Genomic DNA, 54,551 nt, shown 5'->3' with positions numbered 1-54,551 from the left:
TTCCGGACGGCGGACCGACCTGTCAGCTTGGCGCCCTGATTGCCGTCGTTCAGCGCCCGCATAGATGCCCTCAAAAGCAGACGTATTCCTAACGGCTAGGGAGTTCCGCAACGTACTTCTACAGGGTGGTTCAGGTCGCCGTCATGCGAAAGACGTGCTGTGCGACAGATCTCTCCAAGCTTCGTATTCTTCACGCCGCCCCTCCAACGCCGCTGTGATCCCGGCCCAGCTGTCCGCGCCAAGAATTAGGCGTCGCGGCATCTCGCCCGCTTCTGCCAGCCCGACCAGAATTTCGCCGATCCGGTCGGGATCGCTGGGCGCCAGCGCGAAATCTTTGTCGTTGTCCAGAAGGTCGATGATCGCGTGGGCGCTTTCAGCGTATGCGTCGATCCGGGGGCTGCGAAGGTTGCGCTCGACGATTCCCGTACGGATGCCGCCGGGCTCGATCGCCATCACCTTGATCCCGAGCGGCGCGACCTCTTGCGCGAGCGCTTCGGTAAGCCCCTCGAGGGCAAACTTGGTGGCGCTATAGTAGCCGAGCGACGGCATTGCGACGACCCCGTTGAACGACGACACGTTGATGATAGCGCCTCTGCCCCGGTCCCGCATTCCCGGGAGAGCGGCGCGGATGGCGTGTGCTGCCCCTAGGACATTGGTTTCGAAGAGCGTGCGGATCTTAGCATCCTCCCCTTCCTCGATCGCCGCGAGATAGCCCAGCGCAGCATTGTTCACGAGGACGTCGATGCCGCCATGCCACGCCTCGGCTGCCGCAATGGCCCCTTCGATCTGGTCCGGAGCGGTCAGGTCCATCGACAACGCCAGCACCCGCTCGGGCGCGGTCTCGGTCAGCTTCGCAAGACGGGTGTTGTCGCGGGCTGTCGCAGCGACGCGATGGCCGGCGCGCAGCGCAGCTCTCGCGATCGCCGCGCCAAGGCCGCTGGAGGCGCCGGTGATGAACCAGGTTCGAGCAGTCATGATGGTTTCCTTTCAGGCGGAGGACCCGCGGAGCCACTCCCCGTCCGCTGCGCGCGAGCGGCCGAGCTACGCCTTCACGAAGGCGAGCAGGTCGGGATTGATGAGGTCGGCATGCGTCGTCAGCATCCCGTGCGGGTAGCCCTCGTAGATCTTCAGCGTGCCGTTGCGGAGCAGCCCGATCTGTTTCAGCGCCGCGGCGGAATAAGGCACCACCTGGTCGTCGTCACCCTGCACGACGAGGATCGGAACGTCGATCGCCGTCAGGTCCTCGGTCTGGTCGGTCTCGGAGAATGCCTTGATGCCCTGGTATTGGGCGAGCGCGCTGCCCATCATGCCCTGGCGCCACCAGTTGTCGATGATCGCCTGCGAGACGTCCGCCCCGGGGCGGTTGAAGCCGTAGAACGGCCCCGAGGCAACGTCGCGGAAGAACCGCGCGCGGTTGCCGGCCAGCGCCTCGCGGAAGCTGTCGAACACCTCGATTGACGTGCCTTCCGGGTTTGACCTGGTCTTGAGCATCAACGGCGGAGCCGCGCTGACGAGAACCGCCTTGGCGACGCGGCCCTGCGGCTGGCCATGCAGTGCAACATAGCGCGCGACCTCGCCGCCGCCGGTCGAATGGCCGATATGGACCGCGTTCCTGAGGTTAAGGTGCTCGACGACGGCCGCCGCGTCGGCGGCATAGTGATCCATGTCGTGGCCAATGTCGGTCTGCGTCGAGCGACCATGGCCGCGCCGGTCATGTGCGACCACCCGGTAGCCGTTGGCGAGAAAGAACAGCATCTGGCTGTCCCAGTCGTCCGACGACAGCGGCCAGCCATGGTGGAACATGATCGGCTGGGCCTCCTTCGGCCCCCAGTCCTTGTAGAAGATCTCGGTGCCGTCGCCCGTTCTTACGAAACCACTGCTCATCTTGCGTCTCCTTGGAGTCTGTCGGAGCGGCGTCAGGCCGCGATATTGAGGACGACCCGCCCCAGCGTCTCGCCGGCCTCGAGCGCGTCGTGCGCTGCGCCCACGCCGTCGAACGAGACGATCCGGTCGATGTGCGCGCGAAGCTCCCCGCGATCGACCATCTCGGCCACGCGGTTCAGGATTTCGGCGGTTCGGACACGCCGGATGTGATCGCCGGCTATCTGGGGCTGGCCGATATTCACGAAACGGATGTCGATATTGTTCCACTCGGCAAGGGCGTTGGTTCCCGTCGGCCACGGGGAGACAACGGTGTTCACCAAGGTCCCGAACGGGGCGACATGGGCGAAGCTCTGGGCGAAATTCTCGTGGCCGACGAAGTCGAATACGGTGTCGGCGCCTTCCTTGCCCGCCCAGCTGCGCAGGCCTTCGAGTACGTCTTCGGACCGATAGTTGATCGCGAGCTCCGCGCCCAGCGAGCGCACCAGATCGGCCTTGGCCTCGCTCGAAACCGTCGCCGCGATCCGCGCGCCCAGCGCGCGGAGATACTGGATCGCGATGTGTCCGAGCCCGCCTGCGCCGCCCTGGACCAGCACGAAGTCGCCGGGGTGGATGTCGGCCTTGTCGAACACAGCCTGCCACGCGGTCAGCGCGACGGTCGGCAGCGCGGCCGCCTCAAGGAAGTCGAGGCTGGCCGGCATCCGGGCCGCATAGTGCCCGTTCAGCACCTTGTACTCGGCATAGCTGCCGAACTTGCCGGCATAGCCACCGTCGACATACCAGACCGCATCGCCCGGCTGGAGGTGCTTGATGGCGGCGCCGACGGCATCGACGACGCCCGTCCCGTCGATTCCGAGGATCGTGAAGGCGTCGATCGCTCCGTCGCCGTACACTGCACCGTTCCTGCGGCTCTGCCAGTCTGCGGGGTTGATGCCTGCCGCCATCACGCGGACGAGAATGTCGGTATCGGCCAGTATGCGCGGCCTTGCGATCTCTCGCAGCTCGAGCACTTCGGGCCCTCCGGCGCGCGCCATGACCAGCGCTTGCATCGTAGCGACCTTGTTCGAGTTCTCGCTCATCGCCGCCTCCTATTCCGTGAACTCGAGGATGGTGCGGCGAAGCTCGAGACGCGTGATCCGCCAGCCGTCGGTCCCCAGGCGCCAGAGCTCGTGATAGTGCCCATAGCCGTGCATCCGGCGCGGCCCTTCCGACCCCGGGCGGAAGATGATCATGTCCTCCATCGACCAAGTCGCGGAAATCTCGGTATCGGAGATCTGATCTATTTCGTCGTTGTGCATCTGGTGGATCGACTGCCCGCCTTCGAGCCCGGCCCGGGCCGCAGCCACGAAGCTGTCGCGGTCGTCGTGGGAAACGACCAGGTTCCCCGCCGGATCGAACATGCGCACCTCGACCGCCGGCTCGAAGAGGTCGGCGAAACCGTCCCAATCCTTGGTGTCGAGGAAGCGGGCGTAGCGCGCCTTGGCGCGCCGAACCTGCTCGATATTGTCTATGGCGGTATCCATCGCCGGTCTCCTTTCTGTGACTGATATTGCGCCAAGGAGTAGAAACGTATAGATATCGGACCGCCATATTTGTTGCTCTATCGTCCAGAAGGATGGCTGATCATGGACCCTCTGACAGAGATCTTCACGCAAATGCGCATTCGCAAGGCGGGCTTCACGCGGCTCGATGCGACCGCGCCCTGGGGCTTCATGTCCAAAGGCGAGCAGGCCGTGAAGTTCGTGCTCGTGGTGCGAGGATCGGGAATCCTGATTTCGGGGAACAATGCCGAACCGATCCCGCTGCGCGGCGGCGATGTCTTCATCATGCTAGATGACGAGCCCTATCGCCTGTTCGACCATGAAGGCTCGCAGATGATCGACTGTGTCGACGTGGAGAAGCTGCGCGTGGGGCATCGGATAGAGCTAGGCGGCGGGGGCGCGCTCACCACCTTTGTGAGCGGCGCTTTCGAGATCGACGCGCTCGATGCCCAGCCGCTTCTCGCCGTGTTGCCGAAGCTGCTTCATCTAAAGCTCGATCAGAACCGGTCGCTTGCCTTCCAGTCAGTCCTCGAGCTGCTTGCAGCGGAGACCGAGGCGCCGGGTCTTGGCTCCGAGGCGGTCACGAGCCGGCTCTTCGAGCTGCTGTTCGTCCATGCCATACGCGCGCTCGCGTCGCAGCCTGGCGGTCCCACGCACGGATGGCTGGCGGCGCTCGCCGACCGCAATCTGGCGCAGGCCATAAAGGCCGTTCATGCGGAGCCCGGGCGGGATTGGACTGTCGAAGCTCTCGCGCGGGAAGCGGGAATGTCGCGATCAGCGTTTGCGGCCCGGTTCAAGGTCGTGGTCGGCCGTACGCCGTTGGAGTATCTGACCCACTGGCGCATATATCGGGCGACGCGGATGATCCAGAGGCGTGGCACAGCTCTGGCGGAGGTCTCCCGCAGCATCGGCTATGAGTCGCCGGCAGCGTTCAATCGCGCGTTCAAAAAGGAAACCGGCCAGACGCCGGGCGCTTTCAGGAAGAAGATCGGGCTGGAAATCGCACCCGTATGAACGCCCGCAAGGACGTCGTTAGCAGTCGATCAGCAACGCCTTCAGCTCGTCAGCTGCTATGCGCCCCAATCCCAGTCGCTCAGCTTGGGCCGACATGTCCTAAACTGATACTCGTTCATCCTGCTCTAAGTGGTGCCCTGGTGCGGCCAACCGTAGAACGTGTACGACCATCACCTTTCAAGCGTGGCTGGTTTGGATTGTGGACGAAATGTGGGCAAGCTTATCGGGGTTCTTAACTATGTAGATCGCGACGATTTTGCCGTCCTGCAGGTCGAGTGCCGTCGTTTGCAGTGCGCCGCCCTGATTGCGGCTGATGTAGCCGGGCAAGCCATCGATCATTACGGTGCGAAGCAATCTGGGCGGTGGCGCGTTCTTGCGACGTACTCCGGCAAAGACACGCAGCGCAAACTCGATCCCCCGCACGACATTGCGGAAAGCGAGTACCTTACCACCGCCATCGGTATGAATCTCGACGTCCTCCGCCAGGATTTTCGAAAGTCGGGTCGTATCTCCATCCCGCGCGGCGGTGAAAAAAGGCGCGTGCAAGCCTGTCTGCTTCGGCAGGCTCAACGGCGAACCTCGGTCGCGCAGCCTGAACATGTTTGCGGGCTCGTGAAGCGAGTTGACGGACGGCGGCAGGCTCTCGACCCAGGGTTATGGCCACCTCGGGCAATGCCACGTCGAACACGTCATGAAGAAGGAAGGCCGCCCGCTCCAGCGGCGACAGGCGCTCCATCGCCAGCATAAGCGTGACAGTTATGTCGTCGGCGATTGTTTCGTCCGGCTCGACGGACCCGATCAGCGGATCGGGTAGCCACGGACCTATATAGGTCTCGCGTTGTGCGCGCGCCGATTTCTTGCGGTCGAGGCACAAGCGGGTGACAATCCGGGTCAGATAGGTCGTAGGGAAGTCGATATCATCTTCGATCCCTTCCCAGCGCAGCCAGGCATCTTGCATAACATCCTCGGCATCGCTGTGGGAGCCGAGCATTCGGTATGCGAGCCGATGCAATCGATTGCGTTCGGCCTCATATCCGGAGATGCGCTGTTCACGTCTCGCCGTCCGTCGGTCGGCGGCATTTCCGCCGGCGCGCGTCGACACCAATGTCTCCTTCATGGTCATGTGTACAAGACGATGCAGCGTGCCCGGTTGTGACATAAACCCGGCCATTCACGAAAAATTTCTCCGAAGATGTCACACTTGCCCGTCTTGCCTCGTCAAGTCCGCGAGCGCCGCTGAATGGCGCCACAGGCCAAGGACATGATGATGAGCGAAACGAAACGGCTGATCTGGCACGAGATCGCGCCACAGGGCGCGAAGGCGTTGTTCGGTATCCATCACTACGTGACAACCGGCACCAACCTGCCGGAGGAACTTATACATCTCGTGTTCCTGCGGGTTTCGCAAATCAATGGCTGCGCGCATTGCATCGACCTCCACACGCGCGACCTACTCAAGACGATGCCGGTCGACAAAGTTGCCTTGATCCCGGTCTGGGCGGAAGTTCCGCATCTTTTTCCGGAGCAATACCGCGCCGCGCTGGCTTGGGCCGAGGAGGTTACGCTCGTCAGCGAAACACATGCTTCGGACGAAGCATATGCAGCTGCTTCGGCGGTATTTGAACCGAAGGACCTCGTGGATCTCACCATCGCCATTGCGGCAATGAATGCCTTCAATCGCCTTGGCGCACCATTTCGGTTGCCCGTCAAGGCGCAGGCGTGAACCGCTACGGAAGGGCCATCTCAATTAATGAAAGACCCGAACGTCTATCGGGGGACTGGACGGGCTGCTGGATGTATTGGTTCAGCGGCTTCGTTCTGCGAAGGATAAGCGCGCAGCGGCTGATTTTCCCAGCTGCCTTCCCAACCTGTAAGTACCCGGTCGGCCCAGATGCGGCCGTTCGTGCGATCGAATGCAATGTCCGATTTCGCAGTTCGAGTTCCAAAAGCGGCCCGTCGGCTGTCCGCCCAGAAGGCGCCATAACTCGCCGCGTGAATGAACGGCCGGTTTCGACGCTCAGGCGAACCGCCGCGAACGACGGCTATGTCGGCGGTTTAATCGTCTACATCGACCAACCAAGCTGGCATGTCCCGCTTGGCATGAAGCACGCGCCAGACATCCACATGGGTCTCGAATTCAAGGTAGAAAACTAGCCAAGGAAATCCTTTAAGCCCTATGGTTCTCAACCCGGGTAAGTTCAGCTCGTGAGACCATCGCGGAGAGCCTGCCGCCGGCATTTCCCCGATGAAAGTATAGGCCTGTTCAAGTGCATCAATGAAGCCGAAGGCGGCATCAGCGCCGGCTACATCAGCGTAATGTTCGACCGCAAGGTCGACATCCGCCCGCGCTTTGGCGCGCGGTATGATCGGTTTTGCAGTCACTACCCGGCGCGTTGCGCCACACGGTCACGAAGGCCTTGAAAATATCCGGCATCGGCCGGTGCTGAGGCTTCAGAACTGCCGCCGTCCAAGAGCATTTCACGAAGGCGCTGAATGTCCTGGTCCTTACGGATCAATTCCCGCACATACTCACTGCTCGTGCCATAACCACGCATGTTGACCTGCTGGTCAACAAACGCCTTGAGCGCATCCGGAAGCGAGATGTTCATCGTCGACATGGACTATGATATAGGAGGTTTGGCAAAATTTGGCAAGATGCCGCGAGGCTCCAGTCGCCGAACATAGCAACGTTCCGATACCTTCCGATCGGCCAATTCCGGCTATCGGAGAACTATCATGGGACATTCGGACCTCGACCCCGCCATACATGATCGGCGCCCTTGGAATGCAGGGCAGAATGTGGGGCCGAAGCGCCCTCTGAAGCCGCGCGATATCTGGGCAATCCGTTTCTATCTAGACGAACACAGGCGCCTGCGCGACCGGGCCCTGTTCGATCTTGCGATTGACAGCAAATTGCGTGGCTGCGACCTGGTCAAGATCAGGATAGGCGACCTGATGAGCGCAGGGTCATTTCGCGATCGCGCGACGGTTATCCAGCAAAAGACCGGTCGTCCGGTGCAATTCGAGATCATGACCGAGGCACGTAAGAGCCTCAAAGCATGGCTTGATCGGCGCGGCGGGACGATCCGCGACTTCGTATTCCCAAGCAGGATCGATTACCTTGGTCATTTGAGCACACGGCAATATGCGCGTCTCGTCGACGAATGGGTCTCGACGATCGGCCTCGACAGACGAGAGTATGGCACGCACTCGATGCGACGGACCAAGGCGGCGCTGATCTATAAAACCACAGGCAATCTCCGCGCTGTGCAAATCCTGCTTGGCCATACCAACATCGAAAATACAGTCAGATACCTCGGCGTAGATGTCGATGATGCTCTGACGCTGTCCGAACGGACTGAAATTTGAAATTTCCGGCTTCCTGATATTTCTGGGAAGCCGGTTCACCATATGTACGACCCGCAGGTATCACGAGTGCTGCTGACCCCGAGAACGACCGCTATGTCGGCGACCCCGGGCCATGACTAGCTTGCCGAGTAGGTGACGACCTCAATCTTGTTGCCATCGAGATCGTGAACGAAGGCTCCGTAATAATTGCCATCGTATTCAGGCCGTAGGGCAGGTGCGCCGCCGTCTGTGCCACCATTGGCGAGAGCGACCCGGTAAACCGTCCGACGAGCAGCGGCCAACGCGATGTGCACACCGTTACCAACGGTCGCCGGCTTACCATCGACAGGCTTCTCCAGAGCGAAAAGATATTCGTGTGCGGCGCTGCCATATCCAACCGACCCACCCTTCAGGCTCCGGCGCGACATTCCAATTACCGCGAGCACTGGATCGTAGAAGCGGATTGCGCGATCAGCGTCGTTGGTGCCGAGCGATACGTGATGGATCATCACAGGAGCCTCCTCCTTTATCGTTATTCCAAACGCGCAATTCGCAGACAGGATCCGGCAGGTCGAATCCATCTACCGCCGGATGACCAGCGCTGAATGGGCAGCTGCCTCCAGAAACCAGACTTCCAGCGCCCATTGCGGTCACTTTGGCTGTCGCCCTACAGATGAACACGAATAGCCCCGGCTAGGCTGAATGAACCAACGGCAATCGTCTTCGGGGCCATGAAGGTCGGCTATGTTGGCGACTGCCGACCAGACCCGGTCGCTCAGGCTTGCAGCAGTGAATGTCGCATCAAACCAAAACCTGCCTATCGCTGAGGGGAAAGCAGAAGGTCGGCAAAGCGCCCCACTTCGGTCGTGGAAGCATCTGGGCCGATCTACCGAAAGCGGACATAAAATCAGCTCGTGCTCGTGGCTGCAATGTCGGACAAAGCCGCCATTCCCTGAGCTTCGTGGCGACGGCGGCTTCTTACGGAAGCGGTCATTACCACCTGGATCGATCACCGGCGCGTAACGCGCAACTGTGGTGGGAAACTGCTCGGTCCGGTCTTGGTACCGAACCGATTGAAGCTGCCCGTCCGCTTTAACCCCATGCTCTGATCGCACCTGGGCGCTTCCAGATGAAGCGACCATCTGCCGATCACGGTTATCGAAGATTGGTCTTGGCGAGTTCTATGAGCTCGTCGCCCCGACCACTCAGTACAGCCTTGAGGGCGTAGAGGCTGAACCCCTTCGCCTGCTCAAACTTGATCGCTGGCGGCATCGCCAATTCCTGGGTGGCCGTGCGCACCTGTACGAGCGCCGGGCCGTCATGATCGAAGGCCTGCCGCAAGGCAGCTTCGAGCGTTGTCGAATCATCCGCCCGCAGCCCCAGTATACCCGAGGCTTCGGCAATAGCGGCAAAGTCGGGATTTTCGAGCGTGGTATTGACCGGCAGGAACCCGCCTGCCTTCTGCTCCATTGCAACAAAGCCCAGTGTCTGATTGTCGAACACCACCACCTTCACGCGCAATTTCAATTGCTTGAGCGACAAGAGGTCGCCGAGCAGCATGGCGATGCCACCATCGCCCGACATCGCCACCACCTGCCGCCCAGGCGCTGCCGCCTGCGCGCCGATTGCCTGTGGCAGAGCATTCGCCATCGAGCCGTGATTCGCCGAGAACAGCAGCCGCCGCTTGCCGTTGGTGCTGATATAGCGCGCCGCCCAGACGGTCGGCGTGCCCACGTCCGCCGCGATGATGGCGTCCTCGGCGGCAAGTTTGTCGATGAGATGGGCCAGATATTGCGGATGCACCGGCTTGCCCGCCGGCGCGGGCGTCGCGAGATGATCGAGCCCCTCGCGCGCCTTGCGATAATGATCGCGAGCGGCCGTCACGAAGCCGCGCTTGGTGGACATGGCCAGGCGAGGAAGGAGCGCCCGTATCGTTTCACCGACATCGGCATGGATCGCAAGATCGAGCGGGACGCGTCTGCCGAGCGCGCCGGGATCGCGATCGACCTGCACCACCTTCGCCTTCGCCGGGTAGAAATTCCGGTAGGGAAAATCCGTGCCCAGCATCAGCAGCAGATCGCAGTTCATCATGGCGTGGTAGCCGGAGGAGAAGCCGATCAGCCCGGTCATGCCGACGTCGAAGGGATTGTCCCATTCGACATATTCCTTGCCGCGCAGGGCATGGACAACCGGCGCTCCGAGCCTGTCGGCCAGTTGCACGACCTCATCGTGCAGTCCGGCGCAGCCGCTCCCGCAAAGCAGCGTCACCGCCGGCTGATCGGTGAGGAGCTTCGTTAGCCGGTCGATGTCATCCTCAGCCGGGACCAGCTTGGGTCTGCTCAACACCGGTCAGGCCGGATCGCGCGCGTCGGGCGCTGGTAGCATCGCCACGTCGCCGGGAATGACCAGGACCGCGACCCCCCTCTCGCCGATCGCCGTGCGCATTGCGCGGTGCAGGATCTCGGGCATTTGCGCCGGATTGCTCACCAACTCGCAGAAGTGGCTGCATTCGCGGAACAGTTCCTGGGGATGGGTTTCCTGAAAATAGCCCAGTCCGACTTCCGAGGAGGGGATATGGGCGGCGATCGCCAGCACGGGCACATGATTGCGATGGCAATCGAACAGCCCGTTGATGAGGTGGAGATTTCCCGGGCCACAGCTGCCCGCGCAAACCGCGAGCTTGCCTGTGACGGCAGCCTCCGCACCGGCAGCAAAGGCCGCCACCTCTTCATGGCGGACCATCATCCATTCGGGTTTGCCATGCGTGCGGAGGCTCTCGTTGAGCGCGTTGAGGCTGTCCCCGGTGACACCCCAGATGCGTTCGACACCGGCCGCGGCCAGCGTGGATGCGAGAAGATCAGCGATATTCCTCGACATGATACACCTCCAATGTGGGGCCAATCCGACTCACAGCGTGACGATAAACCGCTAGATAGCAACTGCCTGAGCGGTGTCCCGAAGCGGCTCCCCGCCCAACGTGTCTGCGATCCAGTTGAACACCACCTCGTCCTTGAGCGACAAGGCTCCCGACTGGCAGTGGTTTTCCGCGCCGTCCTCGGCCGTGAAGGGGGCAAAGACTTTCGGGACGTTAAGACTGTCGAAGACGCGCTTCGGCTGTCCCTTGAAGAAGAGGTCGCCATCGGCCTCCATGACAAGGCACGGACACTGGATATTCTGGATAACGCCATCGAGTGTATAGTCCTTGGCTCGGTCGATGACGTCAGCGATTTCCTTCACTCCGAACGACCAGGTTCCCTGGGTTACCACCCAGCGCAAGGTCGTATTCTCTTCCATCCGTTCGGTAACGATATGGTTGCAGCGATCACGGTCGCCCGCGTCGTAGGCGGCGACGGCGTCGGCCGGCAGGATATTGTGAAGGCTGTCGTAAAATGAATAGACACCATCGAAGAAGACCGCGCCCTTGAAGCGATGCTCGAAGGCGGCGGCCCGCGCCGCGAAGTAGCCGCCAAGGCTCATGCCGATGAGAATGAGCTGATCCGGGTCGACGTCAGGTCGGCTCAGGGCATAATCGACCGCCGGCGTCACGACCTTCTCCCAATCGTACCGAAAGGGAAGGTTTTGCTCGCGCATCGGAGCGCCTTGCCCCGGCCCATCCCAGGTCAGGACGTTGTAGCCGCGAAACGTCCCGCCCGCGCCGCCATAATAGAAAAGCTCCTCGATGCTGGAATCGAAGCCGCCGTGGAAGATGATCGTAGGCCGGGGCGTGTCCGAGGCATCGGGCTTATAGAAATAGCCCGGAAGCGTGGTCCCCTCATAGGGAATTTCGATCGGTTCCCACGTGGGACCGGTCAGGTCGGCAGCGTTTCTGTAGGCACGCTGCGAAGCGCGCGAGGTCGACAGAATCCGCTCATCATCTGGATTGCCGTGAAGATAGAACTCGGCCATCCGAAAATAGGTCGAGGCGCGAAGAAAGGCAGTCCGGGCGCTGATCCGATGGCCTGCGTCGAGATAGGCCTTAGCCCGCTCGAGCACGCGCCCTGCGCGCTCGTCCCAATGTTTGAACCAGCTTTCGAAGTCACCCTCGCTAATCTGGCCCGCGGTCACGATCATTTCGCCGAGATCGGCGCCGCCATAGTACATGAAGCCCAGGTTCCGAACGAACTCGAAGGCAAAATGATCGTCTTTGAAACCGACTTTCATTGGAGTGTCCTTTCCTTTGCAACGGTTGAAAGCTCGCGCGGAAGGACCGCGCGGAATCTGATGAAAACCAGCTCCTGAGATGGCGGAGCCTGATGAGCATGCGAAAGCGGGGCGACCGCCTCGAGACTACTACCTATCGGGTGCCGTCGATCTCGGGGCAGCAGCGAGCCGCTTCCATCAAGGCCTCAGATCGTCCGATCCACAATGTGATCGTGCGTCTGGGCCAGTGCCGTGGCGATCGGCGAAAGATCGCCTTCAACCCGCAGAGCGCCCATCTCGAGCGCCGCTTCCCGCGCGGAGTCGAAGTATGGATCGTCGTTGTGCAGAAGGTTCAACGCCCGCGCTGCTGCGACGGTCACCTCGATCGTCACGTCACCTCGCTCGTCCGGCCAAACGCCGACACGGTAGGTGGCAAAACCTGCGCGGATGTCGAAGCGGATACCTTGCATGAGCCCGTCGGCAAGCGGCGCGCCATCGGAGTAGCGCTCGACGAAGGTCCAATCGAACGCGCTGTACGGTCCGCCCTCATTGAAAGCATCGCAGACGACCGTTCCCACCATCTCGAACCATGCGTGCGAGCCTTGCAAGAGCCTGGAATGCGTTGGCATGGGTGCTCTCCTCAGGCGACGGCCAGGACGATCTTGCCCTGGAGATTGCCTCTGGCCGCATGCTCATGTGCTCTGCGGGCCTCGGACAAGGGGAAGGTGCTGTCGATCATCACGCGGATGGTGCCGTCATCGAGCAGCGGAGCAATCTGTGCGAGCTGCGCACCGCTCGAGTTGACCTGCGTCGTCGAGACGTTGACGCCGAGCCGTGCGGCTTCGCCGCCGTCGTCATAGCCCAGCCCAAACACCGGGAACAGGGAACCGCCGGGTTTGAGCGTCGGCAAGAAGCGGCTGCTCTGTGGCCCGCCCACCGCATCGACGACGAGGTCGAGATCTCGAAGCTCGTCCTCCACCTTCGTTTTGCCATAGTCGTAAAAGGCATCGGCGCCGAGGTCCCGCAGCATGGCCTCATGCTTGCCCGAGGCGACCGCGATCACCTGGGCACCGCGCCACTTGGCGAGCTGCACCAGGAGATGTCCGACACCGCCGCCCGCGCCGTTGACCAATACCCGCTTTCCTTCGAGCGGTACCGGGACATGCTGGTTCGGCTGCAGCGGGTTCGGCACGTCGTGCCCCTGGTCTATGATGAACTGCCAGGCGGTCAGCAGGGACATCGGCGCGGCTGCGGCATGGACATGGTCGATGCCCGCGGGCTTCAGCGCCAATTCTGTCGCCGCCACGGCGACATATTGCGCATAGGCGCGGCTCTCGCCGTTCAGGCCGCTCGGGAAGCGGACCATCGCATAGACTTCATCGCCAATGGCGAAGCCGACCACATCATCGGCGACCGCCTCGACGACGCCAGAGATGTCGGTGCCGGGAATGATAGGAAAGACCATCTCCGGCCGCCATTCGGGCGGCAGCATCTCATAGCCTTCGCGCAGATACCAGTCGGGTGGATTGACGCCGACGGCATGGACCCGGACCAGGACTTCGCCGGCGCCGATCACCGGCTTGGGCGCATCCTCATACACCAGGACGTCCGGGCCGCCAAAGGCGTGAAGTTGAACCGCCTTCATCACTTCGTTCATCGCTGCCTCCTTCAAGAGCGTGCTGATCGAGACGGAGATAAAGGACGAAACAGAGATTGATAATTGGGCTCAAATACGCTTCAATTATGCCATGAAGGAACAAGTGGCATTAGATCGCCTGACGGGTCTTTTTGCGTTCGCCCGTGCCGGATCGCTCGGCAGCTACACCGCCGCCGCCCGCTCGCTTGGCGTATCGCCGTCAGCGATCAGCAAAAGCGTCCAGCGGCTTGAAAAGCAGCTTGGCCTGTCGCTCTTCACGCGGACCACACGATCGCTGACGCTGACGGCCGAAGGTCGCGAGCTTCACGAGCGCGCGCTCAAACTTCTACGGGACGCTGAGGAGATCGAACAGGTCGCCACCGCTGTGCGCGCGGAGCCTTCCGGCACGCTGCGTATCGCGACATCGCTCCCGATCGGCCTGCACCTTATCGCGCCCTCGCTGCCGGATTTCCGTGCCCGCCATCCCAAGGTCATCGTCGACATGCGTCTGGACGACCACTTTGTCGACATCGTCGATCAGGGCATCGATATCGCTGTACGCCTCGGTGAATTGGCCGACTCCCGGCTTTTGTCTCGCCGCCTTGCACCCTTGCGTCTCTGCGCCTTTGCCGCGCCCTCCTACCTCGCTGCGCGCGGGACCCCCGGGCATCCCGACGAGATCGCGGCGCATGACACGGTCAATTTGCGTTTCCAGAGCACGGGCCAACTCTTCCGCTGGCCGTTCCGGGTCGGCCAGCGCGAGATCGAGATCGTGCCGCCATCGGGCGTGATCGTCGACGCGAGCGAGGCCGTGATGGCGACGGTGATGGCGGGCGGGGGCATCGGCATCATCGCGGCCTTCATCGCCGAGCCCTATGTGGCTCGAGGTGAACTCGTGCCGGTCCTCGACGGCTTTGCCGTGGAGCGGCACGGCATCACCGCGCTCTGGCCGGAGAGCCGCAGAAGCAATCCGGCCGTTCGCGCCTTCATCGATCATATTCAAAACGCGGCTCGCCGGATCGCTCGCCTCAGTTGAGGAAAATATCCCATCAGAGCGTGCCGCTGGCCAGCAGTTCACGTGTGCGCTTCAGCGTGGAGAGGAGCGCCGCCTTATAGCCTTGCTCACTGTCGAACTGCGCCTGTTCCGCCTGTTCTTCGGCACCACCGGGCGCTTTGTCCCGCAGTCCGAGATAGCAGTAGAAGCGCAGCTGCAGTTCACCCGCCTCATCCTCGAAAAGTTCGTTGACGATCGCGCCCTCGCGTGGGCCGGTCGCCTGGAAGAAAGTGACCTTGCGGCCGGGCTCGAGCACGATAATCTCGCGCAGATCCTTGCCGCCGATCGTCGCCTCGCGCACGAAGTGGGTCGCGCTTTCCTCGATGACGTCGCAGCGGGTGCACAGACCCGGCGGCAGGAAGAGGCGGGCGTCGCGCGCCTTGAGCTCGAGGCCCTTCCATACTTGCTCGGCGGTCAGCCGGGTTTCGCCGTCGGGGTTTATCGGAACGGTTGCTGTTGAATAGATCATGACGATTGTCCTTGTTCGATGAGGTCTGGAGTCAGCCGACGAGCTCGGCCACATGATCGCGATAGGTCCGCAAGGGGCGGCCGAGCAGCGCTGTCAGGCGCTCGACGTCGCCCGCTTCGGGAACCATGCCGTCGGTCTGGAAGCGCTCGGCCATCTGGCGCATGTCATAGGCCATCCACGCGGGCATGAACTGGCGAAGGTTCTGCTCGAAGCCGGCCGTGTCGTTGCCCGGGAAGGCGATCGGACGGCCAAGCACGTCGGACCAGATCGCGGCGGCATCGGCGCCGGTCAGGGTATCGGGCCCGACCAGGTTCATGCGGGTCAGCGGCAGCGACTCGGGCGATTGCTCGCGGCGGATGAGCTCGATCGCGGCGATCTCGCCGATATCGCGCGCATCGATCATGGCGAGGCCCTTGTCGCCGATCGGCACCGGATAGATGCCATAGCTCGATACCACGTCCTTGATGGTGGCTTCGTTTTCCATGAAATAGGCCGGGCGCAGGATGGTGGCGCTAAAGCCCATGGCCTCGATCATTCGCTCGACGCCGAACTTGCCGGCGAAGTGCGGCACGTTGACATAGACATCGCTGTGGATGACCGAGAGATAGACGACCCGCTCGACCCCGGCGTCTCGGGCGACGTTCAGCGCGATCAGCGCCTGCGTGAATTCATCCGCGACGACGCCGTTGAGCAGGAACAGCGTAGAGACGCCCGACATGGCCGAGCGGAGCGCATCGACGTCGAGCAGATCGCCCTTCGCCAGTTCGACATCTGCCGGCAGGCCGGCTTTCGCGGGATCGCGGACAAGGGCGCGCACGTTGGCGCCGCGGCGGACAAGCTGATCGACGACATTACGTCCGACATTGCCGGTCGCGCCAGTTACGAGAATGGTCATGAGGGTCACTCCTTTTCGGTTGAGCCGGTTGGCAGTTCCGAAAATGATCGATCCATATTCCTGCAAATAGATGCTATGTTTAGACTGTCCGTCTCAATGGTGGAACAGTATGGATCTGCTAGCCCTCGCCGATTTCAACCTGGTGGCCCGGTACGGGGGCTTCGGAAAAGCCGCGCGCGCCGCCGGACGGCCGAAGGCCACCTTGTCCCGGCGCGTCGCCGAACTGGAGGCGAGGCTCAACCTGCGCCTGTTCGAACGCGGCGCAAGGGACCTCAAGCTGACCGAAGAAGGGCGGGCGCTCTTCGAGCGTGCCGGCAGGCTTCTTAGCGAGTTGGAGGAAACCGCAGCGGCCATCGCCTCGGGTGGCGAGCGCCCGCGCGGGCGGCTGCGGATCAGCGCGCCGCTTCTGTTCTGTCAGACCGCGATGGGCAAGTTAGCCGCCGACTTCGCGCGGCGCTTCCCTGACGTCCGGCTTGAGGTGACGACCGAGGATCGCGCGGTCGACATGATCGAGGAAGGGTTCGACCTCGTGATCCGCGTGAACCCCGACCCCGACGAGAGCCTGGTGGGCCGGGCATTCCTGCGCGACCGTCTGGTGGTGGTCGCCCCGCCGGGACTGACGCCGCCGGTCGGGGGCGCAGCCGTGCCCGCAGTCGTGCGCACGCCGGCCGACGCCGCAGCGTGGCGGGTCAAGTCGTCCTCGGCGCCCGCGAGCATCGCCATCGAACCGGTGTTGAGCCTGTCCTCGCTCATCATGATCCGCGATGCGGTGCGCAGCGGCGTTGGCGCCGCGCGCTTGCCGATTTCGCTGGTCAGTCACGATATCGGCGACGGTACGCTCAACCATTGGGGTGACGCGGATACACCCGATATCGCGCTATGGACGCTGTATCCGACCAGGCGGCTGCTGAGCGCGCGGGTCTCGGCCTTCCTCGATCATCTCAGGCGTGCCTTTCCGAACGGGACGCCTGACGAGCTGGCCGCTTACATCGGCAAGTGAAAGCCTCAGCCCCACTCGCTCATGCCGCTGCCGACAGGCCGTCGCCCTTTCTCGATGCATCATAGGCCGCTTGGGCATTAGCCAGCGCGGTGCCGTGGACGAGCGACCAGTTGTAGAGCGCGGCGAAAGGCTCCCGCAGAGAGGCCCCGAGCGTGGTGATGGCATATTCGACGCCGATCGGCTGCGTCGGCAGGATTTTGCGGCTGATCAAGCCGTCGCGCTCCAGCCGTTTCAACGCATCTGACAGCGCCTTGTGGGTGATGCCGTCGAGTCGGCGCTTAAGGTCATTGAACCGCGCCGGTTGCGTACACAGAACGCTGAGGATCAGCACCGTCCACTTATTGGCGATCTGTTCGAGAATCGGTCGCGTCGCGGTCACGTCCAGCGGCAGTTCGATAGCGCAGGGGTCGCGAGTATACACAGCCATATCTAGTCACTCCTCGGTGCGTTCTTGCGCGTAGATATAGCGAATATATCTACGCGTCATCATCAATGACGTGAGGAATCATGGGTAGCCTTTCAAACAAGATCGCAGTCGTCATCGGGGGCCATGAAGGCATTGGCGGCGCCATTGCCGAGCGCTTCGCGGCGGAAGGCGCCACGGTCTACGCCACAAGCCGGCGCGCGGCGGAAGGGGAGACGGCGCACGGGGCCGGCGTGCTGAAACCACGCCGCGTCGATGCTTCCGATCTGGCCGCGCTGGGCCCCTTCTTCGAGGCGGTGCAGCGCGAGGCCGGCCGGGTCGATATCCTGGTCGTAAACGCGGGCATCTCCGAGTTCGCGACCCTGGACGAGGTCAGTGAGGATCATTTCGACCGGACATTCGGCCTCAACGTGCGGGCATTGCTGTTTGCGACCAAGGCCGCGACCGCGATCATGCCGGATGGCGGCTCGGTTGTGTTGGTGGGTTCGATTGCTGATGGAATCGGCACCAAAGGGTACGGCGTCTACGGCGCGACCAAGGCGGCGGTACGTTCGTTCGCGCGTACCTGGGCCAACGAACTGGCTCCTCGCAACATCCGCGTCAATGTCGTGGCGCCGGGACCGACCGACACCGCGATGATGGCGGCGACATCCGACGAGCTGCGCGAGACGCTTACACAACTGATCCCGCTCGGCCGCATGGCCCGGGCCAGCGAGGTCGCGTCTGCGGCGCTGTTCTTCGCCGGCGAGGACAGCAGCTTCGTCACGGGTGCCGAACTGCCGGTCGATGGCGGCATGGCGCAGGTTTAGCCCCCGTCCAAGACCGTCAGCAGAAAAGGCGGGGTCAGATTAAGGACGCGCACCTTCCAAAGACACTAAGCTCCGATCGGGGGAACCGGGCTCGGCGCGCTCCTGGAAGAAGGAGGCGAGGAGCGCGGCAACCGCCTCTGGTTGCTCTTCGGGAATGAAGTGCCCGCTTTCAGCCACGGTCTCACCCCGCACGTCATCGGCATAGGCTCGAAGCGGCGCCGCCATGTCTGGGATGGACCCTTGGTCCGCGCTGACCGCGAGCACCGGCATGGTCAGCTTGCCGTCTCGTACGAGCGCCCGGTTCTGCTCGGCGGACAAACCGACCTCGCGATAATAGGCCAAGCCCGCCCTCAGTGCGCCGGGAAGCGTGAAGATCCTGACATATTCGTCAAGATCGGCATCGCCGATACTGCGTGGATCGGCGACCTTGCGACGCAGGAACCAGTCGAGATATTCCCGCTCGCGCCCGGTGATTAGCGCCTCCGGCAAATCGGGGACGGTGTGGAAGGCGAAGTGCCACGTCTTCCACGCACGGTCCGGCGCGGCGGGCAGCAGATCCGGCAAAGTCACGCCGGGAATGCCGGCATCGAACAGCGCCAACCGCTGCACCTCGTCGGGATAGGTGAGCGCATATGGCAGCGCCACCCAGGCGCCGATATCATGTGCGGCAAGCCCATAGCGAGACAGGCCAAGCCGTGCGAGCAGACCGTGAATGTGTCGGGCGAGAGTGCCGGTGTCATAGCCGCTGAGCGGCTTATCGGTATCGCCCTGGCCCGGCATGTCGATGGCCACGACGTGGAAGTGCTCGGCCAGCAGTGGCATGACCCGACGCCATGCGTACCAGCTCTCGGGAAAGCCGGCGAGAAGGACCAGCGGCTCAGCATCAGCGGAGCCTGCGGTCACATAGTGGAAACGCAGGCCCTCGACCGTGGCAAAGTGATGTTCCATGTCCCCAGGGCCTGAAATGGCGGAGGTCGTCATGCTGCATGTCCTTCATCAGTCGAGAATCTTGAGCGCAAGGGCCACGAGGCCGTCTGGGTCGGCTGGGTCCCGCAGCTTCCCGGTCGCGCGGAGGCCTTGAAGCAAAGCCAGCAGCAGATCGACGCACGGCTCCACCGGCAAATCGGCTCGCACCGACCCGTCCAGCTGTCCCTCTTGCAACATGTCGGTCAGGCCGGCGCGATTGTCGGCAAGGGTTGCCGCTACGCTGGCGCGCAACGATGCTTCGAGTGTCGAGGCCTCAACTAGGCTAGCCACCACCAGGCAGCCGCGCCGTCCGTCTTCGCCAGAGGCGGATTCGAGATAGGCGTATAACGTCGCGGCGATGCGCTCACGGCCGGTTACCGCCTGCGCGAGGCGCATGGCGACAAGCTTACGCCTTTCGCTGACGTAGCGATCGTAGGCCGCGATGAAGAACTCACGCTTGCTCCCAAACGCCTTGTAGACGCTGCCTGCGGTAAGACCGGTCGCCTCCTGAAGCGCGTCGACGGAGGCGCCGTCATAGCCGCGTTCCCGGAACACCTGCATCGCACGGTCAAGCACCTCGTCCATGTCGAAGGCGCGAGGACGGCCCATGGTCCGCCTGGCATAAGGTTTTTCGCTACTCACAGCCGTAAGTTAGGAAACGATCATTTCCTATTCAAGCCGACCGCGAGGCTCACGGACAGGAAGATTGCGGGGATAAGATGATTTTTGCCCGCCCCAGCAGCGTTCGGGTGAAACGGTCAGGCGTCGACGATCGAATGGCTGCTTCCGTCGAAACTGGCCGTTTGGGCGGGCCCTGCCAACGTCTTGGTATGGTCGGAAGCGGGCCAGCACGGTGGCGCGACTGAACGGCAGCTTGCCTCATTCTGCCGTTACAACCGGACAGGCAGGATGCGGCCCACTTCCGGGCGTAATTTTTAGCCAGTGGACTGTTCGTAGAATGTCGCGTTTTGGCGATGGACCTGCCGCTGAGACCACAGCGTGGGATGACGGCAAAGTCCCAGCCCTCGTCTTTCAGCAGTGCAGCGGCCAGTGTGAACGGATGGCCGGTTTCGATGACCTGACCAAGGCGATCGAACGTCTGAAATGTTGGCGGCTTTGCGCCCACGACCGAGACGAGTTCAAGCCGCAGATGCCATGTGACGCATTCGAATAGCTGTAATGTCGGCGGACGCTACTGGGCCAGTTAGCCTAAGGCCTGAAGCGAGGCGGTGCCGTGCGGCATCTACGTCAGCGCCGCCCGTTTTGCACTGACCTCAGAACCGATAGGCGAGCGCGAGGCCGGCGGCCGGTTGCCACCGACCGCCCTCCTCGGTGACGGGGCTGTCGGCCAGATCGCCGACAAGATAGCTCGCACCGGCGCGGGCAATCACCCCGAGACGGCGGGTGAACCAGTAGGATGCCGTCACGCCCGCGCCCACGTCCCGGAAACCTGCGCCGGGGCGATAGGCTGGCAAGCCGCTGGCAGCGGCGGCGACTTCGTCGATGCCGAAATAGGTGCGGGCATAATCCGCGTTGGCCCAGCCGGCCTGCGCATCGAGCGAGAGGGAGAAGACGGGGTTACGGATCGCTGCATAGCTTGCCGTTGCGGTCGCGATCAGGCCTTTGTGGGTGTCCGACACGTCGTGGACGACGGTCAGGTCCATCTGCACCGATCCCTGCCCGAAGCGGTCGCCGCCGATCCGGTAGCCGATGAAGGCGCCCGCCTCGATCGCGGTGTCGATCTCCGGCAGGAGGCCGACGGGCCCATCGGCATCGTCACGCGGCAGGCGCAGGCCGATCGCGGGGCCGAAGGAGAGGCGCGAACCCGGATTGAGATCGAGGCGCAGGCGCTGGCCCCGCATTTCCAGGCTGACGACGCCGAGGCGGATGTCACCGGTGACGAAGGGGAGCACGCGCATATCACTTGCGCCGTCATATTCGGGCACGATGCCGGCGCTGACCGCGACGATGCCACGCGAGGGGGTGTCCGAGGATGATTCCTGAGCATGGACGCCGGTGGACGACAGGGCGGCGCCGCAGACAAGCAGGGTCGAGACGAGAATTCGCATAGTCAATTTCCTTCCTTTTGAGGGGGCCGCGGCGGGGGCCATCGGCTAGGATTGGCGACCCCCTGGGGTCAGCGCTGCCGAAGCAAGGCAGCGATCCTGTGGTTTGCCATCAGAATTGCGATGCCGCTGAGGATGCTGGCGACGGGCACGGTCAGCAGGCCGAGCCCGAGGCTATTGGTCATATGCGCCGCGCTTCCCGCATCGCTGATCAGGCCGACGATAAGCGGACCCAGCGCAGGGCCAAGCAGGCCCGACCCGATCAGGACCAGGCTCGACGCCATGGCCTCGCGGCCCTGGCCGGCCACGAGGTGCGCGGCGCCGAAACCCCATGGCAGCAGGAACGCGAAGGACAGCATGCTCGGCAGGAACAGCAGGATCGAGAGCCAGCCGATGGGGGCGAACAGGCCCGCCGTCGTCGTCACTGCGGCAATGATGAACAGGATAGCAGGGGGACCCAGCACGTGTCCGGTGCCCGAGCGCACCACCCGGTCAAACCAGCGACCGCCCAGCAGCGTGCCTATGATGCCCAGCAGGCCCTGCGGCAACCCGAAGGCGAGGCCGGCTTCGCTGGCGGTGAAGCCATGGGTGCGGATGAGGAAGGGTGCGGCGAAGGCATAAAAAGGCGCCGCGGCAAAGCCACTGGCGATCGCGCCGATGAACAGCCAGCGGAAGCCGGGTGCCGACAGCAGGCGCATGCTTGTGCGCATGAAGGGTTCTGCAGAGGCCGCCAAGCGCTGCAGCGGTGGCGTGGGCCTGATGGCGACGAACGCGATGAGGGCGATCACGCCGCCAAGGGCGCCCGCGCCGACCAGCGCCGTGCGCCAGCCGACCGTGTCGCTGAGCGCGCCGCCGGCAGCAAACCCCACCATGGTGCCAAGAGGGATGCCCAGAGCGAACAGCCCGATCGCCAGGCCTCTTCGCTCCGGCCGGATTTTCCGGACGATAATCGCATGTCCGGCCGGGATCGCGCCGGCCTCCCCGAAGGCTACGCCGAGGCGCGTGAACGCCAGGACCAGGAAACTCGCGGCAAGCCCTCCGAGCGCCGTCATCGCGCTCCAGACCAGCGCGCAGAAAACAAGCACGAAACGGGGCGACCCCCGGTCTGAAACGCGGGCAAGTGGCAGGGAAAGAAGCGTATAGCAGACCGCGAAAGCAAGTCCTGTGAGCAGTCCGATTTGAGTATCGCTGAGAGAAAGATCAATCTTGATCGCTTCTGCCATGATGAAGGGCAGCATCCGATCAATCTGCGAGATCAGGCTGACGAGGAATAGGGCAACGAGTATTGCACTGGAGTACGATCCATCCGCATGTTCATTCGAACGATCCTCGCTGGTCGGGAAAGAAGCGCTGGATATTTCTGTTGATCGTGTGGCAATTTCTGCCATGATCTTTACGCTCCTCGCTTGGGTTGGTGCCAGCAAGTTAGATGGAGTGACCCATGATCAGAATGCCGAATACCTCAATAAATTTGCCCAATCCTCCAAGCGCCGATAGGGTGAGCAGAGATGGGCAGGTCCTGCGCTGGCCGCTCGCCCAGGCGGAGAAACGCGTGCCTTCAGCCCTTCACGCGGCGGTCGCCGCTCATATCGATGCCCAGGGCGGCGGCGAGGGCCGTTTTCCCACGCGGCTTGCCAGCATGCACATCATGCGGTCCTTCGAGGCCCGAATGCCGATGCGGCAGGTCTATCGGCCGGGGCTTTGCGTCGTGATCCAGGGCGCAAAGGAAATCCTCTTCGGTGAGGAGACCTTTCGCTATGGTGTGATGGAGTGCCTGGCGATCGGTCTCGATCTTCCGGCCAGCGGACGGGTCATCGAGGCAAGCGCGGACGCGCCTTATATCGGCATCACTATCGATCTCGACATGACGATCATGCGCGAGGTGCTGGGGCAGCTCGAAACGCCGCCCGTGCCGACCAGCGGGTCAGGGCCCTGCCTGTTCGTGGGGAAGGTCGATGTACCTCTGGCCGATTGCATGCTGCGCCTGCTCAGGATGTCCGATACGCCCGAGGCGATCCCGATCCTCTACCCGTCCGTGATGCGGGAGATCTGCTACTGGCTGCTGACGAGCCCGAATGGCGGCGAGCTGCGCAACCTTGGCCTGCCGGAATCGAGCAGCGAGCGGGTCAGCAGGGCCATTTTCCAGCTGCAGAACAGCTTTGCGCAGACGCTGCGGGTGGAGCAGCTGGCCGAGACGGCGCGTATGAGTCCATCGTCATTTCATCAGCATTTCAAGGCGCTAACGTCCATGACGCCGCTTCAGTACCAGAAGCAGCTGCGCTTGCTGGAAGCCAGGCGATTGATGGTAGTCGACGGGATCAATGTGAGTGAGGCCGCTTATCAGGTTGGCTATGAAAGCGCTTCGCAGTTCAGCCGGGAATATACGCGGATGTTCGGTGCCGCGCCCAAGCGGGACGTGCTGGATATGCGCCGCCAATATAGCAGATATGCCAGCCGCACGCTGCAAGAGGCATAAGCGCGGCGCGGTGGCGCCGGCTTGGGAACCGCGCCTTCACATGGCCGTGCGTCAAAGCAGCCCTTTGTACGCCGCCAGGTGGACACTCCGCACGACCGGCTGAAAGCCGAGCCGCCGGGCAAGCGCGCCGTCCATATGCAGGCGCCAGGGATTGGTCAGCGGCGCGGAGGAGGGCTCCATTGTGCCTCCCGCCAGCTGCACCAGTTCATGGATCGATGTGGGGGCATCATCGCCGATATTGACGATCCGTCCGTCCATCGCGCCATCCAGCGCCAGCATCATGGCGGTCGCAATGTCGCGGTGATGGACCATGCTCATGCGCTGGGCGGGGTGAAGCTTCACCTGGGCAAGGTGCCGGGGGAGCGACTCGATATGGCCGTCCCCATCGCCATAGACGAAGCCGAAGCGCTGGATCGACCAGTTGAGGCCGCTGTCCCGCAGTTCCGTCTCGGCGGCCAGCTTGCTCGCTGGATAGTCGAGCGTGGGGGAACAACGATCCTCTTCTGCGCCGGGTCGCGGGGAGTCGGCGTCATAGACGTGGGACGTGCTGGCCATGATGAGCCGCGCGTCCGGCGCATGGGCCTTCATCGCGGCGATGAGGTTGCGCGTCCCGTCGAGATTCACCTTCCAGATGAGATCGGTATCGGTAGTGCGGAAGACGGCTGCGAGGTGGATGACGGCCGAAACGTCCTGCACGGCCGAAGCCAGCGATGCGGGATCGAGCAGGTCGCCAGCGGCTATCGACACGCCCGCAGGCACGCCACTGCCCGGCCGGGCCAGTGCCCGGCAGTCCAGCCCCGCCTGCACAAGACGCGGAAGAAGCCGGGCGCCGACCAGTCCGCTCGCGCCGGTTACCAGGATCGTCATGCTCTGTTTCCTTTCTCAAGCAGATTTTCGAGCCGTTCGCTCGCCGTCCGAAGCACGGTGATCGTGGTCTCGATATCGGCCTCGTCCATCCCGCCGAATGCCACGGAGCGAATGAAGGAGAGATCGGGCAATGCTGCCCAGAGTTTCGCGCCGGCCTCGGTGAGGCGCAGCAGCTTCTGACGCTGGTCGGCCGGATCGGGTGCCTGCTCGACGAGCCCTTTGCGTACGAGAGTTGCGACGATGCCGCTCATCGTCGCGCGCTCGATCTCCAGTAGCCGTCCCAGGTCGCGCTGAATCGTCGGGCCGACCGTAACCAGCCGGTGCAGTACATACCATTGCACGGAGCCAAGACCGTGAGGGCGAAGGGTAGCATCCATCACCGTACGACCAGCAAAATAGCAACGTTTAGCCCAAGCTCCGACCTCCTCACGCGCGGTGCTTCGCTGTTGCTGAGACATAACGCTTCCTCTATTTCGTAAGCTACCTTGCAAATATGTTAGGTGCCATACGACTGTCAAGTCTGTTGCCTGCCTGGCGTTCTTGCGGGCGTGCCAGAGGAATAGGCTAGTTTTTTGCGCGTTCCGGCATGGTGATTTCGCTGCCTGCCGCCATCATTGAGACGTTGGGCACGGCTGCGGATCGGGAGGACATGTCCCGAGGCGGGCAGCCCTGCCGGATTGGCGAGGACCATCGATGACGAACTGGACAAGCGATGATATTCCACCGCAACAGGGGCGCACGGTCGTTGTGACCGGCACCGGCGGTCTGGGTTTTGAGGATTCCATGGCGCTGGCCCGGGCGGGCGCCGATGTGGTGATGGCCGGGCGCAACCCTGAAAAGGGCGCCGCAGCAGTGGCGGCGATCAAGCGCGCCGTTCCCGACTCTCAGGTGCGGTTCGGCAGGATGGACCTGGCCGATCTCGGCTCGGTCGCCGCCTTCGCCAGGCAGCTCTCGCAGCAACAGGACAGTCTCGATCTACTCATCAATAATGCCGCGGTCATGCGTCCGCCGGAGCGTCGCGAAACGCGCGATGGCTTCGAACTGCAGTTCGGCACAAACTATCTCGGGCATTTCGCGCTTACCGCGCATCTGTTGCCCTTGCTCAGGAAAGGGCAGGATCCGCGGGTCGTCACGCTCAGCAGTGTCGCAGCGCGCCAGGGCGCGATCGATTTCGATGATCTGCAGGCAGAGCGCAGTTATCGGTCGATGGAGGTCTATGCACAGTCCAAGCTCACCTGCCTCATGTTCGCGATCGAGTTGAGCCGGCGCAGCAAGGCGCTGGGCTGGGGCATCGAAAGCCTCGCAGCGCATCCAGGTATTACGCGCACCGATCTGATCGTGAACGGCTCGGGCCGGTCCAGCCTTCATGGACGGTTGCGCCGCTACCTCTGGTTCCTGTTTCAGCCGGCCTGGCAAGGCGCCCTGCCGACGCTCTTCGCGGCGACCAGTCCATCAGCGCGAGACGGTTGCTATTATGGTCCCGACCGACTCGGCGGCACGCGCGGATATCCGACCGAGGAGCAACCGCCCAGGCAGGCGCTGGATAGCGCTGCCGCCGCTCGCCTGTGGAGCCTGTCCCTCGACCTGGCAAAAGTGCAGTTTGCTTGATGCCGCTCATAGGGAAGCCGGCAAATTGCCATCGGACCTCAAATTTTCACTGAAGTCCATGGCAAGCTCGAATAATTGCGCCACCGGCAAATTATGAACCTCTGGCAGCTTTCGACGATTTCCTTCGAGATCGCGAACGTCGGCTTTGTTGGCGAACCGAGGTATTGGGTGGAACGGCGGCAAGACGCGAGCCCCTCGCGGGAATGTGTAGAAATACGGCCCGAACGCTCACGTGACCTGATCAAACTGCCCGCCTCCAAAGCCTCGCAGGTAGCGACGAAGCTCAGCCAAAGTGCGATCGCGACATGGCGGCCACCCGTGCGGACATGTATCGAAAACTGTCGCCCGACGAGACTTCAACGAAGGCGCGGCGTCCACCTCGCTTCAAGCTCTCGGGTTTCATTTTCCTCGTCCTCTGCGTCCTCATCGATGTAGAGGAGAGTGACCTTGAAACCATTTGACTGGCAGACTGCCTGCTCAAGGACAGCGGGAAAACTTACATCGCGCTGAGGCTGAAGCCATATGCCGCCGTTCTGGCTGACCCACGGCGATGGAGTACCCGTGTGCCGGTGTCGACGCGTCAAGGAAGCCAATGGCAGTTGCGACCCCTTCCGTACGTCGAGCGGCGGAAAATCCTTTGAGGTCCGGCTGTAGCGAACCACGTCTTCATGCGAGAAGATGACGGCGCAGGTTTCCGGCGATAGCTCTACATACCTGTTCGCGACGGCCTCCATGCTTACATCGTAGAGGTCGCTGAGTTGCCGGATATGGCTGGCGTCGATGCCGCCCAGGCTATCAATGTCTTTCGCGAACAACGGCTTTGGCATGAGCAGGCCTGCTGAAAACCGGTTTGCCTCGGCCTCTTGCCGCTTATATGCATCGGTGCGGCTGCTTTCCTCAAGGTCCTGCTTGCTGCATTGCCTCTGATAGCCATGCGACGGAATCAGAAAATGCCCAAGCTCATGCCCGATGGTATAGCGCTTCCGTTTCCTTGGCAGTCCATCCTTGGTGAGGATGATGCCTTTGTTCTTGTCGGGATCGGCAGTTAGTCCGCCTATGAACCCGTCCACTTCCAGGGTTTTGAAACCAATGATGCCAACATCGGATGCGATATCCTCAAGGGGCACCCGCCTCGGCAGATCGGGATAGTAACCGAAGAGGACCTGCAGGAGCCGCTCTGGAGAGCCGCAATCCGCCAATTCCATCCTCAGATCGACATTCACGGCTTCTTCGCTTTCAGCGCTTCCGCCACGCTCCGCAAAGCTTCCCAGTCTTTCTCGGAAAGCTGGCCATCAAAATCGCGAAAAAACTGTAGTGCATTGGCTTCGTCGGGCTCGATTGAATCATCGTTAAAATACGCGATTGGCACGCGGAAATGATCGGCAAGGCGCTTCACGATTTCCATACTGGGATTTTTGCTCGTCCCCTTTTCGAGTTCCCAGACGTGAACCTTGGAAATGCCAACCCCGTCAGCGACCTGCTGGAGTGACTGACGGCTCTGCTCGCGCAGCTTCTTCAACTTCGACGCCAACGACATGCGATGCGGACCAACCTCTGCTTTTCCGGTTAGGTCTATCTTACGCCCTGGACGACTGGCTTGACAAGCATATCGTCGTTAGTTTAATCTAACGATCGTTCGATGATAGCCTGAAAGGAGGTGATTCTATGTCGGGCAAGAACCAGCATGTCGTGCCGCACGAGGGCGGTTGGGCGGTCAAGGGGGCGGGCAACTCACGCGCAACCTCGGTCCACGAAACGCAGGCTCAGGCGATCGAGGCGGCGCGCAACATCGCTCGCAACCAAGAAAGCGAGCTGCTGATCCATGGGCGCAACGGCCAAATTCGCGAACGCGACAGCTTCGGCAACGATCCGTTCCCGCCGGAGGGCTAACAGGGAGGCTCCCTAAGGGGAGCCTCCTCTCACATTCGATCAAGGAGGAAGTAATGGCCGTTTACGTCGTCACGTGGAATCTCAACAAGGAAGGTGCGGCCTACACTACCGCTCGCGCAACCTTCCTCAAGCATCTGGCCAAGTACGATAATACGCAGGATTCCGGCCTGGAGACGGTGCGTTGGATTTCAACGAATGAAAGCGCGCAGCAGGTTTCCGACTATCTCCGTCAGAAACTGGATGACAATGACCGGCTGTTCGTCTCGAAAGTCGTCTCCGGCACCCATGCGGGGTGGCTCGAAAAGTCTGTCTGGACGTGGATTGATGCCCGCCTTTAACCGGCTGTTTTCTGCTCTGATGCCGGGGCGTTGATCCGTGAGGCGATTTGGCGGCTGCTTACGTCTAATCAACGCCCATTGGTTGTAGCGATTCCGCCTGTCCGCATCACTGCCATCCTGGAGATTGCTATCGCGCGAAAATGAACGAGTGGCGGGTTTCGATCCCGTCGCTAACGCCTGTGAACGTCCGAGATGTTGGCGTTTTAGGACCTACGCCGTTCTGGAAGGCCTCTTACCCCCTTCAAATCGCCATCGCCACATGCGGTGTTGTCCTTAACCGCCCCATGTCTCGGACGGGCGGGGCGCCGAAGAGACGACGATATTCGCGGCTGAACTGGGAGGGGCTGTCATAACCGACGCGGAAGCCCGCCTCCGCCGCGTCGAGCCGGTCGGCCAGCATCAGCGCCCGCGCTTCCTGCAGCCGCAGCTGCTTTTGGTATTGCAGCGGGGTCATGGCGGTGACGCGGCGGAAATGGTCATGGAAGCTCGACAGGCTCATGCCGGCAAGGGCGGCAAGCTGCGGCCCGCTAAACGGTTCGCGGAAATGGGCTTTCAGCCAAGCGATCGCGCGGGCGATCTGGCCAGTGCGGCTTTCGCCGCTGGCGATAGCGCGCAGCACGCCTCCGCCAGGCCCGGTCATCAGCCGTACCAGCAGTTCCCGCTCGATCAGCGGCGCTAGCAGTGACGCGCTCGCGGGATCGCCGAGCAACGCCGTCAGCCGCGTCGCCGCGTCGATCAGTTCGGGCGTCATCGGGTGCAGCGTCATGCCTCCACCATCCTCCGCGCCCGGCGATAGGGGCGGCAGGGTTAGCGCGATCTCTGATAGCAGCGCTGGGTCAAGATAGAGGCAGAAGCACAGATAGGGCGTGTCCGCGCTCGCCTGCGTCACCGCCCCGGTAATCGGTAGATCGATCGAGGCCACGAGATAGTTGGCCGGACCATAGTCGATCACCGCTTCGCCCAGCAGCACACGCTTGCCCCCCTGCGCGATGATGCACAGCGCCGGGCGCTGCACCATATGCACCGGCTCGCCGGTTTGGCCCGAACGAACCAGCGCGAGGCGCTCGATGGGTGTGTCGATGATGCCGTCTCGATCGGCATATCGGGCAATTTGCTGGGCCAGGCCTTCATGCCTCACCGGCGTGTCCCCTTCATTTCTGCTGCGATTAGCTAGTAGCTTGCTAACGAGCTGTCTTCCACCCTCCCGTTCCAAATCTGGAATATCGTGCAATCATTCCGCACGACCATTCTACCGCTCTGGGGTGCAGCAGCGCCATTCAGATCGCATCGGATCGACGGTCGGTCCGCCTGAATAGGAGTGACTATCATGGCTATCGAGGACAAGGTCATCGCGATCACTGGCGCCAGCAGCGGCATCGGCGAAGGAACAGCGCGGCTGCTGGCGGCGCGCGGCGCGAAGTTGATGCTGGGCGCACGCCGCACCGACCGGCTCGCCGCGCTGGCCGAGGAACTGAACGCGGCGGGAGGCACGGTCGCCTTCCGGTCGCTCGACGTCACCGACCGCGCCGACTTCGAGGCGTTCATCGCCGCAACGGAAGCTGACTATGGCCGGGTCGACGTGCTGGTCAACAATGCGGGCCTGATGCCGCTGTCGCGCTTCGATAGCCTCAAAGTCGACGAGTGGGATCGGATGATCGACGTCAACATCCGCGGCGTTCTCCACGGCATCGCCGCGGCGCTCCCTCGCTTCAAAAGCCAGGGCAGCGGCCAGTTCGTCAACATTTCCTCGATCGGCGGCTATGCCGTTTGGCCGACCTGCGGCGTCTACAGTGCGACCAAATATGCGGTGCGCGCGATCTCCGAGGCGCTGCGTATGGAACATGACGACATCCGCGTCACCATCATCGCTCCGGGCGTGGTGGAATCGGAACTTGCCCACACTATCACCGATCCGGTTGCGGCGCAGGCGATACCCGCCATGGTCAGCTCCTTTTGCGCTGGGCTGAGGTCGCCGCTGCGCTGCTGGGCGCGACGATGCCGGTATATTTCGACATGGCGCGCAGGCCGATTTCCGGCCGGACGCCCGTCAGCAATTTGGCAGAGAGGTAGATGTTTCTCCGGAGATTGGCGTCATGGTCGGTGCCGATCGCGGCCGGTACGAGGCGAGCCGGATCATTGATCGGCCGCACCCAGAGGACCGGATGCCCAACCCATGGAAGCCCAAGCCGTCCGGAACGTAGCAGCGCTTCACTGGAGGAAATGGTGCGGACCTGCCAGCCATAGCTGCGGCCGAAGCGGAGGAGGCGCGTCCAAAGATCGCCGCAAGGTAGGCAGCCGGGAGCCGAGCTCATCTCGACGACAAAAGTTCCGCCCTCCGCGCGCAAGGTCGGGTCGAGATCCGCGGGAAAATCTCGCGTGCGAGGAACCCTTGCCAGCCAGGCGCTCAGTTCGCGGGGTGTCGTGACAGGATGGATCGCTGCGCGCTCAGCCTTGGCCTTGTCATTCCCCGCGGCATTTGCGTACGTGGACACGGTCAGCAGCGCGAGGGGAAGGAATGCCATGAGCCCTCGCGGCTTGAATGTAATGGAAGTTTCCATTACATGACAGATTGAAAGGATTATCCGGATGAACGCGCTTACCGTCACCGCCAAAGGACAAATCACGCTTAAGAGGGATTTGCTCCAGCATATGGGTATCCATCCCGGCGACAAGCTCAGCATCGACAAGATGCCGGGAGGCGAAATCCGGATCCGGGCCGAGCGGCCTTCGGGAAGCATTGCCGATTTCTGCGGATCGCTGAAGCGGGAAGGGCAGCGGTCTCTTTCGATCGAAGAAATGAACGAGATCATCGGCAAAGGCTGGGCCGGAGAGCTGTGAAGGTCACGGCGGACACCAACATTCTGGTTCGCGCGGCCACGCAGGATGATGCGAAACAAGGACCAATTGCTCGTAAGCTCGTGTCGAGCGCGGAACTGGTCGCTGTGCCGCTTTCGGCACTTTGCGAGTTCTGCTGGGTTCTCAAGGTCGGCTACAAATTGAGCTCTGCGGAGATTGCGAACTCTGTTCGGCTGCTGCTGAACGCCGGCAATGTCGTCATGGATCGGGGAGCGGCAGAGGCCGGCCTGGCCCTGCTCGATGCTGGCGGCGACTTTGCCGATGGCGTCATCGCGCATGATGGCCAGTGGCTGGGCGCCGATGTCTTCATGAGCTTTGACAAAAAGGCCGTAAAGTTGCTGCAGGCCACAGGGCATAACGCCGCCCATCCCGATTGAGAGGGATATGCGTTCAGCCCATGGAGTGGAGTTCAAAGGGAAGGGCGCGCTCATTACCGGTCAGCCCGTTGTTCGGTGGCGCCGGGCGCATCATCAGCCGCGCTGGCGGAAACCGGACCATTGGCTAGCGCGTCGAAGAAGCCACCTTCCTCGCCTGCGCCCGTCATGAACTGCTCGGGCCGGATGTCGCCGTTCAATAGCCGCACCGCCTGATAGGCCATTGCCGAGAGATTGGGATATGCCTCCACCCCGCTGGCGATGATCATCCGCTGCTGACTGTCGCGCTTGATGACCATGGTCGTTGGCGTCACCTTGACGCCGAATCGTTGACCCAGCTCAGGATGGGTATCGAGATCCTGGCGGATCACCTGCCAGCCAAACTCCTCCTGGAAGCGCTGGGCGATCGGCCACTGCACGCGGCAATAGCCACAGCTTGTCCGGCTGAACATGACGAGGGCATAGCCGCGAGCATTGGCGCGCAGATAGGCGCGGCGCGCCGCTTCCTTCTCGGCGCCCAGCGCCGCGCGCGCGTCGCCGACCATGGGATTGGCGGACCTAGAATTGAGCTCCGGGTGAGTGAGCATCGCAATTTGCGTGACCCCGGCAAAAGCGCGAGCCTTGCGCCGCGCAAAATCCTGCAGCCGCCAGAAATCGGAGACTGCCTCGACGCTCAGCACGGTCGCAGCATAATCGCGTTGGGCTTCGATCAGTTTGCGAATGCGGGGCGGCGACCATTTGGCGAGCTCCGGCATTGGGGGAATGATCGGCTTCTCGATCACCTCTTCCTGCCCATCCTCTGCCGGCGTGGGCGGCGTTTCATACCACCAATAGCCCTGGCGGACGTTTGCGGGCTTGGAAGGCGAGGTTTCACACATGCCGGTCGTCGGGCTGACCAACGCTGCGGCGAAAATGAGTGATGGGAGGGCGCTCCGGATCACAGCACACGCTCCATGCGCGTGAGCGCCGAGATCGGGACCAGCCCGAAATAGCGGCTGTCGAACCCGTCCTTGTAGGAAGAGCCGATATAGGCCTGACCCTTGGGCACAGGGCCGTTCTTCCAGCGGAAACAGTCGAGCCGCTGCCCGGCATGGCCATAGGGCTTGCTCACACCGATGAGGCTGCCGTTACAGAAGAAGGCGGCCTCCAGCCTTTTGGGGTAATGATCGGAATGCATCGTGTAGGCCGCGAGGTAATCGCCGGGCAAGCAGAGCGCATATTTGGTGACGTTGACCGGCAGGGGCCCCGCAAGCGCATGGCGCAGCTCGAACATGACGAGGTCATGCCGTTTGATCGGGCCGCCGACCCTCCGGACTGCCCAGGCGTCGATCGAGGGACTGCGGACCCAGATGAGCTGGGGCAGCGCCCACCAGACGAACAGCGCGATGGCGGTGACGATGAGCATCGCCCTAGCGAGGCGGCTCTGGAAGAAGGGCTGGCCCTGGTCGGTCGATTGAAGGGCGGCGGCGGCGTGCCGGGGAAGATCGCGGACACTTGGCCAGATGAATTTACCGGCGTTCCAGGCGAGTCTGAGCATCGCGCACCTCCTCTTTTCCGCCAAGGCGGGCATAGGTTTCGAGCATCCCGGAGAGTGCCGCGTCGCCATAGACGATATGGCTGGACTTCGACGATGCGGGCCCTTCCTCCTCTCGCTCGCAATAGGGCTTAGTCGGATCACCGGGCAGCATTCCGAGAGCAGGCACACGGGCCACGCCATGCTGGCGGAACAAGATCGGATCGACGATGAGTTGGACATCGCGCATTGTGCAGGCCGGTCCTTCGCAGCCCGGATCGAGCCGGAGGATCTGCGCCGAGAGCTTCGCCATGGGGCCGACTTTGCTGAGGCCACCGGGCATACCGCGGAATGCCAGCACGCCCCGCGCGCGTTCGAGCTGGCCGGCATAGGTACGCAAGGTGGTTATTGGCATTGACGATGACACGAAGAGAACCGGCACCCAGGACGTAGCAGGCGTCGGGGCAACCGCTTGCGCCGCAGCCATCGTCGATGGCGCCTCGAGGCCCAGCGCCTCAGCCAGCCGCTTGCTCATCGCCTCGCGATCCCGCGCAAGCTGGGCTTCGCCCGCTTTTCGCGCGGCGCGCGCCCGTTCCTCAAGGCGTGGATCGGATTTACGCGAGCGAAGCGCGTCGAACGCGCGTTTGCGCAATGCCGGGGAAGGCGCGGGGATGTTGGGGGAGGGGATCGGCTTGTCTGCCTTGGTGTCCCTTTGCGCCCGTGCTTGGGCGTCCGCCAAGGTTTCCATGGCCTTCTCAGCCTCGGCGGTAGAAGCCAATTTCGCCGTGGGCTGCGTCATTTGCGGCGCGGCCTGCGCTGCCGTGATCGCGCAGCCGGCAGCCAGGGTCACGGATGTGATCAGCCTAATTCTGGACGGCGTTGAGATAGGCATCGACGCGCTCCTCCATGTCGGATTGGATGAGATCGGCCGATCGGGCCTCGATCTCGGTGTAATATTCGCTGAGGTCCATCTTGCTGAAGTCGAGGGCCTGGAACTCCTGCGCAGTGAAGCCGCGACAGTTGGGCGACTTGACCTCGCCCCAGCCATTGGCGAACGCCTTCAATTGCGGTCGGCCCTGTTCCTGGATGATGCGGCCCAGCTTGCTGTTGAAGCAGCACTGGCTCTTTGCCTTCTGGACGCAGATGCCCAGGATTTTGGACGAGCAATAGGTGCCGACCTCATGGCACATGCCCGAGCCGCGCAGCATCCCGGCCTCCATATCCTGTTGATCACAGCCCTGGAGCAGCACCTCCATCATGAAATTGATGGCTAGGCTGATGGCGATCGAGGTCGGATCGATGCCGACAATCAGCGCATTGGCGCCCGCGCTCGCCGCCTGGCTTGCCGTCGCGCCGGCCTTGAAGGCGGTGTAGGCGGCCTTCATGCCGGTGAATACGCCCTTGGCGATGGCGATCTTGGTGCCGATCGAACCGATCGACGATCCCATCCCATCATGCAAGATCTTGTCCTTGTCTTTGCAGCAATTCTGGAATGTGACGCTGAGGCCCGGCGGGCGGCAGCGTAGCTTGCGCCCGCCGAAAATTTCGATCGTGCCAAGGCAATTGCCGTCCTCGTCGACCTCGCCATCTGCGGCGGTGCCAGGATCATCGACCAGCACCTCCTCTTCAACCGGGTTGGCGCCGGTGTCGATGCAGCTATGGGGCGAGCAGCTCGGCGCAGAGACGCCGTCGGCCGACAGGCAGGCATATTGGCTCCCAAGCGGACAGGCATAGCTGCCGGCGGTGTCCATCGTGCAGGCCGTCTGCTCGATCGGGCAGAGGTGATCGCCGCCTGCGCTCGCCGTGCAGCTAGCGATTTCGCCGTCGTCGGCCGCATCGCCATTGCCGTTGAGATCGGCGGCGCAAAGCCATTGCTGCGCATGGGCGAGCTGGGGCTGGCCGCAGGTCGCCAGCAGCAGCGTCGCCCAGGCGATAAGAGATTTGGGCGCCCTCATTGCGCACCTGCCGTGCAAACCAGGTCCGCGCCTGCGAGCCGCACCGTTTGCATCATGGTCACGGCTTCGGGAAAATCGTCAAGGCAGCCGCAGGCCGAGACGATCTCCTCGCCATCGCCTGCCGGACAGACATTGTCGGCCGAGCAGGCATGATAATAGCTGTCCCAGCCCTGGGCCGAGGTCTGGAGTTCGCCCACCACGCCATCGGGAGCGGCATCGCTGTTGGTCCTGGCTTTCCGCGTCTTGCAGATCGGTTCGCAAGCCGCGACGCTGTCCTGCGTCGGCATCGAGAAGGCGCGGGAGGTCTCCTGGACGCTGCCATCGGCCGCTTGAATCCGGTCGTTGAGCACCGTCTCGGTCGAGCGGTCGATGATATAGGCGGCGCGGGAGAGGTCGGGCGTAGCCTGCCCGCCTGTGTCGATGATGCAGGCGTAGCGCCTATCCTTCCGGAAGAAATCGCGGGTCAATTGGACAGCGCAGCTGCCCGTGCCCAACGTCCGCGTCTGGGGCAGTGGCAAGAGGCCAGTGCCGACCCCGTTGTTGAACGTCACAACGTCATCGACACTCTCGCTTTTGAGGCGGCATTGCGGGTCCGCGCCGTAGCCTGAGCATAGATCGACCAGTCGCTCGGTCGTCTCGCAGCCTGTGTCCACCTGCACTTCGAGCGTGACATAGCCCCAATTCCCACCACCGCCGCCTCGCACGCGCGCGCCGACGACCGTCGCGCCGCTGGTCAGCTGGGATGTGATGTCGATGGCAGTCCTGTTGTACCAGGGGTCATCGCTGATGCGACAATCGCCCGATGGCAATGCTTCGCCGAGCCATGGGCGCTTTCCCGCATAGCCGACAATCTTGCCGTTGACCCTGGCCTGGACCCAGTCGTCGGCGCCCATTTCGACGATGCGAGCGGATTTTATCCGAGCAGGCGCCAGTGGCTCGAATGTTGCGCTGTAGATGGGCGGTACGCTGTCGCAGCTGCCCGAGCCGCGGATCTCATAGCGCCGGCAGTCAGTGCCGCAGCTCGTGACCTTGCTGACCGACCCGCGCACGGCTACTATGTCGTCGAAACGCCATTCCTTGACGGCGACCTCGCGCTCGATCGAACAACTGCGGACCTGCTCGGTTTTGCCGCTGCCTGCGGCAGACCCCGCCAGAGCCTGAAAGACACTGCTTGCCTGCGAGACGGAAGTGGCGTCTCCCTGAATGTCGGTCGGGTTGCTGCGATAGCGCGTAGCTGAAACTTGCGGATCAGCAGTGCAGGATGTGGTTTGCGCCCCGGTATAGCGGATCATGGCCCCCTCAACCTGCGCCTGCGCGACACCGATGCGCGGATCGGCGGTCGTGAGGGCGCCGACCACGCCGCCGCCCAGATCTTTCAGAACCTCCGAGATGTTGCCCCAGGGCAGGTTCGTCCCGCAACTGTTGTTGATGCAGTAGCAGCCCGACAGGCTCGTCATCTGGGTTTGCGCGAGATTGATATTGAGCGCGCCATCGACTGCCCAGCCATAATAGCGGCAGCCTTCCCAGGTGCCGGGATTGCAGGCGATGACGCCATTGGCGCAGATGCCCGAGATCGGCACCGGGAGCAGGGTCTGGCTGTCGAACGTGCCGTCAAAATCGCGATCATGGGAGATGCGGACCTGTGTGAGGTCGCCAGTGCTTCCCGGCTGCACCAGCAGTTCAAGCAAGGTCGATGTCTTCTGGCAGCTTAAGGACGCGGTGAACCCGGTCTTCCCATCGACCGTGGTGATGGTCTGGCCGCTCAGGCCCGGGGTCACATAGTTGGACTGCAGGGCATCGCTGGAGCCGGTGCGGGCGCGCGAGGCGGTCGCCGCGCTGCGGGCGCGGTCCTTGACGTTGGGCTCGGCTTCCTGCGCGACGGCAGCGGCCGACAGGAGAAGTGTGGAGTTCAAGACTGCAAAGAGCAGATGGCGCCGGACAGTCATGACCGATCGCCCCAGACAGTGCGGCTTCCGGTCCGTAGCCTGATAAGTTCTCCGGTCGACAGGCGAAATACGGCCTGGCCTTCAAAGATGGTCAGCGCGGCGTCAAGCGGCGGGCGAGGAGAGGGGGCACGCTGCTTCATGGGGGTTACGGTCGCGCTGACCGGGTTTGGAGTGGCGCCAGCTAAGGGGGGCGACGCCGCTCCGGCATCGCGCGCGTCCAGCCGGCCCCGGGGGCTGTGGCGGGCAGACGAGGCGGCCTTTGGGCCGCGCACGGTGCATGGGGTGGGTGATCTGCTCATGGCGCCCCTAGAGGCGATCGGGCCGCGCCCGGTCGGCATAGGGAAGGATGAGGGTGCGAACGGCGCGAGAAGGCCGAAGCATTGGCGTCGCCGGCGCATCGATCAGGCCCTGCAATTCGCGATAGACGCTGTCGCGATAGCCTTGATACGCGCTTCGGGCTGCGGCCGCCTTCGCCTTGCTGGTGCGCGCTAGTGGGCTCGCTGCGGATGGTGATGCCGTCGCGCCCTGCGCCTTCAGCAGCGCCTTGTCGTTTGTGACCGTGGGGTCCGAGCGCGACGGGCGATCCGCCACCGCATCGGCATAGGCCTTGTCGGGATGGATGCACTGGCCATGGTCGCTATTCTTGCAGGAGAATTTCTCCGAATAGGGCGACATCAGCGATCCGATGCTCGCGCAGCCGGACAGCGTTACGAGGGCTGGGATGATCCATGCTATATGGGTTATGGATCGCTGCTGGCCTGGAGACGGCATGGGCTTTGACTCCTGTATCGGTGTCGCGCAGCGCATCAGAATTTCGCTCCCGCGCTTGGCTTGATTTCGAGGGAGACGCCTTCCTGGATGACCAAGACGACGTCCTTGGCGGCGCCGACCTCGACGATCGGGCCGGCCTGCCGCGCGAGATCGAGATAGAAGTCGGTGAGCTTCTCGGAGGACTTGCCGAGCCCGCCGGCGATCCCGGACTTGGCGGCCTCGCCCGCATCGAGCGTGCGGACATTGCCCAGCGCCGAGGTCGAAATATCGCCGAAGCTGGATTCGACCGATTGCGAGAAGCCGCTGACGGTGCCAGCGATGAAGGAACGGGCGAGCGCGGCGCCGGCCCTGGTAACGACCTTGCCCGAGAGGCCTTTCTTCCCATCGGTATCGACGAAGAAGCCCTTGATGGGCTGATCGACCACCGATCGTTCGTCAAAATCGACGCAGGAGAGCGAGACCAGCTGCACCTCGACCCGTTCCTTGGCGAGGCTGCCGGTGGCGTTGCCGACGACGAAGCAGCCGGCAAGGTTCGCCTTGACGTCATTGGGCAGGACCGCAGGCGCCTGAACCCTCGCGATCAGCGGTTCGGGATTGCTGGTCGCATCCCGGCTCGCCAAGGCGTCGATCCCGGTCAGAAGCCGCGCCTTCATGAAACCAGGCGGCAAATAGATCGTGCGGGCTTTTTTTTTGGGTGCGGCTGCTCCTGTCCCATCGGTCACCGTTATGGCGCTAGCGCTGGTCGCGCTGCCGATCGAGCCCACCACCTTCTCCTGCGGTGGGGCAGGCGGCGCGGCGGGCGCCGTGGGCGGGGGCGGAATGTCGTTCTGCTCGGGTCCCGATTGCGCGCCCTGTCCGCCGGTCGGCGGATATCGCAAGCGACCCAAGCAGGATCAGGCCGAACAGGGGCTTAGCGCGCTTCATGGGCCGTATCCTTCCTCGATGCGGACGAGCCGGTGAGGCGCGACAGCGAAACATGGGCGCCGAGCCTGAAAGTCCGCCGCTCGGGCTGTTGCACGTTAGCAGGGCGTGACCTCTCTCGGATCACAAAGTCACCGCCTTCGGCAGTGATATGCTGGTGCGGCGCGCTGAGGGATTTTGGAAATCCATCTTCAATTTCCCGCCCTGGCCGGGATGGTGTCGCCGCTTGCACTGCAAGGCTGGCTGACGCCAGACAAGTAAAGGCAATAATCATCGCGAACTCCCACATTTGGGGGAAGCGCCCCGCCTTGCTTCAACTCGCCGACACCGAAGCCTGGTGTCGACATTGGTCGAGCCTTGGTTAGATCCTTATGTCCAGGTCAGCCCGTCTTGTTCTCGGCTCCGGACTTCCTGTCGCGCAGCATCATCCATCGCTTTGCCGTCTCCGCGTCACGCGGCGCGATGCCCTTCAGCCAGAAGTCGAACCAGGCGATATTGCGTTCATAGACGGCGAGGCGGTGGGCAGCCTGCCATTTGATATGCTGCTCGTCCGGGAAGACATAGGCGTCGACCGGTTGCCCGAAAAAACGCAATGCCCTGATCGACACCAGCGAGTGGAGATATTCGGCGTCGGAAAGATTGAACAAAACAGGCGTGGAAATCTTCGCTGCATTGCGGGAAACCGACATATTGGCCCAGAAAGGCTGATCATTGTCCGACAGACGCGGGTACCAGTGACGATGATGGCCTCTGAATGGCTATCACCCGCGCCTGGGGCGTGGGCGCGCTTGTGAACCACCGCGCTCCCCTGGGCATATTCGATCTGAAGCGGAGATTTCTGCTCCAGAACGGCAAGAGCCTGCGATCCCGTCATGCGCCCCTTGATGGCAGGAGCGATCAAATCACCGATCTCCTGCGCATCATAAAGGACCTCCAGGCTGCTGGCCTGGGCGATGGCGCGCAGGGTCGTTTCCATTGGCTGCGACGGAAGATCAAAGTCGGCGCCGACGTCCTGCTGCGCCGACGCGATGATGGGAAATGCCGCTGCATTGATGCACACCGAGGCGAGGAGAGTCGGTAGCAATTTGCGGGTAATACTCATAAAGCCCCCTTCGGCCCGGCTTGTTCATTTTGCCGGGCTCATGGGGCTTTCACGCCTCGCTGAGGTGTCTCCCTAAATCATAGGTGAATTTTTTTCTGCTGCCGCCGCCGCAAGATGATCCGTTCCCTGCTTACCTCTCGCTCTAGGTCAAAAAGAGCGGCAAGCTTGATGCTCAACGCCGCCGTGTCCTTCAGCGAGAATATGCCAGACACCCGCAGCCGCCCTGTCTCGACGTCGCCGATCTGGATGGGCCGACGGGCGTAGCGATTGGCCTCGGCCACGATATCGATCAGCGGCTCGTCATGAAATTCGCCTTTTGCCTGCGTCCATAAATTTAGTTCTTGGGCGGCAATGGGCAGAGGGGTTTCCAGGCGAGGAGCGAAGATCGTCTTTTCCCCTGGGCGCAACCGTTGGCGAGTGGTGGTTCCAGAGTCGGCCACAGTGACATCGACCGCGCCCCGGAGCAGAGCGACCGACACTTTCCCGCTTTCGGCGAGACGCACGTCAAATATCGTACCGCGCGCGGTTACCGTCCCCGCGCCGGCGGCTACATTGAATGGACGCTGCTCATGAGCGACCTCGAACCGGGCACGCCCTCGGACAAGTCTGAGGCGTCGGTCTTTTGACGTAAACGCGACCTGCACCTCGCTGTTCGTATCGAGAAGGATGGACGATCCATCCGGTAGCGCGACGCGCCGTATCTGGCCGACGGCGCTCGCAATGGTGAATTGATCTGGTGACGCGTCCTGCAGCCGCCCTGCCTCCTGGCGACCAAGGCCGACATGAAACATCACCTTCGCCGAGATTGCACCCATGCCAATAAGAAGGGCGATCATTGCCAGGCCGCGCTTGCCTGGCCCGGATCGCGGCTTTTCGTTGCCACGGCTTTTATCAGGATCATCCACTCGTCCACTGTCGGTGAATATCTCTGCCACTTTGTTATAGGCCGCCCGGTGCAGTGCACCGCGGGCAAGCCAGGCTTTGAAATCCGGCTCATGCGATTTGGCGTCGGGACCGCGCATTTTGGCGAACCAATCTGCCGCGTCGTCGTAGAGCTGATTGCCCAAGCGTGCGATGGGATCCGGTCTCTCGTCAGTCATGCCTGATCCACTCCTCTCACAAGCGCCTTCAACGCCGCTGATATGTGATACTCGATCGCCTTGACGCTCAGATTCATCTCCTGCGCTATCTCGATATAGGTTCGCCCGCCCAAGCGATGCATCAGATAAATGCGTCTGGTTTTCTCGGGTAGTTGGTCAATAACCCTTTGATATTGTTGCTTCACGTCTTCGGCCTCAAGGTTCAATGACTGCTCTGGTGGCGACGCAAGCAGCCTGCCTTCATCGATCGGCACGTCGATGACAAGGCGCCTCCATCTGGCATCGCGCCGAACGCTGCTGACGAGCAAATTGCTGGCTATTCTGAGCAAATAGGGCAGGGGATCTCCCTCGATACTGGCGCGGGACAAACGGAGAAATGCGTCATGCATGAGATCCTGTGCCTCGGCTTCGTGCCGCGTTCGACGTGAGAAAAAGCGGAGGAGGCGGCTGGATTCATGTCGATAGAGCGCCTCGATCGAGGCCGCTGGCACGGGCGCACGGCCTCCACGACCGTCTGGAACAATGTCATTCATTGCCTGGATACCTTCCAGGCACTGCGTCGCTGCCCAAGGATGAGCAAAGGCAAGAGATGAACATGGGATAACGCTACATGCCGACACGAACCATCCGGAAAACCGGACCAATCCGCTCACGCTGTCGCCGCCGTTCGCTCTGCGCCATCAGCGCCGGGCTTTGATCCGGTACGGCCGCTCGGCCGTCATGGACGAGCGTGATTGATGCCTGACGAGAAAATCTGCGAGAGGTCGCCGGCAGTCCTGTCTCGCTTCCTTCAAGTCTGCATAGCGGCACCGCCCTGTCAAGGGGAAGGGCAGGGTCTCCTGTCGTTGGCCATGACGATGCATTTTCGCTCCCCAGGCCGAATAAATCGGCCCGGGGAGCTTTTTGGATCAGCCGTTGAGCTTGTCCTTGATCGCCTTGGCAGGCGTGAAACCGAGCTTACGCGATGCAGCAATGCTCATCGGTTCGCCAGTCCGCGGATTGCGGCCGTCGCGTGCCGGGCTCGCCTTGACCTTGAACTTGCCAAAGCCGTTGATCGAGATTTCTTCGCCCTTGGCGGCGGCATTGGCGATCGCTTCAACAAAGCCGTCCAGGATTTTCTTCGCGTCGGTCTTGGTGACGCCCTGGGCGGCGGCGACCGCCTCGACCAGCTCAGTGGTATTCATCAGCTAAGTTTCCCTCTTGTAGGAAGCGTCGCTCATGCCGAGAAGCCGCCAGCCGGTCGATGGGAAAGTGCGTGCCGTACTGGCGGGCGTATCCCTGTTTCACCATCAAATCTGGCTTCGGAATGCCTCGATCAAGGCAATCTGTTCGTCTCCCAGGGCGTCCACAGCGCCACTATATTGGCGCTCGCCAAGCAGCTCCGACGGGCACCGTCCTTCCACATTGCCGAGATTGGGCCGATGAACCTGATAGCCGATCAGGCGCGCCAGATCCGGTGAAAATCGCTTTGCCATTTCGGGCGGGTAAACGAGCGTCTGGATTTCATAGGGTTTGAGCCAGCCAAGCGAATAGCTGACGATCATACCTCGGCGCGCAGCCATGCTCCGGTTCGCGCCGCCACAATGCAGGGTCGATCCCAGAAACAGAAGCGCGGACCCTGGAGCGATCTCCAGCGACACGCCCTCGTCTGGATCGATCAGGTCTTCGTCGCGCCGACGATGGCTGCCGGGCCATAGGATGGTCGAACCGTTCTCTGGTCGATAGGGCGTGAATGGCCACATCACATTCACCAGATACTCCGCCTCATGGTCGCTGGGGAGCATGCGGCTGACCGGCCACATATCCTGATCGCGGTGGGGCACTTGCTGCTCGGCGCCCGGTTGGATTTCGATCGCCTGTGTAAGGTTGAGCTGGATATTGTCGCACCATGGGCCCAGGATGTTTTCGACGATGTCGAGAATGAGCGGATGCTGGACGAAAAGGGCGGCAAAGGGCGATCGGTTCAGCAGACCGCCAAACCGCACGGTGTCGGCCCCATAGAAGGGGCCTTGGGACACCGGGGTCGCTTCAAAGCTGTCGCCAAGGTCGCAAGCGAGGCCTTCCACCATCGCCGGCGGAATTATGTTCTCGACGAGGCAGAACCCGTGGCTCCTCAGAGCATTGAGGTGAGGGTCGGCCGCATGGCCAATGCGTTGGTGCTTCACTGGACCTCTCCCCGATCAAGCGAGGGGTCGAACGAGGTCTGAACGGGTGTTTCGTCCCAGGTCCCCGCCTGCATCATGAGGCCCGGCGTGTCTTCATCGATCGCGATCTCCAGCGCGCCGACCATGCCGCCCGGGTCCATCTGCGGAAGACCCAGCACCTTGCATTGCCAGCCATAGGCCATGACCTCAGGCATATACCAGGCATGGGTCACGCAGCAGAAGGCACTGATCCCGTTATGCAGCGCGAACTGGACAGCCGATGTCAGCAGGCGATTGCGGATGCCGCGACGTTCCGCCGCGCGGATGCGCGGACTGAGACACAATCGGGAAAGTTCCCAGACCGCTCGCGATCTGGGTGCTCCGGCATCGCAGAGATGGTCGAAGAAATCGCCGATGATCGTGGGCCGATGGGTGGGCAACAGGCGCATCGATCCCAGATGGGTGCCATCCGGGAGCCCGACGATGAGGTAGATTGTATCGGGACCGTCAAACTGGTCGATCTCATACCTGCCGTCCAGGGCTGGTAAATCCCACCCCAGCAAGTCGATAAAGACCCGCTTTCGGTCGCGATACATGTCCGCCATGAGCGCGTCGGGCACGCGCGCAGATACACCCTGTTGAAATGACAGCATCACGTTCCTCCTGTGTGTGAGACAGGCAGGATGCGAAGGATGGCGATTCCGCGCTATTCCCCGAAAGGGGGTGATTTAGTGCAATCGCAACATGTCTCGGTAGCAGAGTTGTCCGTCGAATAACGCGCGGACGATCAACAAAGTCCTCTTGCATACGCCGTAGCGCCGCATGGCGCTCAGGACATGCTTGTCTACGGTGTCTTCTGACACGCCCAGTATCACGCTCGTTTCCCAATTGGTCTTGCCTGAGCCGACATGCACCAGGCAATCCAGTTGCCGCTGGGTGAGTTCAGGAATTTTCGAAGTCGGGGCAGGATCCTTATTTGTAATCCTGCGCGCCACCTCGAAGCAGAACATTCCCACCAGCTGGGCGCACCCGATAATGTGGGGCGTCAGCTCAACCGGCCGATCACTTGCAAAGGAGCATGTACCCCGATACTCGCCCGCCACCTGAACCGGGACAGTAAATCCATCACGCAATCCATGGGCGCGCGCCTCGTGCAAGATCCGCCGCTGGCGACGGCTCAGGCGAATGATCTGGGGTACCTCGCCCCAGCCAAAACCTGTCAATCGGCGATTGCTGGCAGCCAGGATGGGATCGTCCTGAAAATAACGGTTCGCGATTACCGGCGGCGGGCGGAACGACCTTGACGATGAGGTGCCTTTCTAACGGCAGACAAGACGGGCCGGGAAGCGCCGTCACGCTCTCCCGGCCCGGAATGGTCATCCTCTCAGGAAGGAGCAACCCCATGAGCAAACCAACCGCCTCCCGGAGCGTGAGCAGCTTTGCCGACCTGCCGGAACTCTATGCCGAACTCATCGCCACGCCCGATTTTGAGGCATCGTTCGGCGATCCTCTCCCGCTTACGATCATGGAACGCGGCGAGGAACCCGCCGAATATGACATGCCCGAACCCATCGCCGCGCAGGCGGAATGCGGCGGCATCATCGCGTCCATTTTCGACCTCTTCACTGACACCCGCCTTGAAGCGCTGGCGCCCGAAGTCGCATGGGGCATGGTCAATTCGCTGCACTTTGTTGCGGGGAAGCTGGAGCGGCGGGAGGATCAGCTTGCCGACAATATCCGCGATATGGCGCGGCGGCTGGAGCCGGGCGAAGTCTTCATGAAGGAACTGGAGGACAACCAGCTTGAATGCCAGTCAGTGGCCGAACAACGCGAAGCCATTGAGGCGATGAGGGATTATGCCGCCGCCATGTATCGCACCTGCTCAGGTCGCCCATGGTCCCCGGCGCGGGGATCGCGGGCCTCCCAAGTGACCACCGCAAGCCAGATTTCTGCGCTCGACTTCCTGCGCGTCCGGGCAGAGAAGAGGCGGGACCGCTATGACCCGCAAGGCCCCATCGTCGTCGTTTCCGGCCCGCAGAAGTGGCACGACGTCCGCATTATCTGGAACAGGCTGGACCAGATCAGGGCGCGCATTCCGCGCATGATGTTGGTGACGACAGGGCAGCGGCTAGGCGTGGACGTCATCGCCGCCGCATGGGCCGCGCAAAGGGGCGTGCATCTTGTGACCTACGGAATCTATGGACGCGGAGCGAGCGCAGGATTCAAGCGCAACCGCGAGATCGCAGCGCTGATGCCGGTTGAGGCAATCTTGTGCGAGGGATCGGGGATTCAGCAGGCCCTCTATGAATTGTTCAACCCGCAGAACGGGCATCGCGTGCCGACGCATGTCTTTTTGGCGAGTGAGCAGGCACCCGACATTCCCATCAAGCGCAGGCGGCGCGTGATACCCGCCTAGACACCAAGGCAGAAAAGGAAGGGACCGGCCCGCAAATGCGCCCCGGTCCTTTTTTCGTGCCTGCGGCACGATCCTATATCGCTAGTGCTGGACCACCGAAAGCGCCTTGCCGTCGTCATTCGCTCCGCCGCCTTCCGGCGGCTTGCTTCGCGCCTTCGCAGGCTTCTTGAGTGGCGGCGGTTCAGGTGTCGCGCTGGCACCGGGCAGAGCCTTGAGCGCGGCGATTGCAGCACCGCCACCGGCCCGGATGGCGTGGCTAAGCACCTCCCGAAATTCGCGCTCGCTCAGCCTTTCGACGGCAAGCTCCGCAGCGATTTTTCCATAGTGCGCACGTAAGACGCGCCGCGCCGATTCCGCCTCTTGGGCAAGGCTATGTTGATCGGCCTCTATCTTCGCGAGCCGCTCGCGATCCGTCATCTTGGGCATGTATCGACTCCTCATTGCAAGGGTCTGCCCGCCGTCCCCGACTATTCCCCAAGGAGCAGACGCTTGCAACGCTCATCCCAGATCGCCCGCTTTGACGACCGCAGGAAACTCCGTTCGAGGAGGCCCGCCCGCGCCGTCTGATAACGGACGCAGCGGCCAGGCGCTGCGAAGGGCGGACGCACGGCCCCAAGGCCGATGTAATGCACCCTACGCACGGGTGCTGCGCGGGAATATATCATAAAATCAATGATATATGGTCGAATACGGATAATCGCCCGAAACCACATTTTGTGGTCCATGTACCACAAGCGGGAATGGCAGGCCTCGAAACCCGCCGTAATCCGGCCTTTTTGGGCGGAATACATGTATTACACGCGATCGATTTGAACCCGAGCGCAATCAAGGGTATAAGGGCGGCGCTTCACGACATCCGCAGGGCTCCAGCTATTGGAGCATCCCTGTGGTCAAAGTTAATTTTAGGATCGAAGAGGAGCTCCATGAGCGCCTCGTTCGGCGCGCCACGGCCGCCGACCTCAGCCTGTCGGAGTTTATCAGGCTGGTTCTAGCGCAGGCCGCCGAACCCAATCGCGGCTATATCTTCTCGTCCAAGGATGAGATCCTTGCCACCAGTATTCAGATTCTTTCCATCCTCGTCGTCGCGGTAGGGCGGCGATCGCCGGAAGCGGTCGAACAGGGGATGGCCGAAGCCCGCGCCCTGCTCGCTGAGAGGGGGCTGCTCGATCCGGAACTGGAACCAAATCCGGGTGCCCGGGAGGCGGGACGATGAGTATCTTCCGCAACGATACGCTCGGCTCCTGGACCCGTGGCGGCCAGGCTATCGTCCACAACGTCCGAATGACGACCCAGGTCTTTTTCCAGACCATGTCGGCCTGTCTGGTGCTCTGGGTCATGGGCATCCTCTGGTACTGCTTCGAGACCCTGACCGCCTATCAGCGCTATGTGCTGGTCCAGCTGGCCCTTGCGGAATTCCGGAAGGATGCGACACGGGGCGCCGCCGATCCGGTCCAGTTTCAGACGCCCGGCGGTCACAAATATTGGACGACGGCGGATGCCTTACTGAACTCCGGGGTTGCGAGAAAAACGCTGGAGGCGGGCGAAGCAGCGCTCATCACCGGCGCCCTCATCGGAGGCATCGGGGCCGCGCTCGCTCTCGGTTGGGCCTGGTATTATTTCACGCGGACCGGACGGGGGTTGGGGTCGAACCAGTTCCTCCGGGGCGCCCGATTCGGGACCCTCAGATCGATCCGGCGGCTCCTGCGCCGATACCGCAAGGGCAGTTTCACCATCGGCGGCGTGGCGATGCCGCACGCCTTCGAGCCGGAGCATATTGTCCTGTGCGGCGCGCCCGGCACGGGCAAGACCAACATCATCACGACGATGCTGGAGGGTATCAGGAAAAACGGAAAGCGCGCGATCGTCTATGATACCGCTGGCTCCTTCGTTGAAAAATTCTACCGGCCGGGGAAGGACATTCTCCTCAATCCTCTCGACCAGCGAACCGACCATTGGTCGCCCTGGGTCGATGTCCCTCGGGAATATCATTATGACCAGATCGCCCAGTCCACGATCCCCGACAAGGCGGGCGATCCTTTCTGGGCGAAGGCAGCGCGGGGGACGCTGGTCGGCGTCCTGCGCAAGCTCGCTAGGCAGAAACACACGCTGGTCTCCATTCTTCTCGATCGCCTTCTTCGGTCGGGGCTGAAGGACCTCGTCGCTTTCGCCGAGGGGACCGAGGCCGCAGCCTTCATCAGCACGGAAGGAGACCGGACCTCCGCCGGTATCCAGGCGGAGCTTGCGTCGGTCATGCGTAGCTTTGCCTATCTCGACGACACCGCCAACGGCTTTTCCATTCGCAGTTGGGTGGAGAATGAGACGGATGACAGTTGGCTCTTCATCACGGTGAAGGCGGATCAACTTCCCTCCTTGCGGCCGCTCATCACCGTCTGGATCGATATTGCCATCGGGGCGATCATGAGCATGAAGCCCGACCCTGAGCGGCGGCTCTATTGCATCATCGATGAGCTACCGACGCTTCAACGGTTGCCGTCGCTCAGCGACTTCCTCGCCCGCGCGCGCAAATATGGCGGCTGCGGGATACTAGGGTTCCAATCCTATCCTCAGCTTGAGGCCACCTATGGCATTCAGGATGCCGCGGCGATCACCGGCTACTGTTCAACCTGGATAGCCCTGCGCGCCAACGACACGCCAACGGCGAAGCATGTCTCGGAAAATCTGGGGCAGGTGGAGCAGATCGAAGCGAATGAGGGCATGTCCTACGGGGTCAACGACATGCGAGATGGGGTCAACCTTTCGCGGATGCAGGTGACCCGGCCGCTGGTCATGCATACGGAGGTCACGAACCTCCCCAACCTGTCCGGCTTTCTACGTTTTGGTCGCGACCTTCCCGTCATCCGTTTCGCAGATCGGTTCAACCCAATCTCGAACATCGCACCCGCATTCGTCGAACGCACCAAACCGCCCATTCGGCTCCCGCTGGCCGATGAGATTATCCAGGCCGCCCGCGCCGCAGCGGAAGAACGGGCAGCGCAAAGCGGTCAGGCAGCGGGCCGCATTCGCAAGAAAGCCGCTCGCAAGAGCGGATGGGTGCCGCCGCCGCAGAACGCTCCTCGGTCCGAAAAGTCTGCGCCCGAGCTGCCCCTCGGACAAACGCCAGAGGTTTCACCCCCAGACCGCAAGCAGGAGAAAACAACACCACCCAGCCCATCCATGCTCGGCGCTCGGGCTGGCGCGCGCACGGTTCCGCTGTTGCGGCACGGCCGGGTCAACGAGATCCCGGGAGAGGCTGATCCGGCATGATCCATCCCCGCCGCCTGTCAGGCTCGGCCGGCAACATCGCCCGCTATTATACGGTGGGCGACTATTATACGAAGGGCTCCGACGAGCACAGTGAATGGGCCGGGAAGGTCGCCGTCGAACTGGGCCTTGAGGGGGCGGTCGACCCGACGACATTCAAGGAGTTGCTGGCGGGCAGGGTAGAGGGACGGCAACTTGGCCGGCGGCGCGCCGATGGTACGATCCGGCATCATCCGGGATGGGACTTTGCGGTCAACGCCCCCAAGTCCGTCTCGATCATGGCCCTGGTGGCGCAGGATCAACGCGTGCTCGAAGCGCACGAGCAGGCCGTCGGGGAGGCGATCTCCTGGCTGGAGGAACATGCCGCCTATCGTTTCCGGTGGCAGGGGGAGATCGTCCATGAGACGACCGGACGGATAGTCGCAGCCCGCTTCACCGAACATGCCAGCCGGGAACTCGATCCTCACCTCCATACCCATATCGTGGTGATGAACATCACCGATCGCGAGGACGGCGCGCCCATGACCAGCATGGAAACCCGGGCGATGTTCGCCGAGCAGATGGTCGCTGGCCAAATCTATCGGAATGGGCTCGCCCAGAAACTGCATGCCCACGGCTTTGAACTCGAAACTGATCCCCACCGGGGACTGTTCGAAATTAGGGGCGTGCCCAAGAGCCTGATCGCAGATTGGTCCAAGCGCGCCGAACAGATCGATGCACACGCGGAGGAACATGGTCGCAAGGGGCAAGCCGCTCGCGTCGCCTCCTTCTATCAGACCCGCAAGGCCAAGCAGAAAACGACGACAGAAGGCCTTCGCGAGCGCTGGGACAAGGAGGCGGGGCCCCTCCTCGAAATGCTCCATAAGGTGAAGGGCGCCGCCGACCGGGATGGGGTGATCGACCATGAGGGCAGTCGTGCCATTGCCGGGCGCGCCGCGCTGTTCGGCATCCGCAACATGGAAACGCGCGAAGCGGTGAATAGCCAGGGTCAGCTGATCCGAACGGGGCTCGCGGTCCATGTGGGAGAAGTGAGCCTCCGTGATGTCCTTCCCTTTGTGAGGGATCACGAACAGCGGGAAAAGCTCCTGACTACGCGAACCCAGACCGGCGATGCTCTCCTGACGCGCGGGCGCACGAGCCGCGCAACCGCCCGGCTTGAGATTGCTCTGTCGAAACACCTGGCAATGGCATTGGACGATACTAGGCCTTTGGCATCGACCGACCGCCTACTGTTGGTCCTGGAGGGGGAGGGGCTTTCCTCGCAACAAGAGCGGGCGCTCGCCACGCTCGCCACGTCCCGCGACCGCCTGGTCGGAATCCATGGGGTGGCGGGCTCCGGTAAGTCGACCCTGGTCCGGGCGTTGGTCGCAACGGTGGATGCGGATGTCCGGGTGCAAGCCCTCGCGCCGACCTCATCGGCCGCAGCAGAACTCGGGAAGAAAGCGAAAATTCCCTCCCAGACGGTCATGAACTTGATCGTGTCGGGCGGACGGAAACTGGACGCTCGCGATCTTCTGGTGGTCGATGAAGCCGGGCAGCTCAGTAACCGGCAGGCCCTGCGGCTCCTGGAAGTCAGTCGGGATACCGGCGCTCGGATTCTCTTCCTCGGCGACAACAAGCAGACAGGCGCGATCGAACAAGGGAAGGCATTCTGGCTTCTTCAGCAGCTTGGATTGCCAAAGGCGGAGCTCTCCGAATCGCTGCGGCAGCAAAACAATCAGAAGATGATGAAGGCGGTCATGAAGGCGCGCCTTGGAGAATATGCGCGGGCGATCGGCTTTCTGGACGGCGTCGTGAGCGGGGACAAAGCGAGCAAGCTTGCGAAAAATCTCGTCGATCAATGGATGCAACTGGCCCCCGAAACGCGCGCCGCGACGAACATCCTTGTTCTCGACAATGCGACCCGGATCACGGTCAACGCAAATGTCCGGCGCGGGCTCCAGAAGGAAGGTGTCATCGCCATCCAGGAAGTGCCGTTGAAAATCCTCGCGCCAGCGGGTCTGACGAGTGAGGAGCGTCGAATGGCACGCCTCTATTCCAAGGGCCAGGTCGTCATGTTCAACCGTGATGTTGATCAGTTGGGGATCGCCCGGCAGGCGGAATATGCGGTCGTCGGTTTCGGGCGAGAGGAGAGTGGACGCGAGGTCGTCAGGCTGGAAGATCAGCAGGGCCGAATCATCCTTTGGGACCCCCGCCGAACGCGCGCTTCCATGGTCAGCGTCTTCAACGTACAGGACCGGGGCCTCGCAAAGGGTGATCGAATCCAATGGCGCCTGGCGACGAAGGAGCTGGGACTAAAAAATGCCGAGCGGGGCACGGTCGAGCGCATAGAGAACGAGCGGGCCACGATCCGATGGGATCGAACGGGCGAACGACAGGAGATCGACTTCTCGAAATACAAGACCTGGGATCACGGCTATGCGGAGACGGTCTACTCCTCGCAGTCGAAAACCTACCCGCGGGTCTTTGTTCTCGCTCCCGTCGACTCCCCGCTGGTGACGGGGCAAAATTTCTACACCGCGATCACTCGTGCCGAATTTAGCGTGACGCTCTGGACCGAGAACCGGGCGGACCTCGCGGAGAAATTGAAGCGCAATTCCGGCCAGAAGACCTCGTCCCTGGAAGGGCTGGACCTGATCAAGCGAAGCGGAACGGAAGCACGGCTCGAAAGGGAAGCCGCCCGCATCCAGAAAGAACACGACCTCTATGACGTGCAGCGGCGTGAACTGGCCCTTCTGCGCACCGAACGCAGAAACCGTAATCGAGGGAGCGAGCCCAAGGGTCTGGCCGGCGCAGGGCTTCGCGCAACGGAAACCCTCACGGCGCTCATCGAGCGCATGCTTCGGAACCAGCCGCAGCCGGAAATCTCCCAGCCCAAACAGCCGGATCGGACGACCGAGGTGCGCAGGGACCGAGGGCGCGACCGATGATCGGGCGGTGTTGTGCAACGCTTCTGGCCGGCGGCTTCGCTTCCACGCTGATCGTTCAGGCAGCGCCAGCTTATGGTGAGGCGAGGGACCTGGACATGCTGGCGGCGGAGAAGGCGATCAATCAATGCATCCATCGGGCAGCTTCCGGCCGGCCATGGCTTGCCCAAACCCTGCGGGCCTTGAGGAAGCGGGAGGGGGGATGGATTGGTGCAGAAGTCAGGAATAGGGATGGTTCCGTCGACCTGGGGCCGATGCAGGTCAACAGTTGGTGGGTTCCTCGAATCGCCCGAATGATCGGGCGGAGCGAATCGCAGATCAAGTCGTGGCTGCGGGATGATCCGTGCTTCAATGTCGATGCGGCCCGCTGGATATTTCTCTCAGCGCTCCACGACGTAAAGGATTTCTGGCGGGCAGTGGGCATTTATCACAGCCCTACCCGCTGGCGACAAATGCGATATTCGCGAAGCATCGCCTCGATCATGTTGATCCAGCGACAGGCATTCGTCGCCTCGCCATTGCGGGAACGAAAATTCAGGAAGTCACATTTGGTTATTTTCGGACCTCGCTAGCGTTCGCACTTCGAACGGTTCGGCACGGCCGATAGCGAGAGTGAAATTTACAGGCTTTTAGGTGACTTTGGCTTGTGTACTCTGGTCGCGTCCGTCAATGTGGTGTAGAATTGGGTGTGGCCAGCGGGCTGCATTTTCAGGCGGCCTTGGGTGTAATCTGTAGCGGCTGTGCCTCCTCGATCATTGGTGTAGCAAGGGCGGCCATGCCCTCGATCTGCATGTAGCGGTGCTGGAGCTGGTATTCGTCATTCTGCTCCAGCAGGACGGCGCCGACGAGGCGGATGATGCTATCCTCGTTCGGGAAGATGCCGACGACATCGGCGCGGCGCTTCACTTCCTTGTTCAGGCGTTCCAGTGGATTGGTGGAATGTAATTTGACGCGGTGCTGCTCGGGGAAGGTCATGTAGGCCAGCACGTCGTGCTCGGCATCGTCCATGCAGGCGCCGAGCTTTGGCCAGCGGGTACGCAACTGGTCGGCGACCTGGCGCCAGACCTGTGTCGCGGCGGCATGGTCGGGCTGGAGGAAGACCTGGCGGATGGCAGCGGCGACGACGGTGTTCTGGCCCTTGGGCACGTAGGCCAGGGCATTGCGCATGAAGTGGACGCGGCACCGCTGCCAGGTGGCGCTGAGCACGCGAGTGATCGCTGCCTTGAGGCCCTCGTGGGCATCGGAGATGACCAGCTTCACGCCGGTCAGTCCGCGGCGTGCGAGGTCCTTGAGGAAGCTCGACCAGAATGGCTCGGCTTCGGAGGGTCCAATGTGAAGGCCAACGATTTCGCGCTTGCCCTCGGTGTTGACGGCAACGGCTATTATCGCGGCGACACTGACGATCCGCCCGCCCTCGCGCACCTTGAGGTAGGTAGCATCGAGCCAGAGGTAGGGCCAGTCGCCGGTGAGCGGCCGCTTAAGGAAGGCATGGACACGTTCGTCGATATCCTTGCACAGCTTGGACACCGAGGATTTGGAGATGCCGGTCATGCCCATGGCCTGCACCAGCTCGTCGACACGCCGGGTGCTGACGCCGGCGATCCACGCCTCCTGGATCACCGCGACCAGCGCCTTCTCGACGGTCTTCCTGGGTTCCAGGAAGCCAGGGAAGTAGGCGCCGGTCCGTAGCTTGGGAATCCTCAGGTTGAGCGTGCCGAGCCGGGTATCGAGGCTGCGGTCGCGGTAGCCGTTCCGCCAGGTCGTCCGGTCGCCGGAGCGCTCGTGTCGGCTAGCGCCGACCAGGCCATCGACGTCGGCCTCCATGATGATCTGTAATACGCTCTCGGCGATCGTGCGCAGGAAATCTCCATCTCCAGTCTTCGCCATCAGCTCGGCAAGCGGTAGTCTGTCGTCGGTCATCGGGATCAACTCCTCGGTGGGCGTGTGAAGTGTGGTAACTCCACCTTACCGATGAGCCCGGTGGCCACCGAGATCGAAATCGCATGGGGTGGGGCATGCCCCACCCCATGCGATCATCTCAATCTACACCAGAAATTACACCACGAGCGCGGACGCTAACTGTACTCTTCGCGTAGATAACAGCCTCCCGTGGCTTCCTCGCGGCAGATTGGAGCCTCCCTATAAAGGGCGATGCGCGTTGCTTTCAGATCGGACGTGGATTGCCCCATCCACGCCCGTTTGACATTCGTTCCATGGCGTTCCAGAGTGTCGCTTGCCGCAACTGTTGGAATTTTGTTGGAAACTGCGACAGGGGTGGCAATAAAGTAGCTTATTTTTCAACGTTGTACCGGGCAGTGGGGTTAGTCGGCGCAATATTCCCAGCGCCCGGCATTGCAGGCCGCTACGGCCCGGCGCCATTCCGCCATTCTCTGCGCATATTCGCCGCGGGCGTCGGCATAGCTGTCGCGATCGCCTTGCGCCTGGCGGTAGTTGCGCATGATCCTGGCGTCGCGCTGACGGACATAGGCGAGCTGCTGCTGATTCATCCTTCTGATGATCGCGCTGTCGCGTGCCCGTGCTGCGGCGCTGCGCATCGTCGGATCATTGGGGTCGTCCGCATGCGCCGTCACGGGCAGCAGGGCTGCACCTATCGCAAGCGCCAACGCACAGGATCCAAGCTTCATGAATGCGCCCCTCTTTATCAGTCGCCTTCCTTCGCGCGGGAGAGGGCGCAAGGCAATCGATTTGCGATAAATGGAGAGCGCCCCGCAGGTTTCCGACCTGCTTCCGCATGTGCAGCCTGGCAAATGCGGCTGAGGCAACTTCACGGGCGATGCCGCGTTACCCTGCTTCCAATACGATGGTGAAGATGATGAACGGCA

61 protein-coding genes and 2 pseudogenes (1 of these 63 cut by a window edge) are annotated in these 54,551 nt (G+C 62.3%); 20 read left to right on the top strand and 43 right to left on the bottom strand.

Annotated elements, in window-relative coordinates:
• Positions 1–141: 141 nt before the first annotated feature.
• The 4 genes from TZ53_RS06175 to TZ53_RS06160 form a co-directional block, all read right to left on the bottom strand.
• Positions 142–975 (bottom strand): SDR family NAD(P)-dependent oxidoreductase, encoded by an 834-nt coding sequence (locus TZ53_RS06175; RefSeq protein WP_044660729.1) that lies wholly within the window; start codon positions 973–975, stop codon positions 142–144.
• Between the two features lie 66 nt (positions 976–1,041).
• Complete coding sequence (locus tag TZ53_RS06170) at positions 1,042–1,884, bottom strand: alpha/beta fold hydrolase (RefSeq protein WP_044660728.1); 843 nt, start codon at positions 1,882–1,884, stop codon at positions 1,042–1,044.
• A gap of 32 nt (positions 1,885–1,916) precedes the next feature.
• On the bottom strand, positions 1,917–2,960 hold the full coding sequence (locus TZ53_RS06165; RefSeq protein ID WP_044660727.1) for a quinone oxidoreductase family protein: 1,044 nt from the start codon (positions 2,958–2,960) through the stop codon (positions 1,917–1,919).
• Between the two features lie 9 nt (positions 2,961–2,969).
• On the bottom strand, positions 2,970–3,404 hold the full coding sequence (locus tag TZ53_RS06160; RefSeq protein ID WP_044660726.1) for a nuclear transport factor 2 family protein: 435 nt from the start codon (positions 3,402–3,404) through the stop codon (positions 2,970–2,972).
• Between the two features lie 132 nt (positions 3,405–3,536).
• Here TZ53_RS06160 and TZ53_RS06155 point away from each other — a divergent pair, with 132 nt between their 5' ends.
• Positions 3,537–4,436 (top strand): AraC family transcriptional regulator, encoded by a 900-nt coding sequence (locus tag TZ53_RS06155; protein ID WP_197565239.1) that lies wholly within the window; start codon positions 3,537–3,539, stop codon positions 4,434–4,436.
• 177 nt (positions 4,437–4,613) lie between these two features.
• Here TZ53_RS06155 and TZ53_RS27840 read toward each other — a convergent pair whose 3' ends face one another.
• Positions 4,614–4,859 (bottom strand): hypothetical protein, encoded by a 246-nt coding sequence (locus tag TZ53_RS27840; protein WP_337589249.1) that lies wholly within the window; start codon positions 4,857–4,859, stop codon positions 4,614–4,616.
• Between the two features lie 22 nt (positions 4,860–4,881).
• Positions 4,882–5,559 carry a sigma-70 family RNA polymerase sigma factor gene (locus tag TZ53_RS27835; protein ID WP_337589248.1) on the bottom strand — a complete coding sequence of 226 codons (678 nt, stop codon included), beginning with the start codon at positions 5,557–5,559 and terminating at the stop codon, positions 4,882–4,884.
• A gap of 117 nt (positions 5,560–5,676) precedes the next feature.
• Between TZ53_RS27835 and TZ53_RS06145 the strand changes: the two genes are divergently transcribed.
• Complete coding sequence (locus TZ53_RS06145; RefSeq protein ID WP_229742572.1) at positions 5,677–6,159, top strand: carboxymuconolactone decarboxylase family protein; 483 nt, start codon at positions 5,677–5,679, stop codon at positions 6,157–6,159.
• A gap of 332 nt (positions 6,160–6,491) precedes the next feature.
• Here TZ53_RS06145 and TZ53_RS06140 read toward each other — a convergent pair whose 3' ends face one another.
• Both TZ53_RS06140 and TZ53_RS06135 read right to left on the bottom strand, forming a co-directional pair.
• On the bottom strand, positions 6,492–6,818 hold the full coding sequence (locus TZ53_RS06140) for a type II toxin-antitoxin system RelE/ParE family toxin (RefSeq protein ID WP_044660724.1): 327 nt from the start codon (positions 6,816–6,818) through the stop codon (positions 6,492–6,494).
• Positions 6,818–7,045, bottom strand: coding sequence for a ribbon-helix-helix domain-containing protein (locus TZ53_RS06135; protein WP_337589247.1), 228 nt, complete (start codon positions 7,043–7,045; stop codon positions 6,818–6,820). Before TZ53_RS06135 ends, TZ53_RS06140 begins: the two co-directional genes overlap by 1 nt.
• Positions 7,046–7,172: 127 nt before the next feature.
• Here TZ53_RS06135 and TZ53_RS06130 point away from each other — a divergent pair, with 127 nt between their 5' ends.
• Positions 7,173–7,805 carry a tyrosine-type recombinase/integrase gene (locus TZ53_RS06130; RefSeq protein WP_044660722.1) on the top strand — a complete coding sequence of 211 codons (633 nt, stop codon included), beginning with the start codon at positions 7,173–7,175 and terminating at the stop codon, positions 7,803–7,805.
• A gap of 116 nt (positions 7,806–7,921) precedes the next feature.
• Here the strand turns inward: TZ53_RS06130 and TZ53_RS06125 are convergent, their stop codons facing one another.
• From TZ53_RS06125 to TZ53_RS06105, 6 genes are all read right to left on the bottom strand, one after another.
• Positions 7,922–8,293, bottom strand: a complete 372-nt coding sequence (locus TZ53_RS06125) for a VOC family protein (protein ID WP_044660721.1) — start codon at positions 8,291–8,293, stop codon at positions 7,922–7,924.
• Between the two features lie 646 nt (positions 8,294–8,939).
• Positions 8,940–10,127 carry a thiamine pyrophosphate-dependent enzyme gene (locus TZ53_RS06120; RefSeq protein ID WP_238320126.1) on the bottom strand — a complete coding sequence of 396 codons (1,188 nt, stop codon included), beginning with the start codon at positions 10,125–10,127 and terminating at the stop codon, positions 8,940–8,942.
• Between the two features lie 6 nt (positions 10,128–10,133).
• Entirely contained in the window at positions 10,134–10,661 is a 528-nt protein-coding gene (locus TZ53_RS27465; RefSeq protein ID WP_238320125.1) for a thiamine pyrophosphate-binding protein, read from the bottom strand.
• 51 nt (positions 10,662–10,712) lie between these two features.
• Positions 10,713–11,945, bottom strand: coding sequence for an alpha/beta hydrolase family protein (locus TZ53_RS06115; RefSeq protein WP_044660720.1), 1,233 nt, complete (start codon positions 11,943–11,945; stop codon positions 10,713–10,715).
• Between the two features lie 185 nt (positions 11,946–12,130).
• On the bottom strand, positions 12,131–12,553 hold the full coding sequence (locus tag TZ53_RS06110) for a hypothetical protein (protein ID WP_044660719.1): 423 nt from the start codon (positions 12,551–12,553) through the stop codon (positions 12,131–12,133).
• A gap of 11 nt (positions 12,554–12,564) precedes the next feature.
• A complete protein-coding gene (locus tag TZ53_RS06105) occupies positions 12,565–13,581 on the bottom strand; it encodes an NADP-dependent oxidoreductase (RefSeq protein ID WP_044660718.1) in 1,017 nt (338 codons plus the stop codon).
• Between the two features lie 19 nt (positions 13,582–13,600).
• Here TZ53_RS06105 and TZ53_RS06100 point away from each other — a divergent pair, with 19 nt between their 5' ends.
• Positions 13,601–14,596, top strand: coding sequence for a LysR substrate-binding domain-containing protein (locus TZ53_RS06100; protein WP_238320124.1), 996 nt, complete (start codon positions 13,601–13,603; stop codon positions 14,594–14,596).
• Positions 14,597–14,609: 13 nt separating this feature from the next.
• Here TZ53_RS06100 and TZ53_RS06095 read toward each other — a convergent pair whose 3' ends face one another.
• Positions 14,610–15,083 (bottom strand): SRPBCC family protein, encoded by a 474-nt coding sequence (locus tag TZ53_RS06095; protein WP_044660717.1) that lies wholly within the window; start codon positions 15,081–15,083, stop codon positions 14,610–14,612.
• A 31-nt stretch (positions 15,084–15,114) separates the two neighbouring features.
• Positions 15,115–15,978: an NmrA/HSCARG family protein gene (locus TZ53_RS06090; protein ID WP_044660716.1), complete on the bottom strand. Its 864-nt coding sequence runs from the start codon at positions 15,976–15,978 to the stop codon at positions 15,115–15,117.
• Positions 15,979–16,087: 109 nt separating this feature from the next.
• Here TZ53_RS06090 and TZ53_RS06085 point away from each other — a divergent pair, with 109 nt between their 5' ends.
• Positions 16,088–16,978: a LysR family transcriptional regulator gene (locus TZ53_RS06085; RefSeq protein WP_044660715.1), complete on the top strand. Its 891-nt coding sequence runs from the start codon at positions 16,088–16,090 to the stop codon at positions 16,976–16,978.
• Positions 16,979–16,997: 19 nt separating this feature from the next.
• Here TZ53_RS06085 and TZ53_RS06080 read toward each other — a convergent pair whose 3' ends face one another.
• On the bottom strand, positions 16,998–17,405 hold the full coding sequence (locus tag TZ53_RS06080; protein WP_044660714.1) for a winged helix-turn-helix transcriptional regulator: 408 nt from the start codon (positions 17,403–17,405) through the stop codon (positions 16,998–17,000).
• Positions 17,406–17,485: 80 nt separating this feature from the next.
• On the opposite strand from TZ53_RS06080, the gene TZ53_RS06075 reads away from it, so the two are divergent.
• Positions 17,486–18,211, top strand: coding sequence for an SDR family NAD(P)-dependent oxidoreductase (locus tag TZ53_RS06075; RefSeq protein ID WP_044660713.1), 726 nt, complete (start codon positions 17,486–17,488; stop codon positions 18,209–18,211).
• 39 nt (positions 18,212–18,250) lie between these two features.
• On the opposite strand, the gene TZ53_RS06070 is transcribed toward TZ53_RS06075, so the two are convergent.
• From TZ53_RS06070 to TZ53_RS06055, 4 genes are all read right to left on the bottom strand, one after another.
• The gene (locus TZ53_RS06070; RefSeq protein WP_044660712.1) at positions 18,251–19,192 is read right to left on the bottom strand and encodes an alpha/beta fold hydrolase; all 942 of its coding nucleotides are present in this window, start codon (positions 19,190–19,192) and stop codon (positions 18,251–18,253) included.
• Between the two features lie 15 nt (positions 19,193–19,207).
• A complete protein-coding gene (locus tag TZ53_RS06065; RefSeq protein WP_197565238.1) occupies positions 19,208–19,762 on the bottom strand; it encodes a TetR/AcrR family transcriptional regulator in 555 nt (184 codons plus the stop codon).
• 689 nt (positions 19,763–20,451) lie between these two features.
• A complete protein-coding gene (locus tag TZ53_RS06060) occupies positions 20,452–21,246 on the bottom strand; it encodes a MipA/OmpV family protein (protein WP_044660711.1) in 795 nt (264 codons plus the stop codon).
• Between the two features lie 68 nt (positions 21,247–21,314).
• Positions 21,315–22,631, bottom strand: coding sequence for an MFS transporter (locus tag TZ53_RS06055; protein WP_044660710.1), 1,317 nt, complete (start codon positions 22,629–22,631; stop codon positions 21,315–21,317).
• Between the two features lie 110 nt (positions 22,632–22,741).
• Between TZ53_RS06055 and TZ53_RS06050 the strand changes: the two genes are divergently transcribed.
• Complete coding sequence (locus tag TZ53_RS06050) at positions 22,742–23,719, top strand: AraC family transcriptional regulator (RefSeq protein ID WP_044660709.1); 978 nt, start codon at positions 22,742–22,744, stop codon at positions 23,717–23,719.
• Positions 23,720–23,770: 51 nt separating this feature from the next.
• Here the strand turns inward: TZ53_RS06050 and TZ53_RS06045 are convergent, their stop codons facing one another.
• Entirely contained in the window at positions 23,771–24,586 is an 816-nt protein-coding gene (locus tag TZ53_RS06045) for an NAD-dependent epimerase/dehydratase family protein (protein ID WP_044660708.1), read from the bottom strand.
• On the bottom strand, positions 24,583–24,963 hold the full coding sequence (locus tag TZ53_RS06040) for a MarR family winged helix-turn-helix transcriptional regulator (RefSeq protein WP_235870838.1): 381 nt from the start codon (positions 24,961–24,963) through the stop codon (positions 24,583–24,585). Before TZ53_RS06040 ends, TZ53_RS06045 begins: the two co-directional genes overlap by 4 nt.
• A gap of 316 nt (positions 24,964–25,279) precedes the next feature.
• Here TZ53_RS06040 and TZ53_RS06035 point away from each other — a divergent pair, with 316 nt between their 5' ends.
• On the top strand, positions 25,280–26,194 hold the full coding sequence (locus TZ53_RS06035) for an SDR family oxidoreductase (protein WP_044660706.1): 915 nt from the start codon (positions 25,280–25,282) through the stop codon (positions 26,192–26,194).
• Between the two features lie 356 nt (positions 26,195–26,550).
• On the opposite strand, the gene TZ53_RS06030 is transcribed toward TZ53_RS06035, so the two are convergent.
• Together TZ53_RS06030 and TZ53_RS06025 are read right to left on the bottom strand one after the other, a co-directional pair.
• Entirely contained in the window at positions 26,551–27,417 is an 867-nt protein-coding gene (locus TZ53_RS06030; protein WP_044660705.1) for an ImmA/IrrE family metallo-endopeptidase, read from the bottom strand.
• Entirely contained in the window at positions 27,414–27,713 is a 300-nt protein-coding gene (locus TZ53_RS06025) for a helix-turn-helix domain-containing protein (RefSeq protein WP_197565237.1), read from the bottom strand. Before TZ53_RS06025 ends, TZ53_RS06030 begins: the two co-directional genes overlap by 4 nt.
• A 146-nt stretch (positions 27,714–27,859) precedes the next feature.
• Between TZ53_RS06025 and TZ53_RS06020 the strand changes: the two genes are divergently transcribed.
• Positions 27,860–28,084, top strand: a complete 225-nt coding sequence (locus tag TZ53_RS06020) for a DUF2188 domain-containing protein (protein WP_044660703.1) — start codon at positions 27,860–27,862, stop codon at positions 28,082–28,084.
• Between the two features lie 53 nt (positions 28,085–28,137).
• A complete protein-coding gene (locus TZ53_RS06015; protein ID WP_044660702.1) occupies positions 28,138–28,422 on the top strand; it encodes a hypothetical protein in 285 nt (94 codons plus the stop codon).
• Positions 28,423–28,663: 241 nt separating this feature from the next.
• Here TZ53_RS06015 and TZ53_RS06010 read toward each other — a convergent pair whose 3' ends face one another.
• Positions 28,664–29,560 (bottom strand): AraC family transcriptional regulator, encoded by an 897-nt coding sequence (locus tag TZ53_RS06010; protein ID WP_044660701.1) that lies wholly within the window; start codon positions 29,558–29,560, stop codon positions 28,664–28,666.
• 189 nt (positions 29,561–29,749) lie between these two features.
• Between TZ53_RS06010 and TZ53_RS06005 the strand changes: the two genes are divergently transcribed.
• From TZ53_RS06005 to TZ53_RS05995, 3 genes are all read left to right on the top strand, one after another.
• The gene (locus TZ53_RS06005; RefSeq protein ID WP_337589246.1) at positions 29,750–30,562 is read left to right on the top strand and encodes an SDR family oxidoreductase; all 813 of its coding nucleotides are present in this window, start codon (positions 29,750–29,752) and stop codon (positions 30,560–30,562) included.
• Positions 30,563–31,008: 446 nt separating this feature from the next.
• Positions 31,009–31,260: an AbrB/MazE/SpoVT family DNA-binding domain-containing protein gene (locus TZ53_RS06000; protein ID WP_044660700.1), complete on the top strand. Its 252-nt coding sequence runs from the start codon at positions 31,009–31,011 to the stop codon at positions 31,258–31,260.
• A complete protein-coding gene (locus TZ53_RS05995; protein WP_044660699.1) occupies positions 31,257–31,655 on the top strand; it encodes a type II toxin-antitoxin system VapC family toxin in 399 nt (132 codons plus the stop codon). Before TZ53_RS06000 ends, TZ53_RS05995 begins: the two co-directional genes overlap by 4 nt.
• 53 nt (positions 31,656–31,708) lie before the next feature.
• On the opposite strand, the gene TZ53_RS05990 is transcribed toward TZ53_RS05995, so the two are convergent.
• The 8 genes and pseudogenes from TZ53_RS05990 to TZ53_RS05955 form a co-directional block, all read right to left on the bottom strand.
• A complete protein-coding gene (locus tag TZ53_RS05990) occupies positions 31,709–32,530 on the bottom strand; it encodes a conjugal transfer protein TraF (RefSeq protein ID WP_044662891.1) in 822 nt (273 codons plus the stop codon).
• Positions 32,531–32,589: 59 nt separating this feature from the next.
• Positions 32,590–33,189 carry a S26 family signal peptidase gene (locus TZ53_RS05985; RefSeq protein WP_044660698.1) on the bottom strand — a complete coding sequence of 200 codons (600 nt, stop codon included), beginning with the start codon at positions 33,187–33,189 and terminating at the stop codon, positions 32,590–32,592.
• Complete coding sequence (locus TZ53_RS05980) at positions 33,161–34,015, bottom strand: TrbC family F-type conjugative pilus assembly protein (protein WP_272947350.1); 855 nt, start codon at positions 34,013–34,015, stop codon at positions 33,161–33,163. Before TZ53_RS05980 ends, TZ53_RS05985 begins: the two co-directional genes overlap by 29 nt.
• A gap of 13 nt (positions 34,016–34,028) precedes the next feature.
• The gene (gene traN / locus TZ53_RS05975; protein ID WP_044660697.1) at positions 34,029–35,120 is read right to left on the bottom strand and encodes a conjugal transfer protein TraN; all 1,092 of its coding nucleotides are present in this window, start codon (positions 35,118–35,120) and stop codon (positions 34,029–34,031) included.
• Positions 35,117–37,033, bottom strand: coding sequence for a hypothetical protein (locus TZ53_RS05970; protein WP_337589245.1), 1,917 nt, complete (start codon positions 37,031–37,033; stop codon positions 35,117–35,119). The genes traN and TZ53_RS05970 overlap by 4 nt, the downstream gene beginning before the upstream one ends.
• A gap of 342 nt (positions 37,034–37,375) precedes the next feature.
• Positions 37,376–37,837 (bottom strand): annotated as a pseudogene (locus TZ53_RS05965) (TraV family lipoprotein); the annotation flags it as partial.
• A 35-nt stretch (positions 37,838–37,872) separates the two neighbouring features.
• Positions 37,873–38,655: pseudogene (locus TZ53_RS05960) on the bottom strand (TraB/VirB10 family protein); the annotation flags it as partial.
• Positions 38,656–39,138: 483 nt separating this feature from the next.
• Positions 39,139–39,447 carry a hypothetical protein gene (locus TZ53_RS05955; protein ID WP_044660695.1) on the bottom strand — a complete coding sequence of 103 codons (309 nt, stop codon included), beginning with the start codon at positions 39,445–39,447 and terminating at the stop codon, positions 39,139–39,141.
• Between the two features lie 65 nt (positions 39,448–39,512).
• Here TZ53_RS05955 and TZ53_RS05950 point away from each other — a divergent pair, with 65 nt between their 5' ends.
• On the top strand, positions 39,513–39,839 hold the full coding sequence (locus TZ53_RS05950) for a hypothetical protein (RefSeq protein WP_044660694.1): 327 nt from the start codon (positions 39,513–39,515) through the stop codon (positions 39,837–39,839).
• Between the two features lie 98 nt (positions 39,840–39,937).
• Here TZ53_RS05950 and TZ53_RS05945 read toward each other — a convergent pair whose 3' ends face one another.
• The 6 genes from TZ53_RS05945 to TZ53_RS05920 form a co-directional block, all read right to left on the bottom strand.
• Positions 39,938–40,960: a FecR family protein gene (locus TZ53_RS05945; protein ID WP_044660693.1), complete on the bottom strand. Its 1,023-nt coding sequence runs from the start codon at positions 40,958–40,960 to the stop codon at positions 39,938–39,940.
• Positions 40,957–41,493 (bottom strand): RNA polymerase sigma factor, encoded by a 537-nt coding sequence (locus tag TZ53_RS05940; protein ID WP_084694326.1) that lies wholly within the window; start codon positions 41,491–41,493, stop codon positions 40,957–40,959. Before TZ53_RS05940 ends, TZ53_RS05945 begins: the two co-directional genes overlap by 4 nt.
• A 375-nt stretch (positions 41,494–41,868) precedes the next feature.
• Positions 41,869–42,144, bottom strand: a complete 276-nt coding sequence (locus TZ53_RS05935; RefSeq protein WP_044660691.1) for an HU family DNA-binding protein — start codon at positions 42,142–42,144, stop codon at positions 41,869–41,871.
• A gap of 105 nt (positions 42,145–42,249) precedes the next feature.
• Entirely contained in the window at positions 42,250–43,125 is an 876-nt protein-coding gene (locus TZ53_RS05930; RefSeq protein ID WP_044660690.1) for a phytanoyl-CoA dioxygenase family protein, read from the bottom strand.
• Positions 43,122–43,757: an acyl-homoserine-lactone synthase gene (locus TZ53_RS05925; protein WP_044660689.1), complete on the bottom strand. Its 636-nt coding sequence runs from the start codon at positions 43,755–43,757 to the stop codon at positions 43,122–43,124. The genes TZ53_RS05930 and TZ53_RS05925 overlap by 4 nt, the downstream gene beginning before the upstream one ends.
• Positions 43,758–43,832: 75 nt before the next feature.
• Positions 43,833–44,327: a helix-turn-helix transcriptional regulator gene (locus tag TZ53_RS05920; protein WP_052628117.1), complete on the bottom strand. Its 495-nt coding sequence runs from the start codon at positions 44,325–44,327 to the stop codon at positions 43,833–43,835.
• Positions 44,328–44,506: 179 nt separating this feature from the next.
• Between TZ53_RS05920 and TZ53_RS05915 the strand changes: the two genes are divergently transcribed.
• Entirely contained in the window at positions 44,507–45,520 is a 1,014-nt protein-coding gene (locus tag TZ53_RS05915; RefSeq protein ID WP_044660688.1) for a DUF2493 domain-containing protein, read from the top strand.
• Between the two features lie 81 nt (positions 45,521–45,601).
• Here TZ53_RS05915 and TZ53_RS05910 read toward each other — a convergent pair whose 3' ends face one another.
• The gene (locus TZ53_RS05910; protein ID WP_044660687.1) at positions 45,602–45,946 is read right to left on the bottom strand and encodes a hypothetical protein; all 345 of its coding nucleotides are present in this window, start codon (positions 45,944–45,946) and stop codon (positions 45,602–45,604) included.
• 460 nt (positions 45,947–46,406) lie between these two features.
• Here TZ53_RS05910 and TZ53_RS05905 point away from each other — a divergent pair, with 460 nt between their 5' ends.
• The 4 genes from TZ53_RS05905 to TZ53_RS05890 are packed head-to-tail and all read left to right on the top strand — an operon-like array spanning position 46,407 to position 52,280.
• Positions 46,407–46,733, top strand: a complete 327-nt coding sequence (locus tag TZ53_RS05905; RefSeq protein WP_044660686.1) for a toxin-antitoxin system HicB family antitoxin — start codon at positions 46,407–46,409, stop codon at positions 46,731–46,733.
• Positions 46,730–48,784, top strand: a complete 2,055-nt coding sequence (locus tag TZ53_RS05900; protein ID WP_044660685.1) for a type IV secretion system DNA-binding domain-containing protein — start codon at positions 46,730–46,732, stop codon at positions 48,782–48,784. Before TZ53_RS05905 ends, TZ53_RS05900 begins: the two co-directional genes overlap by 4 nt.
• On the top strand, positions 48,781–51,711 hold the full coding sequence (gene mobF / locus TZ53_RS05895) for a MobF family relaxase (RefSeq protein WP_044660684.1): 2,931 nt from the start codon (positions 48,781–48,783) through the stop codon (positions 51,709–51,711). The genes TZ53_RS05900 and mobF overlap by 4 nt, the downstream gene beginning before the upstream one ends.
• Positions 51,708–52,280 (top strand): lytic transglycosylase domain-containing protein, encoded by a 573-nt coding sequence (locus TZ53_RS05890; RefSeq protein WP_238320122.1) that lies wholly within the window; start codon positions 51,708–51,710, stop codon positions 52,278–52,280. The genes mobF and TZ53_RS05890 overlap by 4 nt, the downstream gene beginning before the upstream one ends.
• Before the next feature lie 136 nt (positions 52,281–52,416).
• On the opposite strand, the gene TZ53_RS05885 is transcribed toward TZ53_RS05890, so the two are convergent.
• Together TZ53_RS05885 and TZ53_RS05880 are read right to left on the bottom strand one after the other, a co-directional pair.
• Positions 52,417–53,628: an IS256 family transposase gene (locus TZ53_RS05885; protein WP_011950834.1), complete on the bottom strand. Its 1,212-nt coding sequence runs from the start codon at positions 53,626–53,628 to the stop codon at positions 52,417–52,419.
• Positions 53,629–54,029: 401 nt separating this feature from the next.
• Complete coding sequence (locus TZ53_RS05880; RefSeq protein WP_044660683.1) at positions 54,030–54,353, bottom strand: hypothetical protein; 324 nt, start codon at positions 54,351–54,353, stop codon at positions 54,030–54,032.
• Positions 54,354–54,529: 176 nt separating this feature from the next.
• On the opposite strand from TZ53_RS05880, the gene TZ53_RS05875 reads away from it, so the two are divergent.
• On the top strand, positions 54,530–54,551 hold the start of the coding sequence (locus TZ53_RS05875; protein WP_172668303.1) for a DUF1206 domain-containing protein. The gene runs 836 nt beyond the window's last position; only the first 22 of its 858 coding nucleotides appear in the window; its start codon is at positions 54,530–54,532; the stop codon falls past the right edge of the window.

The sequence above is a fragment of the Sphingobium sp. YBL2 genome, assembly GCF_000943805.1.
GTDB classification, from domain to species: Bacteria; Pseudomonadota; Alphaproteobacteria; order Sphingomonadales; family Sphingomonadaceae; genus Sphingobium; species Sphingobium fuliginis.
Note: the sequence above shows the minus strand (reverse complement) of the source record. Positions and strands in the feature narration are given on the sequence as shown.

What these genes read in the sequence shown, in the direction of transcription:
- TZ53_RS06110 (WP_044660719.1), bottom strand. Translation starts at nt 12,553, where the DNA reads ATGCCAACGCATTCCAGGCTCTTGCAAGGCTCGCACGCATGGTTCGAG.
- TZ53_RS06055 (WP_044660710.1), bottom strand. Translation starts at nt 22,631, where the DNA reads ATGGCAGAAATTGCCACACGATCAACAGAAATATCCAGCGCTTCTTTC.
- TZ53_RS06085 (WP_044660715.1), top strand. Translation starts at nt 16,088, where the DNA reads ATGGATCTGCTAGCCCTCGCCGATTTCAACCTGGTGGCCCGGTACGGG.
- TZ53_RS06105 (WP_044660718.1), bottom strand. Translation starts at nt 13,581, where the DNA reads ATGAACGAAGTGATGAAGGCGGTTCAACTTCACGCCTTTGGCGGCCCG.
- TZ53_RS06090 (WP_044660716.1), bottom strand. Translation starts at nt 15,978, where the DNA reads ATGACCATTCTCGTAACTGGCGCGACCGGCAATGTCGGACGTAATGTC.
- TZ53_RS06135 (WP_337589247.1), bottom strand. Translation starts at nt 7,045, where the DNA reads ATGAACATCTCGCTTCCGGATGCGCTCAAGGCGTTTGTTGACCAGCAG.
- TZ53_RS06060 (WP_044660711.1), bottom strand. Translation starts at nt 21,246, where the DNA reads ATGCGAATTCTCGTCTCGACCCTGCTTGTCTGCGGCGCCGCCCTGTCG.
- TZ53_RS05945 (WP_044660693.1), bottom strand. Translation starts at nt 40,960, where the DNA reads ATGACTGACGAGAGACCGGATCCCATCGCACGCTTGGGCAATCAGCTC.
- TZ53_RS05880 (WP_044660683.1), bottom strand. Translation starts at nt 54,353, where the DNA reads ATGAAGCTTGGATCCTGTGCGTTGGCGCTTGCGATAGGTGCAGCCCTG.
- TZ53_RS06035 (WP_044660706.1), top strand. Translation starts at nt 25,280, where the DNA reads ATGACGAACTGGACAAGCGATGATATTCCACCGCAACAGGGGCGCACG.
- TZ53_RS06095 (WP_044660717.1), bottom strand. Translation starts at nt 15,083, where the DNA reads ATGATCTATTCAACAGCAACCGTTCCGATAAACCCCGACGGCGAAACC.
- TZ53_RS06115 (WP_044660720.1), bottom strand. Translation starts at nt 11,945, where the DNA reads ATGAAAGTCGGTTTCAAAGACGATCATTTTGCCTTCGAGTTCGTTCGG.
- TZ53_RS06065 (WP_197565238.1), bottom strand. Translation starts at nt 19,762, where the DNA reads ATGGACGAGGTGCTTGACCGTGCGATGCAGGTGTTCCGGGAACGCGGC.
- TZ53_RS06020 (WP_044660703.1), top strand. Translation starts at nt 27,860, where the DNA reads ATGTCGGGCAAGAACCAGCATGTCGTGCCGCACGAGGGCGGTTGGGCG.
- TZ53_RS27465 (WP_238320125.1), bottom strand. Translation starts at nt 10,661, where the DNA reads ATGTCGAGGAATATCGCTGATCTTCTCGCATCCACGCTGGCCGCGGCC.
- TZ53_RS05890 (WP_238320122.1), top strand. Translation starts at nt 51,708, where the DNA reads ATGATCGGGCGGTGTTGTGCAACGCTTCTGGCCGGCGGCTTCGCTTCC.
- TZ53_RS06075 (WP_044660713.1), top strand. Translation starts at nt 17,486, where the DNA reads ATGGGTAGCCTTTCAAACAAGATCGCAGTCGTCATCGGGGGCCATGAA.
- TZ53_RS06080 (WP_044660714.1), bottom strand. Translation starts at nt 17,405, where the DNA reads ATGGCTGTGTATACTCGCGACCCCTGCGCTATCGAACTGCCGCTGGAC.
- TZ53_RS05885 (WP_011950834.1), bottom strand. Translation starts at nt 53,628, where the DNA reads ATGACCGACGACAGACTACCGCTTGCCGAGCTGATGGCGAAGACTGGA.
- TZ53_RS05955 (WP_044660695.1), bottom strand. Translation starts at nt 39,447, where the DNA reads ATGTCGGTTTCCCGCAATGCAGCGAAGATTTCCACGCCTGTTTTGTTC.
- TZ53_RS06040 (WP_235870838.1), bottom strand. Translation starts at nt 24,963, where the DNA reads ATGGATGCTACCCTTCGCCCTCACGGTCTTGGCTCCGTGCAATGGTAT.
- TZ53_RS06155 (WP_197565239.1), top strand. Translation starts at nt 3,537, where the DNA reads ATGCGCATTCGCAAGGCGGGCTTCACGCGGCTCGATGCGACCGCGCCC.
- TZ53_RS06160 (WP_044660726.1), bottom strand. Translation starts at nt 3,404, where the DNA reads ATGGATACCGCCATAGACAATATCGAGCAGGTTCGGCGCGCCAAGGCG.
- TZ53_RS05985 (WP_044660698.1), bottom strand. Translation starts at nt 33,189, where the DNA reads ATGCTCAGACTCGCCTGGAACGCCGGTAAATTCATCTGGCCAAGTGTC.
- TZ53_RS06125 (WP_044660721.1), bottom strand. Translation starts at nt 8,293, where the DNA reads ATGATCCATCACGTATCGCTCGGCACCAACGACGCTGATCGCGCAATC.
- mobF (WP_044660684.1), top strand. Translation starts at nt 48,781, where the DNA reads ATGATCCATCCCCGCCGCCTGTCAGGCTCGGCCGGCAACATCGCCCGC.
- TZ53_RS06170 (WP_044660728.1), bottom strand. Translation starts at nt 1,884, where the DNA reads ATGAGCAGTGGTTTCGTAAGAACGGGCGACGGCACCGAGATCTTCTAC.
- TZ53_RS05925 (WP_044660689.1), bottom strand. Translation starts at nt 43,757, where the DNA reads ATGCTGTCATTTCAACAGGGTGTATCTGCGCGCGTGCCCGACGCGCTC.
- TZ53_RS05940 (WP_084694326.1), bottom strand. Translation starts at nt 41,493, where the DNA reads ATGAATGACATTGTTCCAGACGGTCGTGGAGGCCGTGCGCCCGTGCCA.
- TZ53_RS06005 (WP_337589246.1), top strand. Translation starts at nt 29,750, where the DNA reads ATGGCTATCGAGGACAAGGTCATCGCGATCACTGGCGCCAGCAGCGGC.
- traN (WP_044660697.1), bottom strand. Translation starts at nt 35,120, where the DNA reads ATGAGGGCGCCCAAATCTCTTATCGCCTGGGCGACGCTGCTGCTGGCG.
- TZ53_RS27835 (WP_337589248.1), bottom strand. Translation starts at nt 5,559, where the DNA reads ATGACCATGAAGGAGACATTGGTGTCGACGCGCGCCGGCGGAAATGCC.
- TZ53_RS06070 (WP_044660712.1), bottom strand. Translation starts at nt 19,192, where the DNA reads ATGACGACCTCCGCCATTTCAGGCCCTGGGGACATGGAACATCACTTT.
- TZ53_RS05910 (WP_044660687.1), bottom strand. Translation starts at nt 45,946, where the DNA reads ATGCCCAAGATGACGGATCGCGAGCGGCTCGCGAAGATAGAGGCCGAT.
- TZ53_RS06015 (WP_044660702.1), top strand. Translation starts at nt 28,138, where the DNA reads ATGGCCGTTTACGTCGTCACGTGGAATCTCAACAAGGAAGGTGCGGCC.
- TZ53_RS06175 (WP_044660729.1), bottom strand. Translation starts at nt 975, where the DNA reads ATGACTGCTCGAACCTGGTTCATCACCGGCGCCTCCAGCGGCCTTGGC.
- TZ53_RS06045 (WP_044660708.1), bottom strand. Translation starts at nt 24,586, where the DNA reads ATGACGATCCTGGTAACCGGCGCGAGCGGACTGGTCGGCGCCCGGCTT.
- TZ53_RS06000 (WP_044660700.1), top strand. Translation starts at nt 31,009, where the DNA reads ATGAACGCGCTTACCGTCACCGCCAAAGGACAAATCACGCTTAAGAGG.
- TZ53_RS05990 (WP_044662891.1), bottom strand. Translation starts at nt 32,530, where the DNA reads ATGTGTGAAACCTCGCCTTCCAAGCCCGCAAACGTCCGCCAGGGCTAT.
- TZ53_RS05950 (WP_044660694.1), top strand. Translation starts at nt 39,513, where the DNA reads ATGGCTATCACCCGCGCCTGGGGCGTGGGCGCGCTTGTGAACCACCGC.
- TZ53_RS06165 (WP_044660727.1), bottom strand. Translation starts at nt 2,960, where the DNA reads ATGAGCGAGAACTCGAACAAGGTCGCTACGATGCAAGCGCTGGTCATG.
- TZ53_RS06145 (WP_229742572.1), top strand. Translation starts at nt 5,677, where the DNA reads ATGGCGCCACAGGCCAAGGACATGATGATGAGCGAAACGAAACGGCTG.
- TZ53_RS05935 (WP_044660691.1), bottom strand. Translation starts at nt 42,144, where the DNA reads ATGAATACCACTGAGCTGGTCGAGGCGGTCGCCGCCGCCCAGGGCGTC.
- TZ53_RS06130 (WP_044660722.1), top strand. Translation starts at nt 7,173, where the DNA reads ATGGGACATTCGGACCTCGACCCCGCCATACATGATCGGCGCCCTTGG.
- TZ53_RS05915 (WP_044660688.1), top strand. Translation starts at nt 44,507, where the DNA reads ATGAGCAAACCAACCGCCTCCCGGAGCGTGAGCAGCTTTGCCGACCTG.
- TZ53_RS05900 (WP_044660685.1), top strand. Translation starts at nt 46,730, where the DNA reads ATGAGTATCTTCCGCAACGATACGCTCGGCTCCTGGACCCGTGGCGGC.